Annotated in this window: 58 protein-coding genes and 2 pseudogenes; 33 read left to right on the top strand and 27 right to left on the bottom strand. The window is 68.8% G+C overall.

Features of this window, described 5'->3' with window-relative positions; all coding sequences use genetic code 11:
• Nucleotides 1–84: 84 nt before the first annotated feature.
• From OHB49_RS45580 to OHB49_RS45555, 6 genes are read right to left on the bottom strand one after another with little or no spacing between them, the layout of a single operon-like run.
• A complete protein-coding gene (locus OHB49_RS45580) occupies nucleotides 85–1,545 on the bottom strand; it encodes an ATP/GTP-binding protein (protein WP_329167521.1) in 1,461 nt (486 codons plus the stop codon).
• Between the two features lie 13 nt (nucleotides 1,546–1,558).
• Nucleotides 1,559–3,070, bottom strand: a complete 1,512-nt coding sequence (locus OHB49_RS45575; protein WP_329167520.1) for an SCO6880 family protein — start codon at nucleotides 3,068–3,070, stop codon at nucleotides 1,559–1,561.
• Nucleotides 3,054–4,304: a hypothetical protein gene (locus tag OHB49_RS45570; protein ID WP_329167519.1), complete on the bottom strand. Its 1,251-nt coding sequence runs from the start codon at nucleotides 4,302–4,304 to the stop codon at nucleotides 3,054–3,056. The genes OHB49_RS45575 and OHB49_RS45570 overlap by 17 nt, the downstream gene beginning before the upstream one ends.
• Nucleotides 4,305–4,342: 38 nt before the next feature.
• Nucleotides 4,343–5,077, bottom strand: a complete 735-nt coding sequence (locus OHB49_RS45565) for a hypothetical protein (RefSeq protein WP_329167518.1) — start codon at nucleotides 5,075–5,077, stop codon at nucleotides 4,343–4,345.
• Between the two features lie 13 nt (nucleotides 5,078–5,090).
• Nucleotides 5,091–5,390: a hypothetical protein gene (locus OHB49_RS45560; RefSeq protein ID WP_329167517.1), complete on the bottom strand. Its 300-nt coding sequence runs from the start codon at nucleotides 5,388–5,390 to the stop codon at nucleotides 5,091–5,093.
• Nucleotides 5,387–5,989: a DUF6668 family protein gene (locus OHB49_RS45555; RefSeq protein WP_329167516.1), complete on the bottom strand. Its 603-nt coding sequence runs from the start codon at nucleotides 5,987–5,989 to the stop codon at nucleotides 5,387–5,389. The genes OHB49_RS45560 and OHB49_RS45555 overlap by 4 nt, the downstream gene beginning before the upstream one ends.
• Before the next feature lie 213 nt (nucleotides 5,990–6,202).
• Between OHB49_RS45555 and OHB49_RS45550 the strand changes: the two genes are divergently transcribed.
• The 3 genes from OHB49_RS45550 to OHB49_RS45540 are packed head-to-tail and all read left to right on the top strand — an operon-like array spanning nucleotide 6,203 to nucleotide 8,795.
• Entirely contained in the window at nucleotides 6,203–7,201 is a 999-nt protein-coding gene (locus OHB49_RS45550) for a C40 family peptidase (RefSeq protein WP_329167515.1), read from the top strand.
• Nucleotides 7,198–7,848, top strand: a complete 651-nt coding sequence (locus tag OHB49_RS45545) for a hypothetical protein (protein WP_329167514.1) — start codon at nucleotides 7,198–7,200, stop codon at nucleotides 7,846–7,848. The genes OHB49_RS45550 and OHB49_RS45545 overlap by 4 nt, the downstream gene beginning before the upstream one ends.
• Nucleotides 7,849–7,859: 11 nt before the next feature.
• Nucleotides 7,860–8,795, top strand: a complete 936-nt coding sequence (locus OHB49_RS45540; protein WP_329167512.1) for a hypothetical protein — start codon at nucleotides 7,860–7,862, stop codon at nucleotides 8,793–8,795.
• Between the two features lie 14 nt (nucleotides 8,796–8,809).
• Here OHB49_RS45540 and OHB49_RS45535 read toward each other — a convergent pair whose 3' ends face one another.
• Entirely contained in the window at nucleotides 8,810–9,019 is a 210-nt protein-coding gene (locus tag OHB49_RS45535) for a LexA family protein (protein WP_329167511.1), read from the bottom strand.
• On the bottom strand, nucleotides 9,016–9,255 hold the full coding sequence (locus OHB49_RS45530; protein WP_329167510.1) for a hypothetical protein: 240 nt from the start codon (nucleotides 9,253–9,255) through the stop codon (nucleotides 9,016–9,018). The genes OHB49_RS45535 and OHB49_RS45530 overlap by 4 nt, the downstream gene beginning before the upstream one ends.
• 253 nt (nucleotides 9,256–9,508) lie before the next feature.
• On the opposite strand from OHB49_RS45530, the gene OHB49_RS45525 reads away from it, so the two are divergent.
• The 4 genes from OHB49_RS45525 to OHB49_RS45510 all read left to right on the top strand — a co-directional run bounded on the left by OHB49_RS45525 (nucleotide 9,509) and on the right by OHB49_RS45510 (nucleotide 13,717).
• Entirely contained in the window at nucleotides 9,509–10,084 is a 576-nt protein-coding gene (locus tag OHB49_RS45525) for a hypothetical protein (protein ID WP_329167508.1), read from the top strand.
• A 753-nt stretch (nucleotides 10,085–10,837) separates the two neighbouring features.
• A complete protein-coding gene (locus OHB49_RS45520; RefSeq protein ID WP_329167506.1) occupies nucleotides 10,838–12,019 on the top strand; it encodes a hypothetical protein in 1,182 nt (393 codons plus the stop codon).
• A 395-nt stretch (nucleotides 12,020–12,414) separates the two neighbouring features.
• Complete coding sequence (locus OHB49_RS45515; protein ID WP_329167505.1) at nucleotides 12,415–12,990, top strand: adenylate kinase; 576 nt, start codon at nucleotides 12,415–12,417, stop codon at nucleotides 12,988–12,990.
• A 91-nt stretch (nucleotides 12,991–13,081) separates the two neighbouring features.
• Complete coding sequence (locus OHB49_RS45510; protein ID WP_329167503.1) at nucleotides 13,082–13,717, top strand: DNA-binding protein; 636 nt, start codon at nucleotides 13,082–13,084, stop codon at nucleotides 13,715–13,717.
• 295 nt (nucleotides 13,718–14,012) lie between these two features.
• Here the strand turns inward: OHB49_RS45510 and OHB49_RS45505 are convergent, their stop codons facing one another.
• Both OHB49_RS45505 and OHB49_RS45500 read right to left on the bottom strand, forming a co-directional pair.
• Nucleotides 14,013–14,246 (bottom strand): hypothetical protein, encoded by a 234-nt coding sequence (locus OHB49_RS45505; RefSeq protein WP_329167501.1) that lies wholly within the window; start codon nucleotides 14,244–14,246, stop codon nucleotides 14,013–14,015.
• Between the two features lie 229 nt (nucleotides 14,247–14,475).
• A protein-coding gene (locus OHB49_RS45500; protein ID WP_329167386.1) for an IS3 family transposase occupies nucleotides 14,476–15,656 on the bottom strand; the annotation gives its coding sequence in 2 pieces (ribosomal slippage) (nucleotides 14,476–15,389 and nucleotides 15,389–15,656; 1,182 coding nt in all).
• Nucleotides 15,657–15,735: 79 nt separating this feature from the next.
• Here OHB49_RS45500 and OHB49_RS45495 point away from each other — a divergent pair.
• The 3 genes from OHB49_RS45495 to OHB49_RS45485 all read left to right on the top strand — a co-directional run bounded on the left by OHB49_RS45495 (nucleotide 15,736) and on the right by OHB49_RS45485 (nucleotide 20,023).
• Nucleotides 15,736–16,944 carry a cold shock domain-containing protein gene (locus tag OHB49_RS45495; RefSeq protein ID WP_329167499.1) on the top strand — a complete coding sequence of 403 codons (1,209 nt, stop codon included), beginning with the start codon at nucleotides 15,736–15,738 and terminating at the stop codon, nucleotides 16,942–16,944.
• Nucleotides 16,945–17,321: 377 nt separating this feature from the next.
• Nucleotides 17,322–17,477, top strand: a complete 156-nt coding sequence (locus tag OHB49_RS45490) for a hypothetical protein (protein ID WP_329167497.1) — start codon at nucleotides 17,322–17,324, stop codon at nucleotides 17,475–17,477.
• A 335-nt stretch (nucleotides 17,478–17,812) separates the two neighbouring features.
• Nucleotides 17,813–20,023 (top strand): zinc finger domain-containing protein, encoded by a 2,211-nt coding sequence (locus tag OHB49_RS45485; protein ID WP_329167496.1) that lies wholly within the window; start codon nucleotides 17,813–17,815, stop codon nucleotides 20,021–20,023.
• A 997-nt stretch (nucleotides 20,024–21,020) separates the two neighbouring features.
• On the opposite strand, the gene OHB49_RS45480 is transcribed toward OHB49_RS45485, so the two are convergent.
• Complete coding sequence (locus tag OHB49_RS45480) at nucleotides 21,021–21,206, bottom strand: hypothetical protein (RefSeq protein ID WP_329167495.1); 186 nt, start codon at nucleotides 21,204–21,206, stop codon at nucleotides 21,021–21,023.
• Here OHB49_RS45480 and OHB49_RS45475 point away from each other — a divergent pair.
• The 7 genes from OHB49_RS45475 (at nucleotide 21,196) to OHB49_RS45445 (ending at nucleotide 31,200) form a co-directional block, all read left to right on the top strand.
• Nucleotides 21,196–21,501 carry a hypothetical protein gene (locus OHB49_RS45475; RefSeq protein ID WP_329167493.1) on the top strand — a complete coding sequence of 102 codons (306 nt, stop codon included), beginning with the start codon at nucleotides 21,196–21,198 and terminating at the stop codon, nucleotides 21,499–21,501. The two genes, OHB49_RS45480 and OHB49_RS45475, sit on opposite strands and share 11 nt — an antisense overlap.
• A gap of 570 nt (nucleotides 21,502–22,071) precedes the next feature.
• Nucleotides 22,072–22,200: a hypothetical protein gene (locus tag OHB49_RS45470; RefSeq protein WP_329167492.1), complete on the top strand. Its 129-nt coding sequence runs from the start codon at nucleotides 22,072–22,074 to the stop codon at nucleotides 22,198–22,200.
• Nucleotides 22,201–22,331: 131 nt separating this feature from the next.
• Nucleotides 22,332–22,826, top strand: coding sequence for an HNH endonuclease (locus OHB49_RS45465; protein WP_329167491.1), 495 nt, complete (start codon nucleotides 22,332–22,334; stop codon nucleotides 22,824–22,826).
• A gap of 904 nt (nucleotides 22,827–23,730) precedes the next feature.
• On the top strand, nucleotides 23,731–28,548 hold the full coding sequence (mobF, locus tag OHB49_RS45460; protein ID WP_329167580.1) for a MobF family relaxase: 4,818 nt from the start codon (nucleotides 23,731–23,733) through the stop codon (nucleotides 28,546–28,548).
• 79 nt (nucleotides 28,549–28,627) lie between these two features.
• Nucleotides 28,628–29,071 (top strand): hypothetical protein, encoded by a 444-nt coding sequence (locus OHB49_RS45455; protein WP_329167579.1) that lies wholly within the window; start codon nucleotides 28,628–28,630, stop codon nucleotides 29,069–29,071.
• Nucleotides 29,072–29,287: 216 nt separating this feature from the next.
• On the top strand, nucleotides 29,288–30,223 hold the full coding sequence (locus tag OHB49_RS45450) for a ParA family protein (protein WP_329167578.1): 936 nt from the start codon (nucleotides 29,288–29,290) through the stop codon (nucleotides 30,221–30,223).
• Entirely contained in the window at nucleotides 30,220–31,200 is a 981-nt protein-coding gene (locus OHB49_RS45445; protein WP_329167576.1) for a hypothetical protein, read from the top strand. The genes OHB49_RS45450 and OHB49_RS45445 overlap by 4 nt, the downstream gene beginning before the upstream one ends.
• Nucleotides 31,201–31,341: 141 nt before the next feature.
• Here the strand turns inward: OHB49_RS45445 and OHB49_RS45440 are convergent, their stop codons facing one another.
• From OHB49_RS45440 to OHB49_RS45425, 4 genes are all read right to left on the bottom strand, one after another.
• Complete coding sequence (locus OHB49_RS45440; RefSeq protein ID WP_329167575.1) at nucleotides 31,342–32,025, bottom strand: hypothetical protein; 684 nt, start codon at nucleotides 32,023–32,025, stop codon at nucleotides 31,342–31,344.
• A complete protein-coding gene (locus tag OHB49_RS45435) occupies nucleotides 32,025–34,247 on the bottom strand; it encodes a TraM recognition domain-containing protein (protein ID WP_329167574.1) in 2,223 nt (740 codons plus the stop codon). The genes OHB49_RS45440 and OHB49_RS45435 overlap by 1 nt, the downstream gene beginning before the upstream one ends.
• A 120-nt stretch (nucleotides 34,248–34,367) precedes the next feature.
• Nucleotides 34,368–36,329, bottom strand: coding sequence for a hypothetical protein (locus tag OHB49_RS45430; protein ID WP_329167573.1), 1,962 nt, complete (start codon nucleotides 36,327–36,329; stop codon nucleotides 34,368–34,370).
• A 60-nt stretch (nucleotides 36,330–36,389) separates the two neighbouring features.
• Nucleotides 36,390–36,578 (bottom strand): hypothetical protein, encoded by a 189-nt coding sequence (locus tag OHB49_RS45425; RefSeq protein ID WP_329167571.1) that lies wholly within the window; start codon nucleotides 36,576–36,578, stop codon nucleotides 36,390–36,392.
• Nucleotides 36,579–36,883: 305 nt separating this feature from the next.
• On the opposite strand from OHB49_RS45425, the gene OHB49_RS45420 reads away from it, so the two are divergent.
• The 10 genes from OHB49_RS45420 (at nucleotide 36,884) to OHB49_RS45375 (ending at nucleotide 42,103) form a co-directional block, all read left to right on the top strand.
• The gene (locus OHB49_RS45420) at nucleotides 36,884–37,213 is read left to right on the top strand and encodes a hypothetical protein (protein ID WP_329167570.1); all 330 of its coding nucleotides are present in this window, start codon (nucleotides 36,884–36,886) and stop codon (nucleotides 37,211–37,213) included.
• 5 nt (nucleotides 37,214–37,218) lie between these two features.
• Nucleotides 37,219–37,350 (top strand): hypothetical protein, encoded by a 132-nt coding sequence (locus OHB49_RS45415; RefSeq protein WP_329167568.1) that lies wholly within the window; start codon nucleotides 37,219–37,221, stop codon nucleotides 37,348–37,350.
• Nucleotides 37,351–37,445: 95 nt separating this feature from the next.
• A complete protein-coding gene (locus OHB49_RS45410; RefSeq protein ID WP_329167566.1) occupies nucleotides 37,446–37,733 on the top strand; it encodes a hypothetical protein in 288 nt (95 codons plus the stop codon).
• Nucleotides 37,730–38,005 carry a hypothetical protein gene (locus tag OHB49_RS45405; RefSeq protein ID WP_329167565.1) on the top strand — a complete coding sequence of 92 codons (276 nt, stop codon included), beginning with the start codon at nucleotides 37,730–37,732 and terminating at the stop codon, nucleotides 38,003–38,005. The genes OHB49_RS45410 and OHB49_RS45405 overlap by 4 nt, the downstream gene beginning before the upstream one ends.
• Entirely contained in the window at nucleotides 38,005–38,448 is a 444-nt protein-coding gene (locus tag OHB49_RS45400) for a DUF4326 domain-containing protein (RefSeq protein WP_329167564.1), read from the top strand. Before OHB49_RS45405 ends, OHB49_RS45400 begins: the two co-directional genes overlap by 1 nt.
• Nucleotides 38,445–39,263, top strand: coding sequence for a hypothetical protein (locus OHB49_RS45395; protein WP_329167562.1), 819 nt, complete (start codon nucleotides 38,445–38,447; stop codon nucleotides 39,261–39,263). The genes OHB49_RS45400 and OHB49_RS45395 overlap by 4 nt, the downstream gene beginning before the upstream one ends.
• Entirely contained in the window at nucleotides 39,260–40,348 is a 1,089-nt protein-coding gene (locus OHB49_RS45390) for a DnaB-like helicase N-terminal domain-containing protein (protein WP_329167561.1), read from the top strand. The genes OHB49_RS45395 and OHB49_RS45390 overlap by 4 nt, the downstream gene beginning before the upstream one ends.
• Nucleotides 40,345–41,106 carry a hypothetical protein gene (locus tag OHB49_RS45385; protein ID WP_329167560.1) on the top strand — a complete coding sequence of 254 codons (762 nt, stop codon included), beginning with the start codon at nucleotides 40,345–40,347 and terminating at the stop codon, nucleotides 41,104–41,106. The genes OHB49_RS45390 and OHB49_RS45385 overlap by 4 nt, the downstream gene beginning before the upstream one ends.
• Nucleotides 41,107–41,238: 132 nt before the next feature.
• Entirely contained in the window at nucleotides 41,239–41,616 is a 378-nt protein-coding gene (locus OHB49_RS45380) for a hypothetical protein (protein ID WP_329167557.1), read from the top strand.
• Nucleotides 41,617–41,722: 106 nt separating this feature from the next.
• The gene (locus tag OHB49_RS45375) at nucleotides 41,723–42,103 is read left to right on the top strand and encodes a hypothetical protein (protein ID WP_329167556.1); all 381 of its coding nucleotides are present in this window, start codon (nucleotides 41,723–41,725) and stop codon (nucleotides 42,101–42,103) included.
• On the opposite strand, the gene OHB49_RS45370 is transcribed toward OHB49_RS45375, so the two are convergent.
• Nucleotides 42,078–42,854 carry a hypothetical protein gene (locus OHB49_RS45370; protein WP_329167554.1) on the bottom strand — a complete coding sequence of 259 codons (777 nt, stop codon included), beginning with the start codon at nucleotides 42,852–42,854 and terminating at the stop codon, nucleotides 42,078–42,080. The two genes, OHB49_RS45375 and OHB49_RS45370, sit on opposite strands and share 26 nt — an antisense overlap.
• 272 nt (nucleotides 42,855–43,126) lie before the next feature.
• Nucleotides 43,127–44,026: a hypothetical protein gene (locus tag OHB49_RS45365; RefSeq protein ID WP_329167553.1), complete on the bottom strand. Its 900-nt coding sequence runs from the start codon at nucleotides 44,024–44,026 to the stop codon at nucleotides 43,127–43,129.
• Between the two features lie 117 nt (nucleotides 44,027–44,143).
• Between OHB49_RS45365 and OHB49_RS45360 the strand changes: the two genes are divergently transcribed.
• Nucleotides 44,144–44,449: a hypothetical protein gene (locus OHB49_RS45360; protein WP_329167552.1), complete on the top strand. Its 306-nt coding sequence runs from the start codon at nucleotides 44,144–44,146 to the stop codon at nucleotides 44,447–44,449.
• Between the two features lie 282 nt (nucleotides 44,450–44,731).
• Here the strand turns inward: OHB49_RS45360 and OHB49_RS45355 are convergent, their stop codons facing one another.
• From OHB49_RS45355 to OHB49_RS45335, 5 genes are all read right to left on the bottom strand, one after another.
• Complete coding sequence (locus OHB49_RS45355; RefSeq protein WP_329167551.1) at nucleotides 44,732–44,893, bottom strand: hypothetical protein; 162 nt, start codon at nucleotides 44,891–44,893, stop codon at nucleotides 44,732–44,734.
• Nucleotides 44,894–45,355: 462 nt separating this feature from the next.
• The gene (locus OHB49_RS45350; protein ID WP_329167549.1) at nucleotides 45,356–45,652 is read right to left on the bottom strand and encodes a hypothetical protein; all 297 of its coding nucleotides are present in this window, start codon (nucleotides 45,650–45,652) and stop codon (nucleotides 45,356–45,358) included.
• Between the two features lie 279 nt (nucleotides 45,653–45,931).
• On the bottom strand, nucleotides 45,932–46,576 hold the full coding sequence (locus OHB49_RS45345) for a tyrosine-type recombinase/integrase (RefSeq protein WP_329167547.1): 645 nt from the start codon (nucleotides 46,574–46,576) through the stop codon (nucleotides 45,932–45,934).
• Nucleotides 46,573–47,022: a hypothetical protein gene (locus OHB49_RS45340; protein WP_329167545.1), complete on the bottom strand. Its 450-nt coding sequence runs from the start codon at nucleotides 47,020–47,022 to the stop codon at nucleotides 46,573–46,575. Before OHB49_RS45340 ends, OHB49_RS45345 begins: the two co-directional genes overlap by 4 nt.
• On the bottom strand, nucleotides 47,019–48,053 hold the full coding sequence (locus tag OHB49_RS45335) for a hypothetical protein (protein WP_329167544.1): 1,035 nt from the start codon (nucleotides 48,051–48,053) through the stop codon (nucleotides 47,019–47,021). The genes OHB49_RS45340 and OHB49_RS45335 overlap by 4 nt, the downstream gene beginning before the upstream one ends.
• A 514-nt stretch (nucleotides 48,054–48,567) precedes the next feature.
• Here OHB49_RS45335 and OHB49_RS45330 point away from each other — a divergent pair.
• Nucleotides 48,568–49,395: a DUF2971 domain-containing protein gene (locus tag OHB49_RS45330; RefSeq protein ID WP_329167542.1), complete on the top strand. Its 828-nt coding sequence runs from the start codon at nucleotides 48,568–48,570 to the stop codon at nucleotides 49,393–49,395.
• Nucleotides 49,396–49,699: 304 nt separating this feature from the next.
• On the opposite strand, the gene OHB49_RS45325 is transcribed toward OHB49_RS45330, so the two are convergent.
• Nucleotides 49,700–50,068 (bottom strand): hypothetical protein, encoded by a 369-nt coding sequence (locus tag OHB49_RS45325; RefSeq protein WP_329167582.1) that lies wholly within the window; start codon nucleotides 50,066–50,068, stop codon nucleotides 49,700–49,702.
• Between the two features lie 87 nt (nucleotides 50,069–50,155).
• On the opposite strand from OHB49_RS45325, the pseudogene OHB49_RS45320 reads away from it, so the two are divergent.
• Nucleotides 50,156–50,236: pseudogene (locus OHB49_RS45320) on the top strand (IS5/IS1182 family transposase); the annotation flags it as partial.
• Between the two features lie 63 nt (nucleotides 50,237–50,299).
• Here OHB49_RS45320 and OHB49_RS45315 read toward each other — a convergent pair.
• Nucleotides 50,300–50,512 (bottom strand): annotated as a pseudogene (locus OHB49_RS45315) (hypothetical protein); the annotation flags it as partial.
• Nucleotides 50,513–50,595: 83 nt separating this feature from the next.
• Here OHB49_RS45315 and OHB49_RS45310 point away from each other — a divergent pair.
• A complete protein-coding gene (locus OHB49_RS45310; RefSeq protein ID WP_329167540.1) occupies nucleotides 50,596–51,198 on the top strand; it encodes a hypothetical protein in 603 nt (200 codons plus the stop codon).
• Between the two features lie 227 nt (nucleotides 51,199–51,425).
• Here OHB49_RS45310 and OHB49_RS45305 read toward each other — a convergent pair whose 3' ends face one another.
• Nucleotides 51,426–51,851 (bottom strand): hypothetical protein, encoded by a 426-nt coding sequence (locus tag OHB49_RS45305; protein WP_329167539.1) that lies wholly within the window; start codon nucleotides 51,849–51,851, stop codon nucleotides 51,426–51,428.
• A gap of 120 nt (nucleotides 51,852–51,971) precedes the next feature.
• On the opposite strand from OHB49_RS45305, the gene OHB49_RS45300 reads away from it, so the two are divergent.
• Nucleotides 51,972–52,265 (top strand): transposase, encoded by a 294-nt coding sequence (locus tag OHB49_RS45300; protein WP_329167581.1) that lies wholly within the window; start codon nucleotides 51,972–51,974, stop codon nucleotides 52,263–52,265.
• 15 nt (nucleotides 52,266–52,280) lie between these two features.
• Here OHB49_RS45300 and OHB49_RS45295 read toward each other — a convergent pair whose 3' ends face one another.
• The gene (locus OHB49_RS45295) at nucleotides 52,281–52,874 is read right to left on the bottom strand and encodes a hypothetical protein (RefSeq protein ID WP_329167537.1); all 594 of its coding nucleotides are present in this window, start codon (nucleotides 52,872–52,874) and stop codon (nucleotides 52,281–52,283) included.
• A gap of 664 nt (nucleotides 52,875–53,538) precedes the next feature.
• Here OHB49_RS45295 and OHB49_RS45290 point away from each other — a divergent pair.
• Nucleotides 53,539–54,507 (top strand): phosphotransferase family protein, encoded by a 969-nt coding sequence (locus OHB49_RS45290; protein WP_329167535.1) that lies wholly within the window; start codon nucleotides 53,539–53,541, stop codon nucleotides 54,505–54,507.
• Between the two features lie 136 nt (nucleotides 54,508–54,643).
• On the opposite strand, the gene OHB49_RS45285 is transcribed toward OHB49_RS45290, so the two are convergent.
• Entirely contained in the window at nucleotides 54,644–55,513 is an 870-nt protein-coding gene (locus OHB49_RS45285; protein WP_329167534.1) for a hypothetical protein, read from the bottom strand.
• Nucleotides 55,514–55,524: the final 11 nt, after the last annotated feature.

The following is a 55,524-nucleotide window of genomic DNA, read 5'->3' as shown; positions in this document are numbered from 1 at the left end:
GCCGTCCGGGCAGTGTCATCGGCAGTCGCCAATTGGCGACTGCCGATGCGGCGAGATCAGGGACATGCGGGGCAACCACCCCACTCAGGCAGGACTCTGGCGATTCCGCCAGCGCTTGTTGGTGTCGTTGACCGCCAGCTCTGCCTGTGTGAGGTCGACGTGCATCGTGATGCCCGGCCGGGACCCGACCTTGATCAGGAAGTTTCCGCGTCCGGGCGGGTCCACGGTGGAGTCGGTGGTGTCCCAGCCGGGCGGGGTGGACCACTCTGTCAGCCGCTGCTGCTCGATCTTCGAGACGTTCACGACCTGCTGAAGCCGAGGCATTTCGTCCCGGGGAAGGCCCGCACAGATCACCATCCCCGCGCGCTCGACGAAACCCGCCGCTTTCTGCCGGTCTTCCTCGCGCGGCAGGGCGAGGAGGTCGCGCATGCTGTGCGTGACCATGGCCATGCCGACACCACGGGTGCGGTTGACGCGGGTGAGGACGTCGACCCGCTCGACCAGGCCGCTGGACGCGCGCAGGACACGCCACAGTTCATCCAGGACGAGGAAATACCTGCGCTCCGGCTCCAGCCCGGCATCGGACAGGGCATGCGCTGCAGTGACCGCGCCGAACCCATAGCTCCAGCAGGAGAGCAGGGCTGCCGCCTGCAGCATCACTTCTGAGTCGTCGATCGAGGAGACGTCGAAACACACCGGTCGGTCCAGCCGCATCGGCTCGGACGTCGGATGCGCGAACGTGTCGCCGAGCCGGCCGCGCCCCAGGAGCCCGGCCAGGGAAGACTCCAGACGCTCCGTGATCTCGTGGTAGCGGGTCAGGTCCCCGCGGTCGAGGGCCGCGTCCCGCACGGTTTGGGGAGCGTCTTTGATGACCTGCAGGAGGTCGCCGAGGACGGGTACCCCTTGGTGGCGGTCGTCGAGGACGTCGAGCGCGGCCGCCAGCACCGTTTCCTCGCGGTCGGTGGGCGGCTCACGGCGCAGGATGGTGATCAGCGCGGACACGGCGTTGAGGCGCCGGCCGTGCGCGTCGGCGAGCAGGGCCCGCCGCGCGTCGCCGGTCAGCCGGGCGGCCGCCGAGCGAGTCTCGCCGGGGTCCAGGATGTTCAGGTATCCGCGCCCCCGGCCCAGGGTGATGACCTGTCCTCCCAATGCGCGGATCAGGTCGACGTAGTCCGGTTTCAGGTCCCCGAAAATCAGCGGGTGGACGCCGTAGCCGGCCAGCCCCAGCGACATGCGGCGGATCAGCGACGACTTGCCGAGGCCGGGCTGACCGAGCACGAACAGGCTCGGGTTGGAGATGAGCCCGGCCCGCTGGAACCACGAGATGGGGTCGCAGCAGACGGTGGCCCCGGAGTGCAGGTCACGCCCGAGCGGCACGCCCTTGGTCGGGGTGCCGCTTCCCGCTCCGTACGGCCACAGCCCGCACACCTGCACGGTGGTGCCGCGCCATTCCGGGGCCGGGTCGAGGTACGGCTGAGCGCCGCCCCCGGGGCCGGGCCAGCCCCGGGGGCCGGGGCGCCGCCGCGGTGTTGTGCTGCGTGCCATGACGATCTCCAGATCACATGTTGTCGCGGATGGTGGCGGGCACCGCCAGGTGCAGGGGCAGCACCAGGCCGATGGGTAGACCGGCGGCGAACGCGGATGCCTGCGATCCCCAGACGGGGCGGAGCATGACCCGGGCCGGGGCCGCGAGGTTGTCGACGGCCGCCCGTGCCCGCGGCAGCTCGTCACGCGTGTTGACGGTGGCGGTGACCAGCAGACCGAACCGCACGACGCCCGCGCCGGACGCCTCTTCCTGGGCCGACTGCTCTGCAGCCTGCAGGGCCGCATCGTCGCGGGCCCGCCCGGTCGCGGACTGCTTGGCCTTGAACATCGCGTCGCGCTTGTCGCGCTCGACGATCCGTGCGGCGGAGGCCGGATCGTGCGGCCGGTACAGGAGAGTGACCCTTTTGCGGGCGATGTCGGTGTGCGGGAGAAGAAGGCCGTTCAGGACCGAGGACAGCACCTCTCCGCGCGGGGCATCGCTCATGGACCAGGTGGCCGACCATGCACTGTCGTGCCGGTAGTGGTCCCAGCTTTCCTCTGCCCCCTGCGGGCCCGCGTCCTGCCAGCCCAGCCCGGAGCCGCCCATCGTTCGCGCCTCCTCGATGAGCGGGGAGACCGCCGGGTCGTACGCGATACGGACGGCTTCCGCGAGTTCCACCGCCGTCAGTGGCCGGGCGGCGCCGGCGCCCGTCATCGACAGCCCCGACGTCAGGCCGGGCAACCTGTTACCGAGGTCGACGGCCATGTCGTCAGTCGTACGCCGCGGATGCCCGGGGCGGGGAGCCCCCGAGTACGTCAGGGCGATCCGGGTGGAGATCTGCGCGGAGCTGGCCGGGTACTCCGCCAGCACCTCCTGCAGCATCGTGCGCGCGAGCTCCGGCGCATCGGCGGAAAGGTTGCTCTGCACCTCGTGCTGCAGGCGCAGCCCGCTGTCCGGGGCGGTCTCCACCGTCACGCTCGCGCCGACCAGACCGGGCTCAGTGCTCAGGCCGGACAGCCACTGACCCCAGTACGCGACCCACACGTCGATCTGGTCCTGATCGACGAGCGAGGCCCCGTCGGCGTCGCAGCTCAGGACAACGACATGGTGGCCCGAAGACGGGTAGCTCAGCAGGGCGAACGGACGCCCGTAGCTGTCCTGCGCCTCGGTCAGGGTCGAGGACGCGGCCAGCCCCGGCAGCGTGCAGGTGCCGTGACCGGTCCGCCCCAGCGGCCCCGACCGGTAGAGGTTCGAACCGCTGCTGACGCTCCGGCTCCAGGCGAGTCGCGTCGTCATCCGGACCAACAAGGTGCGGTTGTACCGGTCGCGTACTGCCAGCGGCGCGAGCATCAGCGTCAGGATCACGGCCAGGCCCAGGGCGAGGAGGACCGAGACGAGCATGCTCAGGACGACGACGATCAGGCCCAGAAGCAGCAGAACCGTCGGGGCGAGCCCGAGCTGACCGAGGCCAGCGGTCGCCGGCCGCCGCCAGTTGCCGTACGTACGGTGCGGCGCCGGGCCGCGGTTGTCACTTACTGCTGCCACGGGGGGACTCATTCCTAGGGGTGGTTGTGCTGCTGCCCGACGCGGGAGGCGGTACCCGTACGGCCGATCCGGCAGAGGACGGACCGGACGGGCCGCCGGAGGAGGACGGGCCGGAGGAACCGCCCGTGCCCGCGGAGCCGCCGCCGGACGGACCGGACGAGCCACCGCCGGAGGGCTTCCCGCCTCCGGAGGGCTTGCCCCCGCCGCCTGCCGTTGTGCCACCGGAGGGCCCGCTACTGCCCTTGCCGCCTGCTGCCGATCCGGCCGCGCCGCCCTTGATGACGCCACCGGTCTTGAGCGCGATGGCCCCTGTGGCGATCCGCGACGCCATACCGCCGCCACCGCCACCACCGCCGCCGATCCCGCCCTGTTCCGTGATCGGTGCCACGAAACGCATCAACGCGGGCAGCGAGAAAGCGGCCAGGATCAGCAGCGCCACCCCGTAGAGCTGGGAGAGCAGCTGTTTGTCGTCGCCCGCCGTGGAGAACTGCGAGAACGCCGCCGCGTAGATGATCGCTGCGGCCGGCTTGTACACGACGAAAGCCAACATCCAGCCCATGCTCTTCTGCCACCACGCTCTGCCCTGCTCCGTGCTGGACGCTGCCGCCGCCAGCGGCAGGGTGCCCACGAGCACGAACAGCATCGACTGCCTGAAGATCACCGAGAACAGTTGGATCAGCCCGGACACCATGAGCAGGATCGCGAGCAGCAGTGAGACCGCGAGCTGGTCGACCGAGTGCAGCGCGGTCATGTCGAGCAACTTGTCCGAGAACGCCTTGATGCAGGCCTTGCTGGCATCGCTGGCCTTACAGCCCAGGGACCTGTCGATGATCCACACAGAGAACTCGTCGCCTGCCTTGGTCAACAAGTTGACGATGGCCACCGCTGCCGACGTGGCCACCACCAGCCGCAGAATCCCCGCGATGGCCTCTTTCCCGGCATCCCCGCGCCGGGTCCACGCCATCCGTCCCGCCGCTATCAGCAGGGACAGCACGGCCAGCCACTGAGTGATGGCGAGGGTGGACCCGAACAAGAACGCGACGGTTCCGCTGCTCTGACTTAACGTCGGACTGTCGGCCTTGAGCCAGCCCAGGGCCAGCTCTTTGACCATCCAGACCGCGCCCTCCTGGAAGCTGTGCACGATCTCCTCCCAGGCCGACGCCACCGCGTCTTTGGCCGCGTCTTTCGCGGCATCTTTGGCCTGGCAGCCGATAGGGGTTCCGAACCCCGGCAAGTCGTCGAGGTTCTCGTCCCAGAACGAGCACCACCCCATTACAGACCGCCCCACACGACATAGCCGTCGAGGGTGTCAACGGTCTTCTGCGGAGGAGTGACGGACGGGATTTCGTACAGCCAATCACCGCGGCCGGTATCCCACTTCAGGGTCACGGTGGACACCTGCATGGTGCCCGCCTCAAACCGGGACACCATCTGCAGGACCGCGGTCTGCGGGGTGTACGTGACGAACTGGAATCCGGCGAACTGGCCCAGCTCACCGGGCACCGGGGCGACCGGTTCCGCCGTCGCCTCATACGCCCGCCGCTTGTCCAGCAGGACCTGTTTGCCGTCGCCGTACGTCTGCTTCTCGACCACCTTCTCCCAGTCCTTCGTGAACGCGTACCGGGTGCCGATCTGGGCGCCGGCGAACAGGGCCCCCGTCGGCGAGTGGGCGAAGCAGCGGGCGACGTCGCCGTCGACGACCGCAGGTCCCGCGTCCTTGGATGTCGGCACTGCCACGGTGCTGACGAGAGCCCAGTCCGCGGTCGGCGCCGTCCGTGGAATGTCCGTCGATGTCGCGAGCTTGGGGCAGTCACCGTTCCCCGTCGGCGACGCAGACACGGACCCGCTGGCCGAGGCGGTCGGGCCCGCCGCGGCCGGGGCCTGGGACTCGTCGTCGGAGGTGAACACCACGACCGCGCCGGTCACGAGGACCACGGCGAGGAAGAGTGCGCTGGCCTGCCACCACCGAGCGGAATACGGAGACGAGGGCTCTTGGGAATCCGACATCATCCGCTCCCGCTCAGGCCGAGGTCAGTGTCGAGACGAGCGCGGAGGCGGAGCCCGCCAGCACGCACGCCGTCATGACGATGCCGAGACTGCCCATGTGCTCCCCGCCCTCACCTCTGCGGTGGGACACCGCCATGCGGCCGGCGACGATGAGAACCCCGGCGACGCAGGCCACCGTGACCGCGAGGAACACCCAGTGGAGCACCGTCAAAAGCTTGGTCCAGCCGGGCGGGTTCGATCCCTTGGTTGGGTCCGGGACCGCGAGCAGGACGTTCTGTCCCGTCTCTGCGAGGGCAGCCAGCACATGAGTCATCGAGGCATCTCCGATTCGGTGAGCAACAGCAGATCTTTCGCCAGCTTGGCCACCTCGCGGGGAAGGGCATCAGCTGGCTGACCGAGGCGCCACGCCTCGATCCAGGGCACGGACCAGGTACGGGGGACTCCTCCGGACACCAGCCGGACCAGGTCCCGGAGGGGCGCCGGCAGGCGTCCCGGAGCATCAGCGACGACCACCAGGCCCAGCAGCTCCACACCGGGCAGTGATCCGGAGGCCCACTGGCGGGCGGCCCACTGCGTCGCCTGCAGACCGGCAGCGTGCGAGCGGGTCACTAGAACCACCCGCTGATGAGTCGTCTTACTCAGCGGCCAGCAGCGGGACGAGTCGTCACCGCCGGGCACTGCAGCCGCCAGGGAGGTGACCCCGGCGCCGCCGTGACAGCCCAGCCACCACCAGCGGGCCGAGCTCTGAGCATCGCGACCGGGAAGGCCGACTGGCGGTGCGTCAACGCCGCCTGGCTGTGGTCGAATGTGCGAACGCAACGGTTGTTGTGAAGGCTCTGCCCTCACCGGTGGTGCCTGGTGCCGCGGAACTGTAGTCGCAGGCGTCACCCAGGGATTACCTGACTCAGACATAACGATATTCCCCCTGGTCTGATACGCAGGGTCACACAGTCTCGCAGAAGAGCAAATATGGTCAACTCCCTTCTGCAAAGCTAAGGTTGCCGAATTCAACCGAGATCCACGCCGCCGGGGGGTGCGTATGGCTACAAGTCCAGCCATGGCATATGGAGGTTGGGCTCTCAGCCCATCCGCAGGGATTCGGCGGGCGCCGTGAAGGGCGCACTGATGGCCGGAGTTGCAGCCGGAGGTACGGCTCTCGTCCTGGTGGCCACCGCTGTGACCGGCGGCAGCATCGACAAGACCGACAGTCTGCCCGGCGACGACGCCATGGGGCTGAACACGAAGGCGATTCCTGCGGAGTACCGGGATTGGGTGATTCAGGCCGGGAAGCTGTGCGCTGATGCGCCCGCCGCGCTCATTGCCGCACAGATCGAGGCGGAATCGGCGTGGAACCCCCGCGCCGGATCCCCCGCGGGCGCCCAAGGGATAAGCCAGTTCATACCTGCGACGTGGGCGACGTGGAAGGTCGACGCGGACGACGACGGCGACGCCGACGTGTGGAGCCCGCCCGACGCGATCATGACCCAAGCCCGGTATGACTGCTACCTCGCGGACGTGGTCCGCGACTACAAGATCACCGGTGTTTCCAACCGGGAACTCATGCTGGCCGCCTACAACGCTGGCCCCGTCGCCGTGGCGCAGGCCGGAGGCATCCCGAAAAACGGCGAGACGGAGATCTACGTTCCGCGCATCCTGCAGCTGATGGGGAAGTACACCGCCATCCTCGGCCAGCCCGCCGGTCCGTTCGGTTCCCGGGTCGTCTCGTACGCCAAACGCTGGATGGGCACGCCCTACTCCTGGGGCGGAGGCAGCGTCAGCGGGCCGACATTGGGCGTGGCCCAAGGGGCAGGAACACGGGGATTCGACTGCTCCTCGCTCGTCCAGTACGCCGTCTATCACGCGTCGGGAGGCAAGCTCACCCTGCCGCGGACCTCCCAGGCCCAGGTAGGGGTGGGCCGGGCCATCGCGCACAAGAACCTGCAGCCGGGCGACGTCATCGCTTTCCAGCTCAGTGGCCCCGCCGGCGGATACGACCACATCGGCATCTACGTGGGCGGAGGCCAGTTCGTGCACGCCCCGAGGACCGGCCAGACGGTTTCCATCGCCCGCCTGGCAGACGGCTATTACGCCAGCAAGCCCCAGACCATCAGGAGGTATGGATGAAGGCGCGAATCCTGCCGCTGGCCATTGTGGTGACCGCGGTACTGGTCACGGGGTGCAGCAGCGGTACCAGCGAGGACGCGGCGAAACCCGCGCCAGTCAGCACCCCTCCGCCTCCCACCGGAGTCGGTCCGTACCCGGTGCCGAGCAACGCGGCCGCCACCCCGTCCCCGAAGCCCCAGCCCAGTAGAACGCTGCGCCAGCCCCATGGCGGAATTCCCTCTCCCCAGAGCGTCGACCAGCGCGACGCCTCGGCCGTCTCGAAAGGCGCGCTCACCGCCATGCTGACGTACGACACCACCACCGACTCGTCCCGCAATGAGGCGTCACGGCGCATGGTCGCGGCCGGATGGTGCACCGCCGCGTACGGTGCCAAGGTCAGCGCGCCGGTCTCCCCGCCCGCCCCAGGTGCCGGCTGGGAAAAATGGGCCTCCCACCGCGCATACACCACGGTCGATCTCACCTCAGCCGACCAGGCCGGCCGCCCCGCCGACACCCAGACCACTGCGTACCGGCAATGGGCCGTCGCCATCACCCCGCACGGCCGAGACGAGTGGACCGGGCCGCCCGAGACGTACACGGCGTTCGTCGAGCTCATCCGCTCCGGGAAAGGCGCGTCGTGGCGCCTGAACTCCCTCTCTCTCCAGTAGTAGGACGCGACATGACCACGCCCCCCGTACCGCGCTGGCCCCTCTACCTGCTCAGCGCCGCCGCAGACGGCACCGTGACCGTGACCGGCCCGGCAGCCCCGCCCGGACCACACGCCGACCGCGCCGCCGCCGTCAAGGCGGTGGCACAGCTGGCCGCACGGCTCAGCCCTCCCCGCCCGGTCCGCGCCGAGGCCCATGACGAGGACGGCACCAGTTGGCCGCTGACGATCACGCCGGACGGCACCGCCACCGAGACCGGCCAGCCCAGCCGAGCCCGAAAGCCCAGCCGCCGGACCAGACAGGGCAAGCAGCCGGCAGTTCGTCCAGCCGCCGCCGTCAAGGCAGTGGCAGAGGATCAGGTCGCCCTGGACACGCTGCTGACCAAAGACGAGCGCCCAGTGCTCAGCGGAGTCCAGCAGCTGTTCCAGCAACAGCGCACCAAGCAGGCCGCGCCCGCACCGGCACCCGCACCTCCCATGCCGAGTGCTCCGCCGCAGCAGCAGGAACCGCGGCGTACCGCCCCGGTTCCCACACTCCTGACCATCCGTAAGCATGCCGACGCCGGCAATCTGGCCCTGGCCGCAGACCTAGCCGCTCAACTCGACGACGCGTTCTCTGCCGCCCACGGCCCCAGCCACCCCCGCGCCCTCGAGGCACGCACCGCACGCGCCGACACCCGGGCCGCGCTCGGTGACCTCCCCGCAGCCATCTCCCTCTACCGGGATGTAGCAGAACGCCACATGTACGCAGGCGACCCCGAGACCGCCGCACAAATCGCCGACCGGGCCCACATCCTGTGGCAGCAGATCAGCGACCCACGCGCCGCGGCAGCCGTAGGACCAGCCATCGTCCGGATGAGAGCCCAGATCCCCGGACAGGGCGGATACGCACACGCCCAGCAGTACCAAGCCCACCTCGAGCGCACGCTGCAGGATGTCGCCAATTGAACTGACCGGCGCCGTCAGCAGAGACGGATGGAGCGCCAGGTCCGGCCGGCACGGCTGATCACCCCGCGCTCCTCCAGCCTCCCGAGCTGGTAGGCCGTCGAACTGGTGCTGGACAGACCGACCCGCTGGCCGATTTCCCGGATCGTCGGCGCCTCGCCATATTCGGCGATCCACTCGCGGACGCAGATCAGGATCCGGCGCTGCATCTCGGTGATCTCGTTCATGCCGCCTCCGTCCGGCTGCGCGTACGGGCGTGGTGCCGTAGCTCCCCCCAGGTTGCTGGCGATCGGCCCGCTCTCGCCCAGAAGGGGTGATTGGCCAGGCGACACGACAGCAGGATCAGGCGGCGTCTGAGCACCGTCGCGCTGGCCGCAGGGGACCGACGGGCGAGTTCCTCGTACGTGCGGATCCAGTCGTTCTGTATCTGGACCAGGTCGTCGGGGAAGTCGGTTCGCGCCATGACTTGATTAGAGCACGTGTTCGATTTCTGTTGCACACTGAGACGCGCCCCGCCCCGTGGTGGGGGCGTTACCCGGACGGGTGGCACCCAGGCCCCGGCCTCCGCATGTCGTCCCCACGATGACATCGTGTGTCGCCATGAGGACGACACCCACGCGCAGCGGGCCGGGCGACGACGAACAGCCCCGTGCTGAGCGCGAGCGGGCCGCCGCCTGGTCGCGTCTGTTGAGCGGGCCTGAAGAGGACGCAGGCGAGTGAGCGCGAGCACGGCCTGGTCGGACGAGTCCTTTCAGGAGCACGACGACGCCGGGTTCTACATCATCGCCGCGGCGGTAATACCGGACGACGCCCTCGACCAGGCCCGCGAGGCGATGCTTCGCCTGCAGGCGAAGCACGCGCCCGCGAAGCTGCACTGGACCAAGCGCGACAACGCCGAGCGTGCCGAGCTGGCTCGCACCGTGGCCGCCCTCGACGGACTGCACGTGGTCGCCGTCGGCGCCCCGGTCGGGCCGCGTCGGCAGGAACGGGCCCGCGCGCACTGCCTGAACCTGCTGGTCTGCGAGCTGCACGGGTTCGGGGTGAAGCACCTGTTCATGGAGGCCCGCGACCAGGTCCTCAACGCCCGCGACGTCGCCACCGTCCAGCAGGCCCGCTACGCGCTGCCCAAGGAGGCCGTCTTCCGCTTGGACCATCTGCCCGGCGCGGCCGAGCCGCTGCTGTGGGTCGCCGACATCGTGGCCGGCGCGGTGCGCGCGGAGAAGCTGGGCGAGCCGAGATACCGGGAGATCCTCCGGGAGCGCGTCATCGACTTCCCCGTCGAGGTGCGCTGAACGGACCCCAGACATGCGCCAGGCCAGGCTCCCGGTCATGCCCCAGGTCACCTGGCCCCACGTCTTCCAGGGGTCCACGACCCCTGACGTCCCTACCAGGCTACCGCGCCCGGCGCCACCACCGGAAGCGCAGCGCATCCCGCCTCACCCGTCCGGGTTCGTGGGACAAACTGCACAGCGCTGACCTGCGCAAAGGCACATCCGTGAGACCGCCCCACGCACGCGGCGGGAATGGATGCCGGGATGTGTCCCGACCGGTTGCAGCCGACGCTGGACCGGCGCCGGCGCACATGCGCCGCGGGCCGGAAGGTCTCTCAGCCCCCGCTTCTTTGCGTTAGGGCGCAGCTCTCGCGGGGTGCAGTGCTCTGGGCCCGGTGGGGGGTGGCGGCAGCGGGTCACAGGTCGGGCGGGGACGCCCCGGAGGGCCTGGCGGCCCTCCGGGGTGGTCTGGCGGGCGCCTTCGGCGCGTTCACCGCCAGACCATCCCGCGCAAGCGCGGGACGCCAGGCCGGGCGCCTTCGGCGCGTTCACCGGCCTGGTGGCTGGTCCTGCGCAGCAAGCTGCGCGCACCGGACCAGCCATCCCCGCCCTTTGCTGTGACCCGCTGCCGCCACTCCCCACCGGGGCCCCTCGACAAACATGCTCTGACCTGGGCTTTTGCATAGAAAGATGAGCTGGAGTGCTGTAAAGTAATGCATGTCGGAAGGGGCGGCACACCCCGACCGGCAACCAACATCGAGGGAAGGAAATCCCATGACCCGTCAGTTGCTTCCGGCAGCCCTGGAGAACCGGCGCAGGGACATTCGCGTGGTGGACTCGCTTCCGGCGAAGGGGTTCCCGGGGTACGTGAACGGCGTTCAGCGCATGGGCACCGTCCACGACGTCTACGGGTGGACCAACGTTCACGCGCACATCAACATGTCGGCGGATGAGGCGTACGCCTTGACCGACAAGCGTTCGCCGCACGCCCTGTATGAGCTGATGCTGATGTCCGCCGGGGTCACCCCCCGGCCGGGGCTGCACGACCACTCGCCCGAGTTCGGCAAGGCGCTGGGAGTCATCGCGGCCCGTTTCGCGGAGCACTGCCGCGCCTACGAACTGAGTCCGGTCGTCTCGTGGAGCTATGACCCGCACACCGTTGACCGCGAGTCCATCCAGGGCGAGAAGCGGTTCCACGCCCACCTTGTGGGACGCACCCAGGCGGAGCGCGCAGTCGTCGCGGCACGGGCCGAGCGGGCAGGGCGACTCTCCGCCGTCCGGTCCCGGCGGATCGTCGAGGAAGCATCCGTACTGGGCGCGCTGATCAGCGCGGACATCGTGGACGGCGACGCGCTGCGGGTGCTTGAGCCCGTACCGGCACTCTCCACCCCCACGGCCACCGCGACGGCCCAGTTCCGGCTTCCGCAGGGATGGGAGAGCCTGACCAGCCCGGACCTGCCCGCCGACCTGTCGTACATCCACCGCAAGCTGCGGAGGATGTACGACGAGATCCTTCGTGTCTGCACCACCGGCACGGCGGGAGTGTGGCGGCGCCCCATGGTCAGGGAGTTCGACCCGCAGCAGATCGACGTGCCGCTGAGGGCGGCGACCCGGGCGGCGCTCGCCCACTACCTCCGGGGGCTGCGCCCCGAGCTTCTGTCCTTGCCCGTCGAGCGGTCGCGGACCGCGTTCGTCTACCCACTGGCCGATCTCGCCTACGCGGTGACGATCGCCGAGCAGGAGGGGCAGGTGTTCCTGCACCTGCGTACCAACGTGTTCTCCGATCTCGGAGGCGCGGGGATCAGCATCATGGACGGAGTGATCGTGAAGACCAAGAAGGGGGTGGGCGACATGAGCCCCGCCGAGACCGCCGGGCGGGCCGCATTCCAAGGCGACTTCCTACGGATGCTGCACCGTCACCCGCAGGCGACGCGGGCGCTGTTCCCCCGCCTGTAGCACCACCGCAGGGCCGGACCCCGTCACCGGGTCCGGCCCCCGGCCGGATCACCGTCCCGCCCCTCATGATCATGAGGGGCGGGACGCGCGGCGAAAGGACAGCCGCAAGCGGCTGGCGTCCGCCCCTTCAAGCGCCCTTCGGGCGCGGGGCGGACCAGCGGAAACGCCGCCCCCTGAGTGGCCTTCGGCCACGGGCGGCTTTTCTCTGCCCTTCGGGCAGGCGCTGCGCGCCGGGCCCCTCAAGCACCCTTCGGGCGCGGGCCCGCCCCTGCGGGGCCAAGGAGCCGCCTCCGGCGGCGCAGGAACCACAACCTGCCTGGTCTCCCACGAAACGAAAAGCGGTCCTGAATGCTGTAAAGTTTTACCTGTCGACTCTCTACGAGGATGAGGCACACATGCGAAAGGTCGCTTTGTTCGGCGCGCCGGCCACGGGAAAGTCCACCCTGGCCCGGTGGCTTTCGACAGAACTCGATCAGCCCCACACCGACCTCGACGACCTTCTGTTCACCCCGGACGGGCCGCTGCCGCTGGAGGAATTCCGCCGGCAGACAGGAGAGATCACCCGCACCGACGGATGGATCGTTGAGGGCAACTTCTCCAAGCTCGCCGACGTCGTCTGGCACCGGGCCGACACGTTGGTCTGGCTCGACTTCCCGCTGCCCCTGATCGTGTACCGAATCGTTCGCCGCAGTCTGCGCCAGCTCGCAGGCCGCGACGACAGTGCCCAAGCCAGGCGGCTGACCTGGAGCACGGCATTCTTCAGCCGCCGATCGCTGCTGCGTACCGCCATCCGCAAGTACCGGACAAACCGGCCTCGCTATGCCCGGCAGGTATCCGAGACAGCCGACCTGGGCGTCGAGATCGTCAGGCTCCGCAGCCCGCGCGACGTCCAACGCTGGAAGAAGGAGACAGCAAAAGGGCCGATGGAGAGCCGCTTGCAAGAAGCGGCCCGGCACACCACCGGCCCCTAACCAACATCCACGCCGACGTCACCGCCGGCGGAGGAAGCACCACCAGCCTACAAGGCCCGTCCCTGACCGACAGCCGCCAAGGAAGCCTCTCGTGATCCCCCGCAGCCGCCCCGTGATCAACGAATCCGACCTCGCCCGGCAGGCCGGCGTCCCCATCGCCACCTGGCGCCGGCGCGATGCCCCCGCCTTCCGCCAGCGCGTGGCAAGCCTCTTCCCCAGCAGCCGCATCCTGATCTACGACCTCGCCCAGGCCCAGGCTCACCTCAACGGCCTGCCCATCCCCGCGCTGCCCGCCGGAGAACATCCCGACGACCTCCTCAACGACGAAGAGACAGCCACCCTGCTCGGCGTTGCGGCCAGCACCGTCCGCGCCTACGCGACCCAGGGCTACCTCTCAGCAGGCACGACCGTCTACAGCGTCCGCGTCTGGCCCCGCCGTGACATCGAGGAGCGCCGGAACAACCCGCCCGGGCAGGGAAAGGGAGGCGGCCGCCCCCCAGGCAAGGGGACAGGCCCTCGCAAAGCGCACGCCTACGAAGGCGATCCCCGCCTGCGCACCGCTGCCGCAGCCCTCAGCACCGCCGAAGACACCCCCCGCCATCACCTCGCAGCAGCCCTCGCCCACCAGCACGGCGGGTCCACACGCACCTGGGAACGCCTCCTCGCCCAGGCAAGCCTGGAGACCGGGCCTGCTCCGGCCGTCCGCCGCCGCTCCGCGTCCGACTGATCAAGTGCTGCTACCTGCCGGAGGCCCTGCTGGAGGTGTTCTCCTGGACCGGCGCACGGCTTCGACGTCCGAGATGAGGACGTAGCCCGTCTCTCGCCGTTCGTCAGGCACCACATCAACATGCTCGGCCGGTACTCCTTCCAGCTCCCGGACCTGCCCGGAGGGCTGCGTCCCTTGCGTGACCCGGGCGCTAGCGATGAGGAGTGACCGCAGGTGAGGCCCTCGGGCACTCGACCTGATCTGCTCACCAGTCCGGTGCGGCAGGTGGCAGCCGCTCCGAACGAGGCTCGGGACGTCATCGAATGAGGGAACGCAGGACCGGGATGCTCGCACCCGTGGCAGTCAGGCCGGCAATGACCGCAGCAGCGACAGGAGCGTCGGTAAACGCGGTCAGGGCGCCGATGACGATTCCGATCACGAGAGCGGCCAGCAGTACGACCGTTGTGTGCAGCGACAGGAACGGTGGCTCGGACGCGGGACCGTTCACGGCGGGCGGGTTGGTGGGCTGTGTGTTTTGAGTAGCCGTCATGCTTCGACCATGGAGGCTCTACACGCTTTGACCTGCATAGATTGAACAAGTCTGCGGAGATCCGATCAGTCGCATAACGACGCCGTACAGCAGCTGTGTTCGGCCGAACGCCCGTTAACGCATGCTGCGTTCACAGGTGTTCGGGCTAGTTCGGCGCTGTTTTGGCATCCTATTCCTGGCCAAGGTGTGAGGGGGTAGGGGCCTTCCCCGTGATCGTGGACACCGGTTGTCATGCGGCGGTGGCCAGCGTAGTTGATCGCTGTTCGTAGGTGATCGGGCTGATCTGGCCGAGGCGGGAGTGCCGTCGGCGGGTGTTGTAGCGGGTCGCCCAGCGGAAGACGGCGAGGCGGGCCTCACGGGCTCCGTTCCACCGCTTGCGGCCCTGGAGCGTCTCGCGTTTCATGGTCGCGTTCAGACTCTCCGCGGCGGCGTTGTCCGCACTTGTGCCGACCGCGCCGCGCGATCTGGTTACGCCCAGCTCCGAGCAGACCTGGGTGAACTCCTTCGACACATATTGCGCCCCGTTGTCGCTGTGAAATATAGCCCCGCGCAGGCCGTCGGCGCCGCGGGCTCTCGCTGCGGCCCTGAGCGCGTCGGTGACCAGCTCCGTGCGCATGTGATCGGCGATCGACCAGCCCGCCAGACGCTTCGAGCACAGGTCCAACACCGTTGCCAGATAAAGGAATTGGCCGTTGCCGATGGGGAGATAGGTGATGTCGCCCACGTACTTGGTGTTCGGCACCTGGGCGGTGAAGTCCCGCTGGAGCAGGTCCGCCACCGGCTTCGCCGACGGCTCGGGAATGGTCGTGCGGACCTTCTTGCGCAGGTGCAGCCCGACGATGTGGAATTTGCGCATGACGCGCTCGACCCGCTTGTGGTTGACCCGCACCCCGGCATCCTTCAGCTCGGCGGTGACGCGCGGGACCCCGTAGGTGCCGTCCGATTCCTGATGGATCCGGTTGATGTGCTCGGCGAGCTCGACGTCCGCCTGGGCCCGGCCGGCCCGCGCGTCCGCGCCGGCCAGCCACCGGTAGAAGCCGGACCGCGAGACCATGAGTATCCGGCACAGCCGCTTGACGCCGAAGGCGCCACGATGATCGTCGACGAACTGGAAGCGGCTGCTCACCAGCTGGTCTCGCCCGCAAAATACTTCGCGGCCCTCCGCAGGATCTCCCGCTCGAGCTCGAGTTCCTTCACCCGCGCCCGCAGCTGCCGGTTCTCCTTCTCCATCGCGGTGGCCTCCACCGCCCCAGGCCGGGCTGCCTGCTCGGCATCCCGCACCCACGTGCGGAGCGTCTCGTGGTTGATGCCCAGGTCCTTGGCCACCGACGCGTACGACCCACCCGGGCTCGAGTGGTACAGCGCGACGGCATCGGCCCGGAACTCAGGCGAGTACTTCGACGTCCCCAACGGGAACTCCTGTCCTATGGATCATCACGACCCAATGATCAGGGTGTCCACGATCAAGGGGAAACGCCCGTAGAGAGACGTGACGGCACAGGATGGCGTGATCGGCGGGATGAGCACGGCCCAGGAGATGTTGCAGGAGCAGGCGGATCGTCTGATTGAGCTGAGGGCGCAGCGAGGCAACCCGTCGCTCCGTGCGATTGAAGCTCGTGCGAAGACACTGTTCGGCGAGACGGTGTCCCTGCCGATCGCGACGCAGAGCACGGCGTTCGGCGGCGCCAAGTTTGTGAGTCGCGACAAGCTGATGTTGCTCGTGCGGACGCTGCTCTCCTGGAACGAGTATCGCGAGGAATGCGAGCCACCCAGCCACAGGGCAGCTGTGTTGGATGAGTGGCGCACGCGGTGGTCGGCGATCGCTGCGCAGCGGCAGCGGCGCCCCAGGGTCGCTGCGTTGGCTGCATCGGAAGCCGTGGTTGGCCGTGCAGAGGAAGGTCGAGACGCTGTCACGCAGGCGCCGGCAGTCGGCGAAGTCGGAGCAGCGCGGACAGCCGTGCCGGCGACAGGGGGGTCAGGCAACGGCCTGGATCACCTGTCCGTTCTGGAAGTCCTCAGCCTGCTGTTCGCCACCGACTCAAACAAGCAGATCTTCCGGTGCACTGTCACAGAACTTGAATACGGCGATGCTTCCGTTCGTCTGACCGACGGTGTCACGGGCTCGGTCTCTTCAAGGGAGTTGGATGGCTTCCCCAAGCCTGTCCAGACAGGTGACGAACTCTTCGCCATGATCGATCGGGTCGTCCTCATGGAAGGTGTCGAACCCTTCCTCGAACTCTCGGTTGTGGACGCCGATCTAGCCCTCGGAGACGACCCGCGGAAGGCGAAGTTCGACCCGTCCCGATACGGCGTACCGGCGAGGCACGACAAGGACGGGAACAACGTCTATCCAGAAGGATTCGATGCCGAGACCGATGACTGGCTGCCCGGCTTTGAGAAGCAGAGAGACGAGTGGAGCCGTCGCTTCCGCGAGGCAGAGGACCTCTTCCAGGCCCATCGGCGCCACCTCCTTGAGAGACAAGCGGCCGCCTTCAACTCCAGCGAGGATCAGGACGCTGGTGTCATCGAGTGGATCAGCTGGGAGAAGGGCTACGGCTTCATCTACGTCGACGACGGTCCGGTCATCTTCTTCCGCTACTCGGGGCACGACCTTGGAGAAGGCCAGCACGTCCAGTTCACTCACGCTAAGGGCACGCGTGGGCCTGAAGCACACCACGTTCGCCCGATCTACTCCTGACCGGCTCACCGCATCTGGATAGTCCCATCGCCGCAGCCTCCATAGCCATCGAGCCGATTTCTCAGCGGTGGCTGTCGCCGGGAGCGAGCAGGCTCGTCAGCACCCATATGACTGTTATAGCCCGATGATCGGTCATGTCCAGCATGCCTCTCTGGGGCGGGAGTTCAGCAAAAAAGTTGCCCGCCTCGCGGGAAAAGAGGAGCGACACGCCCACATTCCGTAGTGATTTCAGTGGGATCTATGGAAAGATCAACCGCATGTCAGGACGACCCGGAGCATCAGGACCCGTGCGCGGTAGGGCGCAGGTTGGCCGTCGTGTTTCTTACGACCCGTCAACTGGTGAGAACTGGCGGACGGGTGTCGTGATCGTGCCAGACATGGCGAAGAAGGCCATCAAGGCAGCCGGCAGTACCGGACTTTCATTCGCTGGCTTGGTCAACGAGCTGCTCAGGCGAATGGAAGTCGACGCGGACGGCCGCCCGGTCTGGGCGGACGGACTCGACGAACAGGAGGCGCTGCCCTTGACCGGGTAGCGCCATCGGAAGACCGTCCGGACGCGCCAAAAAGCCCCGGCTTCCAACCGGGGCGGCGCCCTCTTCGGACAGGGACTCAACAACACTCCCCAGCGTGCTGAGTCCCGAGATCTACACACACAACACCGCACCCACGGCCGACTTCCCGGTCAGCCACCGCATCCACTAACCGCAGAGAAGAACGGGTTCCCGCCCGGTCGGATCTGCAAAGAAACGGAGGTGAAGCACCCCCTGGACCGTCTCTCGACGGTCAGGAGTAATCCGCCCCATCTGAACGTTTCGAGCCTTTCCCACCTTCGTGGGAAGGGACCTTCAGCGTTCATATAGCGCTAGGAGTGCTTCCCATCGTAGCGGACAGCTGCGATGTCGGTCAGCCCGTGCCTGCCCTCGGTGTGTCATATCGGGTCAGGTCGTACAGCCCGCCATCTGCCCAAATCGCCAATACGTACACAGGTGTCCTCCCCCTCTTCGAGATCGCCCAGGTCGACTTCCAGGCCCTGTTCCTGTCGATGTCCCCGCGCGACTCCATCCGGGTGGACACCCACGCCAGCGACGGCACGTGGCTGCACTCCTACAAGTCCCGCCCGCTGCCGAAGGCACCCCCGGCCGACCCGTACGCCATCCACCTCGCCGACCGGTTCGACCGGTTCCGCTGGATCTGCTTCGACCTCGACGACAAGCGCGGCGACACCCTGGTCGACCTCGCGACGCTATTGCGCTGGCTGGAGGAGGCCGGGCTGACCTACGTGGTCGCCGCCTCCGGATCCGCCGGCGGACGCCACGTATGGGTCACCTCGACCACGCCACTCGACGCGCTGCTGGTCGCCTCCATCGCGAAGGCCGCCGCCAAGCGCCTGCCGACCCTCGACCACGGCCTGCTGTGCAACCCGTCCACGGGCGCGGTCCGCCCCATTGGTGCCCCGCACCGCGACGGTGGCCGCAGCCAACTCCAGATGCCCCTCGAGGGGGAGCAGGCCGCCGCCCTCCTCACCCCGGCCACCTGTGGCAACCCCAGCGACGCGTTCGTCCGCCTCTCACTCATCATCGACGCCGTCCCGACCCCGCCCAACGTCCGCGTCCGCCTGATGCACGAGCACCAGGCCCAGGTCATCGACGACGAGCTGGGCCCGCGCCTGCCCGGCACCCCGAACACCACACTGGACGACGAGACATACAAGCTGCTCACCCGCCGCCCGGCCGACAGCCAGGTAAGCGAAGCCCTCGCCTCGCTGCTCACGAAACTGGCGCTACGCCGCTGGACATGGCCCATGGTCGAGCGGCTGATGAACGAGCGCCGCCACCGCGAAGGCGCCCTACTCCACGCCTGCACCAGCACCCGACGCGGCACGCTACGCACCGTCCTGACCGACACCCAGGCCCGCGAAAAGCTCGCCCGCCAATGGGAACGCTGCGTCGCGTACGCGGCCACCCTGCCGCTCACCGAGGACTCCGCGGAATGGACCGAGACCATCGGCGGCATCGTCGACCTGGTCGAGCAGGTCCAACAGGCCGCCGACGCCTGCCCCGAGCGCTGGGCCACCGAATCCGGCCCCGCCGACCGCGCCGCCCTGGACCTGCGCTGCCTGCTCGCTCTGCGCTCCGGCACCACAGTGCTCAACCTCGACGTCCGCCGCGCCGCCCTCGCCACCGGCCACGGCCGCTCCACCATGCACCGCGCCCAGGGCCGCCTCAGCCTCGACAGCTGGCTCGCCCCGCGCACCTCAGATGGCCCCGCCGGCACCCACGAACTGCTCCCCATCACCGCCTCCCACCCCGGATTCACCCTCGTTGCACGGGGTGGGACACAAGGAACCCCGCCCCCCGTAGGGGGAAGGCGAACTAGCCTGATCTTTCGTCTGCAGGAGCGTCTTGCTGCAGGTCAGCACGACGTTTTTGCCTACGGCCGCGCCACCGGAACGCACTGCGGAGGGCTGGGTCACCACGCAGGGCGCATCTACCAGCAGCTGAATGAGAAGGCTGAGCGGCCTCTCAACCTCACCGAGCTCGGCCAGCACACGGGATACCAGCCCCGCACCGTCGCCCGGCACCTCGCACGGATGCGGAACCTAATGGTCGCCACCCGCGCTGTGATGACCGTCCATCACGAGTGCCCCACCTGTGAGGCAGCCCCGGGAGAACGCTGCCGCACGGCAGCCGGCACGGTTCTGAAGCGGCGTGGAGCCGACCAACATGCTGCCCGCCAGACCCTCGCGGCCGAGCGTTCCGGCACGCCGTATTACCGACCCCGGCCCGGCTCGCTGGTCGCCGCGGCGAAGGCGCTGGGCTGCTTCGGTGTCACAGCCAGCCGTGCACGCAGATACGCCGTCGAGATCGAGCTCTACCGCTGGTGGCAGCAGGAAGAAGCATGGATGCACGCCCCGAAGGCAGGAGTGCGCACGGGAGTACAGACACACGAGGACCAGGCCGCCCTGATCCTCACCACACTCCCCCGCCAACCCCGCCGCCGCTACCCCCGCGGAGCCGACGGACGAGGCAACCACCAAACAGCTAAGGCCCGCATCGAGCGTCGTATCGCCACGGCCTGATCCTCCGCCAGCCGCCTTTGCTTCTGCCGATCTTTGGGCGAGCGCGCACCGCAGGGCTTGTTATTACCTGAGCCGTCGGGGCGAATACGGCCGTGGAGACCAGCGCCGTTTCGCTGACATGGCCGTCTGTGGGGGCGCCCAGGGTCCGTAATCCTCCGTGGCCTGCAGCGTGCGCGGCTGCAGGTGCTTCGGGCTGGGAAAGACGGCCAGCGGCGGAGGGAGGGGGGTCGGTGGCGGACGGGTCGCCGTCTGCCCGGCCGGAGCGGGGTAGACGGCCGTACTCCCGCCGTCGCGCATGACGGGAGCGTGAGGAGACCACACCACCGGCCGGGGCCGAGGGGGGAGCAGCTGCTGCCGCGCAGTGGTGACCGGCCGGTGAGGTCGCTCCGCGTCGGCCCGGGTCTCGCCGTGGCAGAGGAGCGTGTCGTCAGTGGTCGGCTGGTGCCCATGACTCGGGGGTTGAGGAACACCGACGACGATGGAGCAGCTCCGGCGGTCCGTCGAGGCGGTCTCGTTGGATGAGGCACTGGCCGGCTGATGCCGACCCCTATCGGTCGGGTTGTTCGAAGTCGCAGTCCACGTAGCCACCGCTTACTGCGAGCTGTAGCGCACGGTCCACGGTCTTGGGCTGGTACAGCGGAGGACAGCGCGTCATCAGTACCTGTTCGCCAGCGTGGGCCTGATACCAGGTGACGACGCCGCCGTGGTAGCTGGGGTGTCGGTAAGAACCGTGTCACCTGAGGTGCGGTCGCTGGAGTAGCCGTACCCGCCGCTATGATCCGCGTCGTACCGAATGTCAGGTAGCAACCCTCCGCTTTCGTCCCCCACAGAAACCGGCCGAGCAGCGCCTGCCGCAGTCTTCTCGCTGAACGTGAAAGGCAGACATGGCCTGCCGGTTCCTTCCTGTCATAGCCGCCTGCGCGGCCGCACTCCTCGGCGCTGGCTGTAGCAGCCACGCCCCGCAGCCGGCTGCAGCAGCCCCCACGGTCACGGTCACTCAGACCGTCACACCCACGCCCATGCCGACACCGACATCCACGCCTGCAGCCAGCCACACTTCGGCCATCCCCACACCGACCGCCTCCTCGGCACCCGCGCCAGCCCCACCCCGCGCCCCGCTGGGATCGGTCACTCTGACCGAATGGCACGACGGCGACGCGACGAACAAGTGCGTGAACGTCATGACCGTCTACGAGAACCGCTCTGACACCGCGGTCATCTCCATCACCCAGAAGTTCCAGACCTCGTACACGCCCAAGCACGCCGACGGCGAGTACCCCGACGATGTGGACGGCCCGGTCAAGACGCTCACGCAGGACGCGGGCATCGCCCCATACGGGACCCGAACCCTGTACTGGCAGGTGTGCGCGCCGGACCTGGCCTCCAAGCAGAACCCAGTTCCGGCCGACGGCACCGACTCGTTCATGTCCGAGATCGGCGCTCAGCCTCGCGCCACCTCCTGGGACTGGGCGCAGTGAAGACCCCGGTTTGCGGCTGGTGACGGAGGTCTTACCGCTACCCCAACCGGTGGTCGCCAAGTCCGGGCAGTGGCCGGCGAAAGGCGTGCGGCGTAGCCGCTCCCCAATGTCTGTCTGAAGTCGCGCGGCTGCTCCGGCGCGGCACGTCTATAGCGCGGCACATTCGACTGTTCGCGCGTGCGGAAGGGCTCGCGACCGGTCGTGGGGTGGTCGGGATTCAACGTGCGGATCGGGCGGGAGATGATCACGGGATGACTGCGCGCCGCCCGTTGGGCTCTGGACCCGTGCCACCCCCTGCTCCCGATGACGTGGGGACAGGCGGCCGGCTTTTGCCCGTTGAGCGGGTCGTCGCCGATGGGGTCGAAGCAGCCGCAGCCGCGCCCGGTACGGGGATGTACGTCAGGCGCCGGCCGCTGGGATCCGGTCCCGGAGCAGCGTCCGGTACGGCTTAGCTCACGCGCGAGCGGGGCAGAGCAGACACCATGCCGGGTGTACGCACCGGCTGAGCTAATAACAAGCCCTTTGGTCTTGCTGCGGCAAGCCACCCACCGACGGACGGAGACACCAGTGGTGGTCACGTTCAGTGACGTCGCCACCGAGCGCGAGTGGCCGTGGCCGCTGGGCCGAGTGGCGAGGGCGGAGACCGACGCCGTCCCCACTGCCACCGCTCCCGGTCCGGCCGGACCGGTGAGGCGGTGAGCGTGGTGAGCGCACCAGGCCCGGAGAGGCACCCCGCTCACCACCCCGTGGCTCACCAGCTGACTGGTGAGTCTCCCCGCCCCGGGGCGCCCGGAAGTGGTGACCTCGGGGCTTCGGCGTCACTAGTCCCGGTGGGGTGGGAACGGCTGCTGGCCGATGGTGAGACCGTCGCCCGCTACTGGAGCCACGTCCTGCAGCGAGGCCCGGACGACTGTTGGTGGTGGACCGGCGGACTGACCGATACCGCCCACGGGACTTTCCGCGCCGGGTCGCACACCACCGACACATCCCGCGTCGTCCCCGCCCATCTGTTCGGATTCCGGCTCGCCCACGGACCCGACTCGATCCCCGCCGGCCACGTCATCCGCCATACCTGCGACGAGCCGCCGTGCCAGCAGCCGAGCCACTGGATTCTCGGGACCCGGGGCGACAACAACCGCGATGCCGCAGCTAGACGCCGTCTTGCCGGTCACGCGCTGGCCGACGTGCGCGGCGCGGCCGGGCGGGCGCGGGCGGTCCAGGCCGCCATCGCCGCTACCGAAGGACCGGAGCAGATCGAGGCCGCCATCGCCGCTGCCCTTACCGCGGGCAACCCCAGCGGCGCCCTGCAGAACCCGCTCTTCTGACCGACCGCTCACCAGCGGCCCCGGACATCCGTGCGGGGCCGGATGCGTTGGGGAGCGGCTCACCAGTGAGGGGATTGCGCGTCGCGCCGCAGCACTCACCACTCACCAGTCGAGGCCCCGCGGACCGCCCACCGACGCGGTGATCGTCACCACCCTGTGCCGCCGAGACTCCCCCGCTGGGTTGGTGACGATCACCAGCGCGCAGGCGTGCCGACGCCCTGCTCGCGTCACCGATCACCACCCGGCCGTGGGGTCCGGCCTCACCACCGGCGGTGAGGAAAGGCCGGGATCTGGCGGCCGCGCGCCGCCACCGGCTGGTGAGCCTCCCCACGGCGCACGCCCGCCGGGGCGCTGCCACCGCCCCGCGTCCGTCACTCTCCGTCGACGTTGAGCGGGTGGTGGGGAGTAGCCGGCGCCAGCCCGAGCGCGCTGGCCGTGCAGTCCCTCGCGTCCAGCCCTTGGTAACAGTCGACCCCCGTGCGGTGATCCGCACGGGGGTCGATGAAGTCGAGCCCGACCGTAGCGCACGAGAGCGACGGGTAGCCACACCGGCTGCACCTTTCAGCGACGGTCGTCCGGTGAGCGCTTGCCCACTGCGACGCCGCAGTTGAAGGCAGCCTTGCCGCCGCCGACCGGCACATTTCTGTGCAAATGAGTGCGCCGTGCTGAGCTCGATTCGGGAACCCCCCGCAGCCAGGCTCTGCATGATGGCCCCTCAAGCGGCAGTACTAAATGGGACATTCCGGCCCCCTGTAGGACCACGGCATTGAAGCACCCTTTCCCCTCGATCACCCAGACCAAGAGCAGACCGTAGAACTAGATGCACAAACCATGAAGCCTCACACCTATGCATCACGATCCGACGGCTAGTAACGATCTTGAAAGTCGCTTACTCTGAGTCGCGATGCTTTCGATCTCCGCAGGTTCAGACCCCGCCTACCTCACCCGTGAGGTAGCGGCCGGTGCTGAGCACTACTACGCCCGGAGCGTGGACCTGCAGGGCGAGCCGCCTGGCTACTGGCTTGGAGACGGCGCTGCCGAGCTGGGACTGGAGGGCACGGTCAACAACGAGGTCTTCACCGACCTCTACAAGGACTGGATCGACCCCCGCAAGCGCGACGAGATGTACGAACGCCTCGAGGCGATTCCCGACGAGGAAGGCACGCCGGAGTACGCCAAGGCCGAGAAGTCGATCCGCAAGGACGCCCGGCTGGGGAACGCCCCGAAGAACTACGAGAAGAGCTTCCAGCGCCGGTTCGAGGCCGCGCTGAGCGAGGCCCAGGCGAAGACACCTGGCGTCGAGCTGACCCCGGAGCGGGTCAAGGCCATCGAGCTGGACACCCGGAAGCACTCACCGTCGGCCACGCTGTACTACGACCTCACGTTCAGCGCGCCGAAGTCCTGGAGCGTCTACCACGCGAGCCTGCAGGTGAAGGCCGCGGAGTGCCGCAAGGCTGGTGACCTGGAAGGCGCCGAGCGGTACGCCGCGAAGGCGGACCGGGTCTGGGACGCATGGAAGGTCGGCGTACAGGCCGGTCTGGAGCACATGCAGGACGAGGCCGGATACACCCGGCTGGGACACCACGGGGCCAAGATCGAAGGCCGCACGACCGGGCGTTTCGTCAAGGGCGAAGGCTTCATCGTCTCCGCCTGGGCGCAGCACACGAGCCGCGACGACGACCCCCAGCTGCACGTCCACGCCACGGTCCTGAACAAGATCAAGGCCGTTGAGATCGACCCGGTGACCGGCGAGGAGCGGGTGACCTGGGGATCGGTCGACGGCCAGGCACTGTGGGCCCACAAGCAGGCCGCGGGCCACCTTGCCGAGCGGATCGCTGAGCAGGAGCTGGAGCGGACCGAGGGCGTGCGGGTCATGACCCGTCCGGACGGCAAGGCCCGCGAGATCGTCGGCATCGATCAGGACAAGCGGGACGCGTTTTCCTCCCGCCGCGTCGCCATCAAGGCCGAGGTCGCCGAGGTAGCGAAGGCGTATGAGGAGCGGTACGGCACCGCGCCGAGCCCGTACGTGCTGGCCCGGATGTCCGAGGACGTCACCCTGCAGCAGCGGCAGGCGAAGAAGCACGACGCCGTCACCCGTGACCAGCTGCTCGACCGGTGGGAGGCGTTCAGCCAGGAGCGGTTCCGCGACTCGCTGGCCAACGTCCCTGACCAGGTCGAGCACGAGTCCGCGCTGCACGACCTGCACCGGCCGTACACGGAGTTCGACCCCGAGCGGATCCAGCAGCGCGCCATCGCTGCGGTTCAGGAGCAGAAGGCGACGTGGCGCAGGCCGGACCTGATCGTCGAACTGAACCGGCAGCTGCCGGACACGCTGGGCGGGATGGAAGCCCACGAGGTCCGCGCCCTGCTCAACCGGCTCGCGGACGATGCGCTGGACCCGGCCACCGACAACGGCGTGGTCCGTACGACCGCCCCGCACCTGGTCGAGATCCCCGTCGAGCTGCAGCGCGAGGACGGTTCCTTCGTCTACGAGCCGGCCGACAACAACGTGAACCGGTTCGCGACCGAGGGCCACATCCAGACCGAGGAGCGGATGCGGAGCTTCGCAGGTGAGCGCGGCGCCCCCACGGTGCCCAGCGAGTTGGTCGAGGAAGTCATCGAACGGCGCGGGCTCAAGGGCCGGCAGGCCGATTTCGTCCGCAGCGCGGCGATGTCCGGCCGCAAGCTCGACCTGTTGATCGGCCCGGCCGGCGCGGGCAAGAGCTACACCCTCGCGGCGCTGACCGAGGTATGGGAGGCCCACGAAGGCCGCCAGGTCATCGGTCTGGCCAGCGGTGAGCGCGCCGCCCAGGTCCTCGCCGACGAGGGCATCAGCAACGTCGCCAACATCTCCATGCTGCTCAAGAAGCACGACGACATGGCTGCGGGGAAGCACGTTCCCGACGCGGAGAAGTACCGCATCGCGCCGGGCAGCCTGGTCATCGTCGACGAGGCGGGGATGACCAACACCCCGGACATGGACCGGGTCCGTGCCGTGGTCGAGGCGCACGGCGCCAAGATGATCGGCAGTGGCGACCATCACCAGCTCACGTCAGTCGGGGCGGGCGGGATCTTCGGCCAGCTCGCCGAGGAGATGCCCGGGGTCCACACACTGGAAGAGGTCCGCCGCTTCCGCGACATCGACCCCGTCACCGGCGAGTCGAAGGTCCGCGAGTGGGAGGCCGAGGCATCCCTGCAGCTGCGCGAGGGCGACAGCGAGGCGCTGGCCCAGTACGAGCTGCACGGACGTTTCCGAGGCGGCAGCGCCGAGGAGATGACGGAGCGCGCCTACCAGGGATGGGTCACCGATCAACTGGCCGGGCGCAACCCGCTGCTGGTTGCCCCGGACAACGAGACGGCCGCCGAACTCTCCGCCCGCGCCCGCGTCGACCTGGTTCGCGCCGGCCTGGTCGAGGAGGACGGTGTCGCACTGCGCACCGGGCAGAAGTACGGCGTCGAGACCAAGGCCGGCCGCGGCGACGTCATCCAGATGCGCCGCAACGACCGGAAGATCGGGGGCGAGAGCGGGCAGTTCGCCACCAACCGGCTGGTTGCCACGGTCACCGGGATCAGCGACGACGGCTCCCTGATGGTGCAGCTGGAGGACGGCTCGCGGATGCACCTCCCCGCGGCCTACGTCCAGACGCACGTCGAGCTCGGGTACGCCAGCACGGTGCACGGCGCGCAGGGTCGCACGGTGGGCCCCTGCCACTCGCTGGTCGACGAGCAGACCACCCGCGAGGCCCTGTACGTCGGCCTCACCCGAGGCCAGGACGGCAACTGGGGCTACGTCATCACCCACCGGGATAGCCAGGGGATCAAGCAGGAGGACATCCCCCACTACCTCTCGGTGCTCGACCAGACCCTGCAGCGCACCGGTACGCAGCAGACCGCTACCCAGGCGATCGCGGCCGAGCTGCAGCGCCGCGAGAACCTCGCCGTGCTGGAGCCCGTGTGGTCCGGCGTCAAGGACCAGGATGCCGAGAGGCGGTACGGCAAGGCCCTGCTCGACGCGCTGGGCTCCGAGGGCTACGCCCGCATCAGCAGCGGTGAGGCATACGGCTCCCTGATGCGGCTGGCCCGCAGCGTCGAGGAGAGCGGGTTCGACGCCGAGGAACTGCTGGTGCGCACCGCCCGCTCGCGCGAGCTGGACAGCGCCAACGACGCCAGCAAGACGATGCACTACCGCCTTCAGTGCGCGTACCAGCTGGTCGAGCGCGACCAGATCAACGCGGAGAAGGCCGAGCAACGCGCCGCCCTCGCCGCACAGAAGCAGAAGGTCGACGCGGCCATTGCAGCCGGGCAGCACCCCGTCGACCCGGAGCGCCTGCAGCAGCTGGTCGACACCCCCGAGCCCGAGCCGGCCGACCAGGCCGCCCTGCACCACGCCGAGCTGCTGCGGCAGACGCTCGCTTACCAGGAGCACGCGGAAGTCCTGCACGCCGGACAGGCCAACGAGGTCAAGCAGGCCCAGGCCGCCGAGCGCGAGGCGCAGATGGAGGCCATGGACTCCTACGGGGCCCGCACCCGGGACCTCGGCGGCGACCCGGGACGGTTCATGGGCGAGTGGGCCGAGGTGATGGACCAGCGCACCGAGCAGCTGGGCCAGCGCGTCGCCGAGGAACAGCCGGAATGGGCGATCGACCGTCTGGGCCCGGTGCCCGAGGACCCGACCGAGCGTGCCGACTGGGAGCGGCGGGCCGGCCGCGTCGAGCGGTACCGCGAGGCACACAACTTCGACAAGGAGACCGACGCCATCGGCCGGGCCCCGTCGGACGGTGCTGTCGAAGCGCGGGCCGACTGGGAGCGGGCACGCCGCGCGCTGGGCGTGCCGGACGAGCTGGCCGACATCTCCCGCGCGAGCGAGGAGAGTCTGCGCCAGGCCGTTGAGCGAGCCAACCGCGAGGAGGAGTGGGCGCCGCCGTACGTCGCCGACGACATGCAGCGGTCGTTCAAGGCGGAGCGCGACTACGAGGACCAGGCCGTGCAGATGGAGTTGCGCGCCCAGGAGATGGCAGAGAGGGAGGCCGCCGAGCACGAGGAGCGCGTCACCAAGGCCATGCACGCGGCCCAGACCGCAAGCGGCTACAACGAGCACCAGCAGGCCCTCGCCCAGTCGATGGCGCTCCAGCAGGTGCCCACACTCCAGGCGAACATCGAGCCGAGCGAGTTGGTGCGCGACACCCTCGACCGGGCGGACACCAGCCGGGACATCGCCGAGTCGATGGGCGACCGGGCACGGCAGTACCAGGAGGTCCACGAGACCCGCGAGAAGTGGTTCGCCGAGACGCAGCAGGTGCGCGAGGAAGCCGACTACGCGCGGATCGAGCTGGAGCGCCGCAGCCCAGTCGTCGAGCCGGAGACCGCCGAGCCGGAGTCGGCCCCGGCCACCGCGCCGACACCGCAGTCGTCCGTCGAGCAGGAGCTGATGGAGGCGATGGAGCAGGCCCGCAAGGCGCAGCAGATCCTCGCGGAGCGTGCCCAGGAGCGGGAGCAGGAAGCTCAGCGGGAGCGCGAGGCGCAGCCGAAGGCCGAGGAGATCGACCGCGAGCGCCGCGACACCGGCATGGGTCTCGAGGTCGAGTACGAGCGGCTGGGCCGGGAGATGACCGGGCACGACCACGACGTCGAGCATGCGGGCAGCAGCCCGGCCGCACCCGAGCCGGTGCCGGTGCCGCCTGCTCCCCCTGCGCCGGACATCGACATCGACATCGAGATGTAGGCCCCGGGCCAGCGGTCAACCCACTGGCCCGCCGCCTTTTCCTGGCTGTGTGTCACAGCAGCCCGCTACCTTGACGGACATGGCCGAGACATCGTCGTGGAACCGGGGCGGCCCTCAGCAGCCGCCGGCCCAGCCGACCCAGACGCCTGCAGCGCAGGCCCTGCCGCCGCGCGTCACGCGCTCACGCAGCGAGCTGGAGAAGCTACGCGACGATGCGCTGGCCTCGCAGGCGCTGCAGCCGGGCGACGTACGGATGATCTGGTGTTCTCCCGACGGTGTCGCGAGCGCGCTGGAAGCCATCATCCACACCACCCGCTGGCTGCTCGGCGAACGCCAGTGGTCCCCGATCTCCCGGGAGCTGTACGACTACCCGGACCTGCCGGTTCCCCTGATCCGTACGCACGCCGAGGATGCGATCTTCGGCTACAAGTGGACTGACACGTCCGAGTGGTATGCCGGCGGAGTGAAGCGGACCGTGGAATGGGCGACGGCCGCCACCGAGGAGCGCCCCATCTTCGAATGAGCACCAATGCTCTGCTGGTCCGCCCTGTTGCTCGGTTTGTCCGATACGGCAGGCCGCACAGCCGTTGGAGGGCGCGTGTGGCTGGCTGCAGGCGTGCGGCTCCGTCGCCAATTGGCGACCAGACCTCCCGAGCCGAACGGGCGTACTCGTCGTACAAGAAGTCGCGGTATACCGGTCGGCTCTCTCGATCAGGCGGTGGCCGGTTAGGTTCGCCGCATGACCGAATCACCACGGACAGCACTGCCACCCCTCGATAGCCCGCCCGGCGAACGGCTGGAGGTCGTCTCCGCATGGGACGCCGACACCCCGTATCAGGCATGGCGGCCGCAGATCCTCGTACCGCCGACCTTCCGCCCGGCGGAGCCGACCCGGGTGTTCGTCGCCGTGAACCAGAAGGGCGGCGCCGGCAAGACCACGACGGCCGTGGAGCTCGCAGCCGCGTGGGCCGCTGCCGGTCTCCGTGTTCGCGTGATCGACGCCGACCACCAGGAGGCCGCCCTATCGGCGTGGCTGCTGCCGCAGTACCCGGAAGACTTGCCGCGGCACTCGCTGCGGTCGCTGTTCTTCGACGAGTGCACGCTGAGCGAGGCGACCTATCCGACCCTGTTCGAGGGCATCGACGTGGTGCCGTCCGGGCTGGACCTGTCGCGGGTGGAGTACGAACGGCCGATCGGGGCGGAGCACGCCATCGCGGCCGCGCTCGCCCGGGAGGCGGAGGATGCTGGCGGGCGCTCGCCGTACGACGTGACCCTGATCGACGCGGCGCCGTCCCTCGGTCTGGTCACCGTCGCGGCGCTCACCGCCGGGGACGAGGCCCTGGTACCCGTGAAGGTCGGTGGCCTGGACATGAAGGCGATGGCGTCGCTGGACCGCACGATCCGCAGCGTCCAGCGGAAGACCAACCCGAAGCTCAAGGTCGGGGCCGTCTTCCTCACCGCGTGGGACAAGAGCGACTTTGCCCGGCAGCTCGCCACGAAGGTCTCCGAGGACTACCCGGACGCGGTCGTTGTGCCGATCCGGCGGAGCGTCCGTGCGGCGGAGGCGCCGATCGCGGAGCAGCCGGTGCGGCTGTACGCGCCGAAGTCGACGGCGGCCGGGGACTACGACCAGGCCGCACACGTCTTCCTGCAGAAGCCGGGGGCTACAGCGTGAGCCGTCGCCGTTCCCTGGTCATGCCGTCGACCCGCAGCGCCGAACCTGACGACGAGGAGCAGGAGGCCGGCACCGGCACGGAGGTCTCGTTCGCGCAGTCCGTCGGTGTCGTCGCAACGCTGACCGGTGCGGACGTGTCGACACCGGTCAGCGTCGTGCAGCTCCCCACGCCGTACGACGTCGCGGAGACCGTGACGAGCCCGCTGGACGACCAGGAGCGCGCACACCTGGCCGTGTGCGAGCAGGCGCTCTACGGGTTCCGGAAGTCCGTGATCGTTGCAGGCAAGGCGCTGGACATTATCAACCGGGCCCGCCTGTACCGGGAGACACACGCCACGTTTGTGGAGTACCTGGACGACGTGTGGGAGATCCGGAAGTCGCAGGCGTACAGGATGATCGAAGCTTGGCCCGTCGCTGCCGCAGTGTCCCCAATTGGGGACATCAACGAGGGGCAGGCCCGGGAGCTACAGCCGGTCTTCAAGGACTACGGCCAGGAGGCGGCCGTCGCTCTGTACCGCGAGGTGAAGGAGCTGCGCGGCGACCGGAAGATCACGGCTGCGGACCTCGCGGAGGCCCGCGCGGTATTGCCTCCTGCCCGGCAGCTCGCCCGGCCGGACCAGGTGCGCGACGTCCTTGCCGCGGCGGCCGCCGAGGGACGCGCGCCCCGTCTCGCCCCCGCCGAAGCCCAACCCCGGCCGCAGGTGCCGGCACAGGCCTCTGGCGAGGCGCCGCCGGAAGGCGGCGGCGTACACCAGGAGGAGCTGGACGAGGGGGCGGAGGCCATCGCGACCATGGAGCGCGCCCTTGCCCAGCAGCGGCAGATCTATGACGCGGTGGGGGATGGGGTCCTCGCGGCCGCCCTGCTGTATGACCCAGGCCGGGGCGAGCGGCTGCGGCACGAGCTGCGGAAGTACGCGAACCGCACGGCGTACCGGATGCGGCACGCCTCCGGGGACCAGGACCAGGGCGACGGCTGACCCGTCCGGGTGGCGGCTGCTCCCGGGTGGCGGGGCCGGGTGGGCTGAGGACGTGTTCAAGGAGCGGTAGGCGAGCCCGGGCATGCGGAAGGGGAGTCACCCAAATTTGGGTGACTCCCCTTCCGCTGCTGTCAGGACCGGTCAGTCACCCGGGTTCTGCTTGCTTCGCTTCTTCTCCGGATCCGGGCGCCGGGCGATGTCCTTGGCCACCCAGTCGGTCAGCCCGTGGTCGGCGAAGTCGTCATAAGCGAGCGCGTCGTCCCCGTCATGCGGGATCGCGTGGAGCGGCTCACGCAAGCTCTCGCTGACGTAGCCGCAGTCCTGCAGCTCCTTTGCCATGAACTTCTCGACGGCCGGCCACCACCGCGTGTGCCACTCGGCCGCGCGGGTCGGTGGGGCCGTCTTCTGGTACGACCAGTGCCAGTAGGCGCACAGCCACGTCAGCTGGATACGCAGCTGCTGGTGGCGGTACCAGCACGGCCGCCAGACGTCCCGGGCGTAGACGGGCAGCAGGATCTTGCCGCACCAGGTCAGCAGCCAGTCCCACAGCTCCTCGCACTGCTCCTTGTCGACCGAGGTCCAGTCCGGCGCCGTGCCCGGCCCCTCCGGCTCCTCCTCTTCCTCCGGTTCGGCCTGCAGCTCCTGAACCGCGACGACGACGTCACCGAGCAGCTTTCGCAGCCCCGCGATGGCGTCGCCGAACTCCGCACCCTCCAGGATCTTCAGGCGTCCGACGACCTCCTCCAGACCGGAATTGAGGGTGGTCCGGGTCTCCGAGAGGTCCCGGGCCAGCGCGAGGAGCATGTCCCCCGGTTCCAGCTTCATCAGAAGGCCCCCATGTCATCCGGGTCGGGCCGACGCCGGGTCGGTCCGGTTGGCTTGCTCGGTCCGGCGGTACCGGTGTCGCGCAGCTGCTCGGGCTCCGCCTTCACCGCGGGCTGCTCCGGCACCAGGTGCGCGGTCGGTTCGAACGAGGGCTGCTCCGGCAGCGCCTGGGGCGCGGGCAGGTCGACCACCTCGCCGGGCACGACCCGCAGATGGTGACGCGGGCCGGGGAAGCCGCCGCTGACCTCAGCCGCCGGGACGGGAGGCGCCCAGGGCTCCTCAGGCTGCGGTCCCCACGCGTCCGGGGCCGGAGCAGCAACCCACGGGCTGCCTTCCGGGGCCGTCGGCACCGTGGCGAGCTTGCGCTTGCGCGCCTTGAGTTCGGCCTTGGCCGCCCGCTTGGTGTCCCGTACGACGCTCTTGACGTCCTTGCGGTCCCACACCGGGGTGTAGGTCGCGACGACCGGCCCGCCGAGGTACTTGCGGAACATCAGGATCTCGCCCGGGTCGAGGTACATGATGTCGGAGACCTCCAGGGTGGGCTTTTCCACCCAGGTATAGGAGGAGGAGCGGTTCGAGGTGGCGTTCGGGCCCCCCGAGCTCGACTGTGACTCCGTCTCCTGCTTGACCCGCTTCTTGCCGGTCAGCCGGGACAGTGATTCGAGGTGTTCGTCGTTGCTCAGGCCACCGAGGATGAGCTTCACGCAGTTGTCCCAGATCGTCTGGTACGCGTACTTTCCGTATCGCTCGTAGATCTGCGCCGGGGACTGGAAGACCGAGTGGATCGTGATGCCGATGCCCCGGCTGTCAGCGGTCCAGCGCTGCAGCGGCACGCTGCAGATGAGGGCCGCTTCGTCCAGGACGAACGTCATTGGCGGGTCCAGCCGGCCGCCCTGCGCGCGGGACGCCATGGCCCGCGCTCCCGCGTAGACCTCGCTGGTCAGGCAGGTGAACAGCGGGCCCATGCCGCCGACGTCGGAGTCGTTGCCGAGCATGTAGAGCGTGTCCCGAGAGCGCAGGTACGCCTCGACGTCGAACTGCGCGTCGGGGCGGTGAGCCGACAGGATCACCTGCTGAATGTCCGGAGAGTCGAGGAACATGAACGTCTGGCTCAGCGTGCCGAAGATGTTCTCCAGCGTGGTGGCCTTGCCGTCGACCTTCTGCTGCTGCTCGAGGTCGTCCTGCCAGCCGCGGGGCGCAATGTCCGAGTGCTTCTTGAAGATCTCGATCGCTTCGTAGCGGTGCGGCTGCTTCGACCACCGGGCCACGTCGATCAGGCTCAGCCCTTCCGCGTCGGCCGCCCAGAGGAACGCCTTGAGGACCCGGTACGAGCTGGAGGTCCAGAAGTTGCGGTTCTCCATCCCCTTGGTGAAGTCGCTCCCCTCCAGCAGAGACTTGGCCCGCCGCTTGGACCGCTCGATGCCGAGCAGCGGGTCCGAGCAGCCGATGGCCGGATCCCAGGCGATGTTCGAGGGCCGGTCGGCCAGGCCTTCCGGGTTCCAGATCAGGATGTTGCCGACCCGGGCCCGGATCGCTTCGGTCAGCTCGACGATGTCGTACTTCGTGCTGGTCGCCAGCACCGCGCCGACCGCGTCCAGCAGCCAGTTGCCGAGCTTGGCCGTCTTGCCCGCGCCCATCGGGGCGAGCATCAGGGAGGATTCCTCGATCGCCGCGTACAGGTGCAGGCCGGTCTTGCGGTCGCGTCCGATGTAGAAGCCGACTGCGTTGGTCGGCACCTTCCGCGCGGGCATGTCCTTGAGGCTGGGCCGCAGGATCTTGCGCTTCTTGACCAGCTGGCGGCGTGTCATCTGTTTCTTGAGCCGCTTCCTGCTGGCGAAGCCGTCGGTCTCGCGGCCGAAGTTCACGTTCGTCTTCACGTACATGTAGCCCGCGCCGGCCAGGCCGATGGTCAGGCCGCTCGCCAGGAGCGGCTGCGCAGCGAAGAATGTACCGACGCCCTCGGCCAGGCCGCTGAGGATCGTCCCGAGGTCTCCCGCGTCGGAGATGCTGTCAGCGGGGGTGACCTCCCCGGCCGCGATGAACGTGGTGGGCGCGGCGAGCGCTGTGACGCGCACACCCGACCCGCGCCAGAAGGGGGCCTCGCTGAACAGCGGGCTTCGGTGGACCTGCTGCTGGTGTTCGACCGCTGTCTGCTCGTCGGGCGAGGACGGGGCAGTCGAGGTCGAGTCGGTCTGGGTGCTGGCCTTACTGTTGTCGTTCACGAAGGTTCCCTTCGTTGGGGCCCCGGTGCTGTAGCCGCCAAGCTCAGTCAGCACCGGGGCCACTCCTGTCTGTATATGTCGCTGCGCTGACAAGTGCGGAGCTTCCGCTGACTCCCGGGCTCACCGCGCGAGGTCCGGCTCCGACGGGTGTGTACGGGGACTGGGTACGCCCGCCTGTTCGTCTTCCTGGTCGATGGCCCGCAGGTGGTTGCGGACTGCGTCCAGACCGAGGCCGACCTGGTCCATGAGCTGCGCGGCGATCTTCCGCTGAGACTGGGCCCGCTCCTCGAGGCTCATCTCACCGAGCAGCTCGCGGATGCGCTGGCGGGTGTCTCCGCCCGCAGTGCCGATCCGGGCGTCGACCCGTCCGGACTGCTGGGTCCGCGCCGGAACTCCGGCCGCCTGCAGCCGCTCGACCGAGGCCAGCCGCTCCTCCAGACGCAGCACCTGCTCGCGCGCCTCGCGCGCTTCCTTCTGCGCGTCGGCCGCAGCCGTGGTCAGCCGTTCGCGCTCCTCCGCGGCCGTACCCAGCCGCTCCTCCAGGGCCTTCTGCACGCCTTCGAGCCGCAGGACTTCCTCCCGGGCCTGAGTGGCTTCCCGCTGCACGTCGGTGGTCGTGCCGGCGAGCTTCCCCCGCTCCTCCATGAGCGCGGTGAGCTGCGCGCGGGTCTGCTCCAGTTCCCTGACCGTCTTCTGGTAGAGCTGACCGGCCGTGGCGTCGCTGTTCTCCAGGCGCTCCCGTTCCTCCTGCAGGAGGCGCAGCCGCTCCTTCTCCTTCTCCTTCTCCTTGGCTGCCCGCTCCGCGGCGGTTGCCGCGTCCTTCTTGGTGGCCTCGACTTCTTCGAGCAGCAGCGCGAGCTGCTCCTGGGCCTTCTTGACGGATTCCTCCGCCTGCTGGCGGGCCTTGTCGACCTCTGCCGCGCGGGCGTCGATCTCGGCCGCACGGTTGCTCGCCTCGACGAAGTCGGCGTTCGCCGCGATGTTCAGCTCCTCCATGATCTGCTTGGCCTTGCTGTCCGGGCCGTACGTCAGCAGCGCCACGTCGTCCGTACGCGTCAGCCAGGCCATCCGGCGCAGCAGTTCGAGCGTCGCGGCCGGTTCGTGGAGGTCGCCGCGCATCAGCACCTTCTGAGCACGGTTACGCGGGCGCCGGGTGCGCTTCGCGAGGGCGTCCAGCTCGGCCTGCAGGGCCCCGACCCGGCGGGTCTTCTCCCTGCTGGGCTCTTCGCCCTTGAGGTCGTCGATCTGCTGCTGCAGGTTCTGCTGGCGCTCCAGGCTCAGGCGCAATTCGTAGGCGCGCTTCGCTGCCTTGCGGCCCAGCGCCTTCTGCGCCATCTCGCTGTTCTTCTCGCCCGGGTCGATGCCGGCGGCGCCGTAGATGGCGGCCCACACCTTGTGCCAGATCTTGACGACCAGGCGGATCGGTCCGCCGCTGCCCTTGTCCTGCTCCTTCTTTTCGCTGCCGGCCATCCGCTTGCGCAGCTCCAGCTCGATCACCCAGGCCGCAGCAGCGGGCATCACAGCCATGAAGGGCGCGCTGACCGCGTTCGGCGCGTGCATGAAGTTCGCTATGGCGCTGAGCGTGACCAGCCCCCAGGCCGTGCCGTGCATGAGCTGATACTGCCGAGTCTTGCCCAGGCGCGGGTCTGCGGTCTGGTAGAGCATCCGGAACAGCTGCAGTTCCATCACGTCGAACATCGCGCAGAACCCGATCGCGATGACGAACGGCAGTTCCGCCGTGCCGCGCGCGAATCCCCACAGGCCGTACAGGCTCACCAGGACGCCGCCCAGAGCGACGCGGCCGGCGGGCCCCATGCCCCCGAGCATCTGGGCTGCTTCCGCGCCCTCCGTCTCGCGGATGCGCTGCCGCTCTGCTGCCGTCTGCTTCCGGTCGGAGACGATCTTGCGGACCGTGAGGTACTGGACCAGGAAGAGGACGACCACGACGACGGCGCCCGTGACGATGAGGATCCAGGCGGGCGTGTCGGTCAGGATCCGGTGAGCGGTCCCGAGCCAGTCCACCTGGTTGAATTCAGCTGCTGACCAGTACGGATCGGTGCCCGTACCCTGGTCGTGGCGCATCTAGGTCAACTCCCAATTTGCGTCGAGCCTCAGCGGTGATGACGCACCGCTGGGGCGTTTTTATGCGTTGTGTCGGGTGAGGTAGTCGTCCAGCGCCGCGTCCACGAGGTCTTGCAGACTCACGTCGTGGCCGGCCGCGTAGAGCTTGGCCCTCTTCCGTACGGACACGCGGACACGGGCGCTGAAATTGACGCGCTCCTCAGGCTCCTCGTCGGGCACCTGAGGCTGCGGTTCGCCCTGCTGCGGCACGTTGGCTCCTGTGATGGGTCGTTCCAGTGTTCCGAGCACCCTATGGCCCTCTCGTTGACTTCATGGCTTCCGTGCTTGCCCGCTAACTGTAATGCCAACATGCATGGTTGCCAACATTCCAGAAATCAAGAATCCAATAATGTTGACAAGCTGGCTAGGGGGAAGCTTAATAGAAGAGCGAGAGGGGCCCAGGGCTTGCAGGCCCCGAACCCCTCTCCAGTCAGGGCTTGCAGGCCCTGACTACACCCCGGACAGGCGTTGCAACCGCCTTCCGGATCGAGACACCCCTAGTTGGAGGGATCTCCGTGCGTAATTCTCTCAGCTTCATCCCCGGCGCCAACGTCGCGGTCGATGATCTGCCCGCCCTGCGCCTGTCGCCCGAGGGCATCCGCGCCCTGCCGGTTCTCACCGGCCCGCGCCTCGCAGTCGTTGGGCGGATCGGCCCGAAGTGCCGCGACTGCCGCGACTTCGAGAGCGTGGTCACCCGCAACGGCGTCGTCACCTGCGACAACCCCGTGCACGCCGAGACGAAGCTGCAGCTTCCCCTGCGTCCGACCCCGCACGAGCGGGACGGCCGGCAGGACTCCGCGGAGCCCGTGCGCCCGCACTCGCGTACCGCGCTGCTGGTCGGCTGACCGCCGTGATTGCCGCCATCGGTATCACCGCCGTCATCCAGGATCCCGCCGCCAGCGAGGCGCTGCGCCGCGCGCAGGAGGCCGCCGAGGCCGCCGAGCGCGCCCGTGCCGCCCGCGAGGGCAACGGCAACGGCTGACCACTCCCCACCTCGCCCCGGGCGGATGAGCGACCCGCCCCGCCCGGGGTCGAGCCGGACCCCCTGTCTCTTCTTCTCCCTTGCCGGAGGCTGCTGTGCGTTCAACCTCGCGCGTCGCCACGACGCTCGCCACGTTCCTGTTCGTCTCCCAGGTACCCACCGCTGAGTTCGCGGCGAACCCGGCCCGGACCCGCGAACTCATCCACGAGACCGCCGCCCGCCTCGGGCCCGAGGGCGCGGCCACCGCACTTGCCGAACTCGCCCACGAGTACGGCAGGCACCCCGAGACCGCCGCGGCTCACATGCGGACCTGCCTGCTCGCAGTCGAGACCGCCGCCGTCACGATTCCCCTCCCGCTCCCGCGTACGGCGGTGACCCGATGAACGTCACGCGTGAGCACAAGGCCGCATGGGCGGCGATCTTCATGGCTGTACTGGTCGCCTTTCTACTCCTCAACACCGGGGCCGGACTGGGCAACATGATCGGCGCCGCGATCATCACCTACGTCGTCACCGTCATCGCCATCGCCGTCAAGATGCCCCTGGACCTGGTCAAGGTCGTCGCTGCGACCGGGCGCGGTGCCATCGTCACCGCCGTCGTCGTCGTCCTGCTGCTCACCAGCTTCGGCCGGTCCCTCGCGGCGGTGATCAGCTGATGCCGGCCGCCAACCACTTCAACCCGGAGATGAGGGGCGGCCTGCAGCTGGGCCTCGACCTCTTCGCCGAGAACCAGGAGCAACGCGACGCCGGACCCGAGACGCCCGCGGCTCCGGCCACCACGGGACCGACGACCGTGGTCTGCCTCAAGGGCCGCCGCGACGACCCGGAGATCGGGGACGTCATCTACGTCGGCCGCCCGATGTACCGGGGCGGCTGGCACCTCGCCGGGCACCTGCTCGCCAACCCCTACGTGGTCGGCAAGGACGGCACGGCCGAGCAGGTCGTCGACAAGTACCGGAAGTGGCTCGACGCCCACCAGCCCCTGGTCGCCCGCGAGCTGCCCAAGCTCAAGGGCCAGCGGTTGGGCTGCTGGTGCCCCGAGGGCGATCCGTGCCACGCCCGCGTGCTCGCCGAGCTGGCCGACGGGGCGCAGTTATGACGGGCGAGGAGCGCGGTGCGCTGGAGACCCGCACCGGCGACGCCATGCCCGACCGGCACCCCTCGACCTCTCCGAGCGGTCATGCCTATGGCCCGCCCGCCACGGATCAGCAGTGGGCAATCTTCCACCGCGACATGGCGCCGCGCGAAGCATGGCAGCCCGAATACAGCGAACGGGTCGGCTTGGAGCACTACCGCGATCTGGCGGGACAGGCACCGAGCGCGGCCGAGTCGAGACTGACGATCGAACGGCACGGCCACACCATCGAGGTCGACGCCCGCGGGGTGAGCATCGACGGCCAGCGGGTGCCCGGAGTGAGCCCCCCGACCGCTACCGAAGCACGCCTGCCCGGCGACCCGTACAACTCCCAGGCCCTGCAGATCACCGACCGTGGAGCGGTCGTTGTGCACGGCCGGATCGTGGCCTCCGTAGCTGTCGGCCAAGAGCCGCGTCTCTATGGAGACCGCGCCCCCGCATGGGCGCGCGGCGCCGGCCACACGGTCGTCGCCGACCAGGGCGGACTGTCCATCGACGGCCAGCGGGTCTCCGACCAGATCCTGCCCCCGCCAGTAGGGCATGCGCCGCTCCGCATCACCGACAAAGGCACGGTCACCTGGTGCGTCGAGAAGCAGGAAGACGGCCGCACGGTGCGCCGCCACGAGCCCGTCGCTGACCTGATCCCCAATCCAAAGCGCCCCGACCTCGATCCCGTGGTCCGAGGCCGTGCTGCGGCGGCCGACCACCGGACGCCAGAGCCTGCCGAGCGTCACCACCCACCGGCAGAGATCGACTTCGATGAGGAGATCGACCTATGACCCGGCTAGCGCGCCGGGCCGAAGAAGCGCTGATCGGGGCGGCTCTCCACCGTCCCGAGGTGCTGCCCGCGATGCGATGGGTGCCCGCCGGCGCGTTCTCCAGCCCGGACCTGGGCGCGCTGTGGACGACGCTGCAGAACATCGACTTCCGTACGGTGCCCAGCACGGAGGTCCCGTCGGCCGTCACCGCGGCCGTGGCCCAGATCGAGGACCAGGGGCTGCGCCAGTGCCTGGCCCGGCCGCGTATCGCGGCGCTGGCCAACGCCTGCCCCGACCCGCGCACCGCGCCGCTGTACGGCGGGATGACGCTGGAGTCGGCGATCCACCGGTCCGTCGAGCACGCGGGCAATGAGCTCCGGAGCACCGCGCAGCAGGCCGAGGTCGACCAGGCCGCCCAGGCGCTGGACCAGGTCGAGCGGACCGGCAACCGGCTCGCCGCCCTGGACGCTGCCTGGAAGGCGGCGCCGGAGACGGTACGGAATCTGCTCGACACTCCGGCCGAGGAGCAGATCCAGCTTGCGCAGCACACCGCACGGGCCCGGGTTGACCTGCAGGCCGAGATGGAGACCGTCGCCTCGCTGCTGTGGCGTCCCGAGCAGCTGCCCGAGGTCACCGGTTGGCTGCAGCCCCGTGACTTCTCCGACCCGCAGCTGGCCGCCGTCTACGAGGCGATGACCACGCTGCACGACCGGCACGCGCCGATCGACACAGTCACCGTCGCGTGGGAGACCGCCCGTCGGCCGGGCGCCCAGCCCAGCGGCCAGGTCCTCGACGAGCTGGAGCGCGCAGGGACGGGCGGCACCGCCTCTTATGCCGGCGAGCAGGTCCTGGGCACCGCCGTTCTGGACCGGCTCGACGCCGCCGGCCACCACATGCGCGACCTCGCTCTGCACCCGCAGCTCGCGCCGACCGCCCTGGTCGACCACGCCGAGCGGGCGATGCAGCCCGCCATCGCCGACCGCGAGCGCGTCCACCACGCCGAACGCGAGCCGGAGCTGGCCCGCGCAGATACGGAGCCCGCCCCAACCGGGCCCACCGCCAGACGACTTCCTGCCCCCGGACACGAGATGGAGATCGACGTATGACCGAGCCCGTCCCCTTCGACCCCACCCTGCACCTGCTCGCCCGCGAGCATCAGATCACCGCCCCGTACATCGCCAACGTCGAGCCGCTGCCGCCGGTCCGCTCCGCCGCCCGCTTGCTGTGGGAGCACTTCGGCCGCTTCGCGCCAGGGCTGGTCACTACGGCCGTTACTGGTCTGGCGTGGGCATGGCACGACCGTTTGCCCGACGGTTCCACCGAACCGCTGTGGATCACGGGAGTGCTGGCCGCGTTTGCCGCCGCGGCCGGGACAGTGTCGGCCGCCAAACCGCACGGCGACAGCGATACCACCCGGTTCGCGTTTGCAGCGGGAGGAACCCTCGCCCTGCTCGGCATCACGGCCTGGACACCGGACTGGCCGCTGCGAGCTCTGATGTGGTTGCTGGGCACCGCCGCCATCTATGCGGTTGCCGCCCCGCTGTGGCGCGGCGACCGTCGCCTGGAGCGCGAGCAGCGTCACCAGCGGGTGATGGAGGAGACCAAGGGCCGCAACCAGCACGTTCTCGCCGCGATCGAGGGACAGACCCGCGCCACCGAGGCCCAGTGGATGCACCGCACCGAGGTGGCCCGAGTCGAGGCGATCAGCAAGACGGTCGAGGCCCTGGTCGCCGCGAGCAACGCCCGCGACTCGCGCGCCGTGGCCGTTGGCGACGAGCTGAACGTCGCCGCGCTGCTCAAGGCCGCCGGCCACGAGGCCCCGGTCGAGCTGACCGCCGCCGAGCGCGAAGAGCAGCAGCAGTGAAGCCGACCGCCGCCGGGCGCCACCTGCGACCGGTACGCGACGAGCCCGGCGCCGGCCCCGCGCCGCCGGAGGTCGACGACGACCTCGACATCGACTTCTGAGACCCCGTCACCGAGAAGAAAGGACACGACAGTGAGCGACACCCAGACCGAGGACCAGGAAGTCCGCGCCCACCAGGAGGAGGTCGCAGGGATACTTCCGGCCCTCGCCCAGCTCGACCGGACCGCCGCCGAACTGGAGGAGAAGACGGCGTCCGGCCAGGAGGTCACCCCGGCCGACGTCAGCGCCTACGAGCAACAGGCCGCCCACGCCCGGCACCTGGTCGACACAGCCGGCGCCGACCACCGCGAGGTCGCCGAGGCGGAGAAGGAACACCGCGGCGACGGCGACAAGGGCTTCGCCGCCCGGGGCCTGGACCACGCCGCCCGCCCCCGCAGCTTCGAGCCGACCCCGCCCCCGGCCGACAACGGCCAGGACCGCGACCGCGACGACGAGGAAATCGACCTGTAGCACGCCTGCAGGCCCGTCGGCCCGCCCGAAGAACCCCGGTGGAAACTGTCCGCCGGGGTTCTTCGCGTGTGACACACCCGCGGTTCATACCGCCCTGATTGGGGCCATGGATCGCCTCCTCGCCGGCGATCCGCAGCACAGTGACGGCAGCCTCACCGTCGCCTCCCTGGCCCGCGAGGCGGGCACCTCACGGGCGACCGCCTACCGGGCCAACGACATCCTGGAACTCTTCCGGCAGCGCGTTGACGAACGCTCCAGCGGCCCAGACGTCCCGGCGACCCTGCGCGGACGCATCCAAGAACTCCAGGGCCAGCTCCGCGAGGCACGTCGCGCGCGCCACGAGGAGATCACCGATCTTCGCCTGTCCGTCGACACACTCGCCCAGCGCGTCCAGGCCCTCACCCTCGACAACGAGCGACTGCGGGCCGAGCTGGCCCGACAGTGCACCGGCACCAGAGTCCTCAGCCTCGCGGGAAGAGATAGGTGACGATCGCAACGACCGTGCCGATCACTCCGGCGACCGCACCCAAGACGCTCATGACGAAGAGGAAGACCTCCCGCTGGCTACCGCCCGTCACACGGTGGTTGGCACTCCTTCGGGCAACGAAGCCCTGCATGCCTTTCGGCTGATTCAGCAAGATCGTTCGGGTTAGGTATTTGTCGATTTGGTATGCCGCAACCAGCATCAGGAGACCCGCAGAGCCGACTTGCCCACCGACTCCGGAGGGGGAGTAGATCAAGCTCCACGAAGCGACGGCGATACACAGGAACTGAAGACGGTCGAGCCACTTAGCCAGGCGGCGCCCGAGGAACCGAGCGCGAGCGAAGGTGTCGGCGATCCGGGTGGCAGCACCTAGCTGCCACGATTCACTGCCGCCGCTGAGTCGGCTCACCGCGAAGGCCCGCCTGCCGAACGGGCGCCAAGCGCGCGTGCGCTTACCGATCTCGATAGTGATCCTGGGAGTATCGGCGGCCGTTGATCGGCGTTCGATCACCAGATCTGAAATCACCTGATTGCTCTGCATGTCGGTCTTGAAGGCGTTGAGGTCGGTCCACTCACGCGTCTGTGTCTTCTTCCACCGCACACCATGCTGATCGGTTGAGATCGAGATCTCGGCGCCAGATATAGCCAGTTGGCCCTGCGGAACTTCCTCTTCAAGGATCTTGACTAGTTCATCCACGTTCTGCCAGGAGAACCAGCAGCCGCGCCGTCTGAGATGCATCCCCCACTCACCCATGGCGGGAAGATATCGACTGCTGATCATCTTTGGAAGACGACGCCAGAGAAGCTGACCCCCCCTGCCGCTGCTGGAGGCATCAAGCAGCAACTCCGGATAGAGCCGGCCTCACTCGACGGAGTGAACCTCTTCCGGCCCGCCTGCTGAACGGAAAGCTGCAATGTGATCCGCTTACGTTCCATAGAAGCCGCGCTCTTGCTGATAACAAGCCCTTCGGGGTGCACGGCCGCCGTACGGCGAAAGACCAGGTCAGGCAGCAAGTAGGGAAGGGACTACGCGGCGGTGCGCTGGCGTTCGGCCTCAACCGCGCGCCGCAGCTGCTCCATTTTGAGGGGCAACAGTTGGCGCAGCCCGTCGTAGCTCAGTCGGCCGACCCGGTACGAGGTCACGAGCCCGTTCTCCTCCAACGGCATCCCGGGCGGGCGGATCACGGTGTAGCCCTGGTCGTCGAGGACGCCGTCGTGGTTCATCCAGAGCGACACCCACAGCCGCGAGGTGCCGTGGGCCCGCTGCACCAGGTCCTCGCGCACGTCCAGCCAGCGCTCCAGCGCGGCCCGGGCCAGCGCCGAGGTCTCCACCCACTCCCCCTCGATGGCGCCACCGCCCTGGGGGCGCCGCTCGACGTACACCGCGGTGTTGTCCTGGCCCAGGTGCGTGGTGCGCAGGTCGGCCAGTTCCCCGCTTCGTGCCGCGGTGTCCAGTTCCAGTGCGAGTACGGCCGTCAGCCGGGTCTGTGCCGGGGACATGGCCCCGGCGAGGTACTGGTCGAGCTGGCGGGTCAGGGCGGAGAGTGTTGCCGCCTCCGGTGCGGGCTGCAGCGGGATCTCCCCGCCGCCCAGGCGCAGCGCGGGCACCCCCAGCGCTTCGCGCAGCAGGTCGATGCACTTGCGGCGGATCTCGTTGGTCGCCTTCGATGTGGGCGGGAAGGCACCCGCGACCCGTCGGTGCCGCAGCGCCCCGGACTCCGCGAGCCGTACGTACGGGCGGAGCGCCTCTTCTTCCAGGAGCCGCTGCAGGCTGCGCCGGGCACCGACCGGCAGCGCGCCCCGGTTCAGCGCCCGCTCCAGCTCCCCGCGCACCATGTCAAGCTGACGCCGACGAGCCGCGCCGGCACCCAGGCCGTCGAGGAGTTGGTCGAGCGCGCGGACCGAGGGGAACGTCGATGTCTGCACGCCGCGATTGTCGCGCATCGGACCGGGCCGGGCCTGGGGGGCGGCCGAGTTGGCTCTATCTACCAGTTCAATTCTTGCCGTCAGCGGCTGGCCTGACCGCGCAGGAAGCGCCGCTCCTTGTGCTGGCGCAGCAGCTGCCACCGCTTCGTGGCGTACGAGAGGTCCGCGCGGCTGGAGCGCGGGCCGCAGCCCGAGTCCATCGGCGACATCATCACCCGCGCCGGCGAACGCGCCGGGATCGAGATCCCGTTCACCGGGCACTCGCCCTGCCGAGGACTGGCCACCTCCTCCCGCCTCAACGGCCACGACCAGATCGTCATCGCCAAGCAGGGCGGATGGGCCCCGTACTCCAAGGTGTTCGCCGGATACCTCGAAGTCGTCGACCAGTGGGAGGACAACGCCCTGCTCGCCGTCGTCATGTAGAGGCGTGAGACCTCCACCCTTACGCATCCACGGGTGCGTCAGGGTGGGGTGGTCAGCCTTCTGACCTGCGGTTTCAGGTTGGATGCGGTTCAAAGGTGGTAATGTTTTACTTGTCGGCTGGGGGTGGCTCCGGTCGGCGCAGAGAGACCCGACCCGGCGGTATCCGGATCAGGTCCCTCCACGCAGTTCACGAGCCCGGTCGATCTACAGGCGGCCGGGCTCGCTGCATTCGCAGCGGGGCGCGGACCGATTCCGACCGGTCGTGAGGCGGACTCAGTGACGTCACTGAGCGAACTGCACCGCCAGCGCGATGACTGCCACCAGCAGACTTGTCGCCGTCAGGAAGACCTGCCACTTATCTGGCTCTGGCCACTTCTTCCTGTCGGGCTTGTCCCACGGGCCGCTCATCAGCACCACCTCACTTTCGCCCTCCCGGTCCGGCACCAGGCGTGCTGGTACCGGGGGGTCTGCGAACTGGACAGCCTCCGCTGTTCAGTTGGAGGGTTCTGCGAGGCAGGTCCTACAATACCCTTGGTTTCTAAGGGGCGTTACGACCTCGGTCGCGCAATGTGTCCGATGAAGTGTATATATATCGTTCATTCAAAGGTTGCTGGTGTGGTCGCGTTCTAACAATCACAGGCCGTGCACCCCCTCCGCCTGTGAAGACGGGGGACAAAACTTTTTCTGGCGGTAGCAGACGGCCGCGCCCGCCCAACTTTAGTTCGCGAATCAGGTAGGCGGTCGACGCACCCGCCTCGCACTACCCCGCCGCGTACACCACGGCGGGGCGGCCGTCAGTGAGGCGGACCCGGGCGCCGGGCAGTGACCGCCGTGCCGGTCGACCAGGAGGCCAAGGTCCGCACTCGAACTCGTCGACCGCACCCTCGATGAGCGTGTCCTGCGCAATCAGCCGGAGCGATCATTCCCCCGCCCCGCGGGGGAACGTGCGGCGTGGACACCAATGCGCAGACGCGCCATGCGCTCCCGGTGGCGGAGCCAGTCTCGCCACGCGTCGCGTCGGTGCTCGGATTCCTGCGGCAGAAGCGCTGGCAGGGCGCCGATGACGACACCGACCACAGTAATGAGCAGGGCGACCCATCCCGACACGTCGGCGTAGGTCTTGGCGGCCAGGGCCAGGCCCGCCAGTCCGACGGGCGGGGCGGTCCGGGTGATGAGGCGGCGCGCGGCCTGGCGGGCGGTCATATCGGTTGTCCTTCGGGCTCGGAGGTCAGACGCGCCGGGTGCGCGTTCTGGGCGGAGGGTGCAGTAGCCCCAGCCCTTGTGTCCCGGGCAGCGGCTCTGACAGTGCCGAAGGATGGGGGAGCCGGGGGTTAGCAGCGCAAGCCCCGGCTCCGGACTCCACGCTGCCCACGAGGAGTTCCGTATTCAAAGCCACCGACCTGCGGCTTTCCTGCCTGTCGCCGCTGGAATCGCGTCCCCTACACCGCTACGGGCCTAGCCCCGCAACCTCGTCCTTGCCGCTCAGGCCTCGCTACGTTCCAGCGCGCCTGCGATGTCGGCGGCGAGGCCGTAGCCGGGGCTGTCGTCCAGCAGTTCCTTGCGGTGGTTGTAGCGCTGGGTGGTGCGGGGGTTCTTGTGGTCGGCCCAGCGCTGGACCTTGTCCGGGCGGGCTTCCGGCTTGGCCAGGGCGTGGGTGACCGCGTCGCCCTTCACGCCGTGCGGCCCACGCAGTGGCAGATCGGCGCGTTTGGCCAGGGAGCGCAGTAGGCGCCACACCGCGGGCTCGTCCAGCTGGCCGCCGGTGGCGGTCTGGAACAGCCAACCCTCGGTGCGGCCGTCGAGGTAGCCCTGGAGCGCGTCCCAGGCCGCGGGCGGGATCGGCTTCTTCTTGCGGCCGCCGCCCTTCATTTTCTCCAGGAGCAGCACGCGGTGCCCCTTGTCGTAACCGAGGTCGTCGACACGGGCGTTGAGCAGGGAGTCGATGCGCAGACAGCAGGTGTAGAGGACGAGCAGCAGGGCGTAGGCGCGTGTGCGGTACGCGGCGACGCGATGGTGGTCCCGGGCGACGGCCAGCAGGCGTGCAAACTCGGCCTCGGTGTAGCCAGGGGTGGGCGAGTAGTCCGGGTCGATGTACGGGCGCTGCACTGCGTCGAAGGGGTTTTTCACCCCGTCGTCGCTGACGACGTCCAGGTACGCGAAGAACGAGCTGGCCGACGACAGGGCGTTCGCGCGCGGGAGGCGTCCGAGTACGGCATGCCGGTGCGGGCCATCTCGCCGCGTGCCCCGCCCTTGAGCCGCTGCAAGGTGGGCGCGGTCTCCAGATGGAGGCGGAAGGTGTCGGCGAGCGGGAAGGTCACGGCCATCGGGTGGACGCCGTACTCGCGGGCGAACTCCTCGAGGATGCGGAAGCCGCGACCGTAGGTCTTCTGCGTGTTGACGCTGCGCTGGTGGGCGATCCAGGCGGCGGCGAGGGTGGGCAGCGCGTCGTCCTCGCCGTACAGCTCCACCAGGTGGTCGTGGAGCCGGCGGGCGTGCTCGGGCCACAGTGCGCGGGGGTCTCGATGTCCCGTCGCCGGAGCCCCGGGACCAGGCCGCAGGACGGGGGCGGTCACCGGTCCTTCACCTCGACGTACACGGCCCGGCAGCTGAAGCACAGGGCCACGTCCTCGACCGGGGAGGCCACTGTATTGACCGGCCACACCAGGGACCCGGCTCCCTCCGTGCAGTCGCAGTCGTCCACATACCAGTCGACATGCTCCGGGTCGCCCAGGGCCTCCCAGCCCCACCGCAGGGCTGCCTCCTGGGGAGCGGCGAACTTCTGCAGGCAGAACAGGCAGGTTGGCCATTCGCCCACCACCAGGGCCGATTGGCGGCAGTCGGGGCAGATCACTGTGTAGGCGGCGTGCTCCGTCAGCTGGCCGGAGATCTGTTTCATGCGGTCTGCCACCAGGGCGTTGATGGCGCCGAGGCGGCCGCGCACCTCCTCCATGACCAGCTTGACGTAGGCGGCCTCCGTGACCTGGGGCGGGCGCAGGTGCTCGCTGACGAAGGTGAGCAGCAGGCCCAGCACGCGCGCGGCTTGTGCCTCCACCTGGTAGGCCGAGGCCGAGTGACCGTAGTGGGTCAGGGCGTTGCGGGTCTTGGCGAGGCTGCTGATCGCCCTGCGTTCCTGCTGCGTGAGGCTGACCCGGGCGATCTTCTCCAGCCGGTCGAGGGTTGTGGCGAGCGAGCAGCTCTCGAAGTCGCCGGCGGTGAACTTCTGCCAGCTGGCGGCTCCGGGCTCGGTGAAGACCAGGCTCCAGTGCTCGTGCGTGAGCCGGGCCTTGAGCAGGACCTCGGTCGCGGCCTGCAGGTGCAGCACGGCGTACTTGAGCGCGCGGTCGTCCGGCTCGGCCGCCTCGGCCCCCGCGAAGTACTGGGCGGCACTGCGGAGGTTGTCCATCCCATCCGCCCCCGCGAGGTGTTGGACGGCGCTGCGGAGGTAGTCCATCCCGTTGCGGACCGGGGTCCAGTCGACGTCTGGCCGCTCCTGGGCGGGCCCACCGTGGCGGGCGGCCGGGACGGTGTCGGAAAGGCGTGCGTCGGACTCGGGCACCCGGGTCTCCTTCAGGAAGGGGCGGGCCGCGGACGGCGGCAAGGACATCCGGGCGTCGTGACAGAGAACCGCCGGAACGGAGCAGATGAAGTGAGACGGCAACGAGAACACTCCCGGCGGAGCAGATCCGATGAGACCGGCCGCAGACGATCCGTCTCACCGAGCCTGCTCTGCCCAGGTCATGGGCTCCGGATCGGAGCAGGTTCAACGAGACGAGACACTGACCGTCCCGTCTCACGGAGGTATCCGCGTGCCGGAACCGAGTTCCCGGCCTGTACGCACTGCCGCCCTCCAGGCCGCCGGAGGCCTTCCGCCATGGACGCCGGGAAGCGCGGAAGAGTGGCCAGCCTCTCCGGGCCCAGCATCAGAGACCATGATCAATCTCAGCGCTACCGCCACTACTCACACCCGTCTGCGTGACCCGCTACGCGCTTCACAGCCAGCTTGAGTGTCCCGACCCCAACGGTCCGAGCCGAGTGTAATGGTGAGAGCGGAGGCTGGGCCAGCAAGTCCCCCGGCGAGCGCTGAAATTCATTTCGGCCGAAAAGGAGGAAGTTACCGCATGGTGATGCACGAATACATTGGGGCGCCGGAGGTCGTATATCACTACACCACTGCGGCAGGGCTCCACGGTATCGTGTCAAACATAACCTTGTGGGCTTCCGATGCGTCCTTTCTGAACGATGCGCAAGAGTTGACCTACTCTCACGATTACCTCTTGGCCGAGCTTCAAAAGTCGGTGCAGTGGCTGGAGAGGCACCGGGCTCCGAGACCCATCGGGGGCGGAGCTGGAGCTGACCATGACGAGCTCGTTGACGTATTTAACGCCATCATCGCGGAGCTTGACCAGGCGGTCACACTCTCTCCCGAGCAGCTCCATGTGTACGTGACCTGTTTCTGCAACAGCGGCGATCTACTCAGCCAGTGGCGCGGGTACGGTGGCGCAGGAGGGTTCGCGCTCGGTATCCAGGCGGAAGCCCTCTACGATCTGTCCAAGCAGAAAGCTCGGGAAGGGCTATTCGATAAGGTCTGCTACGGGATCGATGAGGGCATCGAACGAGGCTGGATCGACCGATGGCCCCCCAATCGCACACCCCAATATAGTATTACGAATGCTCTCGCTATGATCAAGCATCCCGCTTTTCGCGAGGAGCAAGAGTGGCGCTTGATGATTCCGGATCGTGGCACTCGCGACGACTTGAGATTTCGGGTGGGGCCTATCGGGCTCATTCCGTATCTGCAACTCGACCTTCCGGTCGATGCGGTAAAAAGGGTAATTGTCGGCCCGGGGCGGCACATTGGTGAGCGAATCTCAGGTGTCCGCCAACTGCTCGATCGATTCGGTCTAAATGACGTCCCGGTAGAGCCATCGAAGGCGCCTCTTCGTTAAATTCCTCGCCCGCCGTCATCCTCTAGGTGCAGCCCTATCCCTATTACTGAACTTGATTGGGTGATGTCGGGCCGTTCGCCTGCCAGCGCCTGAGCCGGGTCGGTAGTTGTGGTTTGTGAGATACGCGCAGGGCGGCGGCTTGACCGATGCCAAGAGGGCTGCGAGGGAGCGGGTTCGGCTGGAGGCCCGCTCGCTCATGGCTGGGCGGACCAGCGGTGGACGTTGGCCCGGGGCCAAAAGGAACCGTCCTAAGGGCTGTCCCGTAACTACAGGAGTGTCAGGATCGGCCCCCGCTTCGTGGCCGTCAGAGGAAGAGAAGTTCGACGTCCTTCGCGACGCAGAGACGCAGAACGACCGTCAGCTGTTGGGCCGCATCGATGTGTGTCCGAGGGACGTCGAGGTCGTTCCGCCACTGGTCGACGATCGCTTCCAAGCGGGGCAGGAGTGCGGCGCATTCGGCGGGCGAGAGCTCTCTTCCGCCGTCGTCGGGACGATCGAGGAAGGGTTCGAGCGAGGTGGAGACGTCACTCCAGGGGCGCTCTCCGCCGAAGCCCCACATCTCGGATAGCTTGAACCCTTCCGCTCGCGCTAGCTGTCGTCGGAACGCGGCGAAGCCGCTGTAGGACCAGGCGACGTCGGGACTGCTGGTGTCGCCGTCGCCCGGGAACAGCATCAGCCCCACGTCGTTCTCCTTCTTGGCCGTCGAATACGCAAAGGATCAGCCGGAACCAGCGACGTCTGCAACTGAGATGATCTCGCGGTGGTTGGCGTGATCACGGCGTCGGAGCCGTCTTGGATAGCCTCGTTCACCGGGCTGAGCCCGCGTTCCTTCGGGAAGCTGGAGGTTCGGGGCGACGATGCCGTCGGCGCGGCCTTCCGCGATCCACTCCACGGCCTCCATGAGCCCGGGGCGCTCGTCGAGCAGGCTCACGCCTGACTTCCCGCCCTTCGCGTCTCCGTCCGTGACGACGTGGACGATGCGCACGCGCTCGGCGGTCTGGGCCTTGGCCCATCGTCGGCAGTCGGCTTCCTGAGTGTCGAGCCCGTAGCCGTCGACGACCTGACCGGCGGTGGAGACGCGGCGGACGAGAACCCACGAGGCGACATGAGCGGACACCACGGACACGGTGCTGCAGGGCGGGTGACGGTCAGTTATGGACTATGGGGAACTTCCTGCCCCGTCTTGATGTCCCGATGGTCATGGACAGTGCTCTCCTCACCACGGGCATCACGGTGGTCACCACCGTTGCACTCGTGTTCATTGGCGCCTGGGAGACCGCGCGCCGCAACCGTCAGGCAGAGGCCCGCAAGGATGCGGCTGCCGAGCGAGCAAGCCTCGAGGCTCAGGCCATCGAGTTGGTGGCAGCCGTCTTGGCGCTGCGGGTAGCGGGGGACACGCACGATCACGTCTGGGGAGGCTGGGGAGCGCGCGGAAGAGTCGCCCTCCGTGCTCTCGTCCATGGGGGCATTGCCTACGGGCTGGCTGGTCGGACAGGCGGGCCGGCACTCTTCGCTGCCTCTGGGGAGGCGGCCCGTGCCGTTTTCAGTTGGGACCAGGAGAGCGGGGTCTCTGCCGGAGCGCTTGCCGTGCCTCTCGCGCGGTTGGGGACGGCCATGGCGCCGCTGCTCCTGCGGGAGGATCTCGCGCCCGCTGCCGATGGAGTCCTTACGGCAGCGGTGCGGCACCACGGCGACAACGAACGCATGGATGCGGCTCTGAGGGACTTCCGCGAGGCGCTGAGGCAGGCCGTCGAGCCGCCGGCGCCGGTGAGCCGCAGCCGGTGGACCCTGCGGCGACGGTAGGCCCGAGGCCATATCGGGGTACTAGACGGTGAGCTGCTGGTTGAGGTGCGCCAGGATCGCGCGGAGGCGTGGCGGATCGGGCGGCAGCTCGGACATGTGTTCGATTGAATCACCCGGGTCGCGGTCGGTCGAGACGGCCCCCGTCCGGACATGAAACGGCCCCCGCCTCGACGGAGACGGGGGAGATCCAGCGCACTACTCGGATGCCGGAATGTCTGCCGGTCAGCCTACGGATGCCCGTAGCGCACGCACTTGAAGTACGTGGGCGGAGGCGCGGACCCGTCATCCAGGCAGACCCGGACGACCGCAGCTCCGCCAGGGACGTCAGCCGGCACGGTGAAACTGAACGGCACGACCTCGCCGGCACACGACCTGGTGTTGCTGTATCCAACTCCCAGCTGCCCGTTGCCGGCGTCAAGGGTGAACGCCGTGGTGCCTCGGCAATTCTCCTGGTCAGCCGACTTGTGGACCCCCTCCACGAGGACCGACCGGCCGTACCAGGTCAACGTGCCAGTCGTGTACGTGTTCGTGACGGTGACGTTGAAGGGGGTGGTGGGGTAGGCCGCGGGTTGGGCGCTGGCTGTGGGCGCGGTCAGGAGCATGCCCGTGGTCAGTGTGACGGCGCTGAAGGCAGCGGCGAGATGGGTGCGCAAGTCGTCTCCAGGAGTGAGGCCGGTCCGGTGGCTGAACGCCCAGTCTCCTGGCCGACATTGGGCGCGTCCACGACAGATTGAGCCAACCGCCGCCACCCCGGCCGACGCCGACACCGGCTCATCCGCCCGGCGCCTCCCTCTTCGGCCGCTCCGCGCGATCCGCGAGCACCTGCGCAAGCGCGGGATCCGGGCGGTCATCCCCGTTCCGGCCGACCAACGCGGCTGCGGCGCGGAAGCCGAGGCGGCAGGCCACCAGCCTTCGACCGCGAGGCATACAAGCAGCGCAACACCGTCGAACGCTGCATCAACCGCTTGAAACAGTGGCGAGGCATCGCCACCCGCTACGAGAAGACCGCGACCATCTACCTGGCCGGACTCCACATTGCGGGCATCTTCCTCTGGTCTGCACGGTGATCCAAACGAAACTGCCTAGGTCCCAATCGACCGTATGTAGCCCGCTTGCCTCACGATCTCCGTTACCGCGCTCAGACATGCCACCGTAGCCTCGGCCTCAGCCCGGAGTTGCGCTTGGTTCTCCACGTTCGCGTTGGTGGCAGGGGCGTTCTCCAAAGCTCTAACCCTGTCTTCCGTCCGCGCCACAAATATCGGCCGCTCTACGTCCTGCAGCTTCCGCACGTTGTCCCTGAACACGACGTATGAGTGCATTGCGAGCCAGTGGAGCCCCGTTTCGTCGAGCCGGGGTCGTACTTCGGAGTCCAGGCGGTGCCACCTCGTCGCGATCTCGGTCAACCAGATGTGGTAATCGAGCCCGCCGAGGTTGAGGTGTTCATCGAAGGCTCTTTTCCGCGCGGCGTAGGCATCGAGTGAACCGCGGAATCTTCCGCGGACGTCCCGAACGCGGTCCCGATACCCAATACTCGCGAGTACTGCCTGGTTGATGCCCACAGTCGCGCCGGCGAAGTCAGGCGCCTTAAAACCTGCCAACAGGGCCCGTTCGAACTCTGCGGCAGCCTTGCGGGCCGATCGCTGCACCGCCCGGCGTTCCATCGCTTCGGCTTGCATCTGACTCAGGTGAGCGAGTACGACCAGTGCTGTCGGAACACCAAACAGGAGACTGGCGAAGCTGGACACCAGATTGGTGAGGAAACTTCGTCCATCCCACCAGTGATGCGAATCGCCGTAGACGCCGAGTCCAACGGTGGCACAGCCCAAGGGGACTGAGATGTAGGCAACCCAGCGAATCGCTGCTGGCGTCTCATGCCACCAGGCCCTCAAGCGGCCGCCCCACCCAAAGAGGTTTAACACCGATGCTCTCCCCCAGATCTGAGCGCGCCACGCGACGCTAGCGCATGCTGCGAGCCACAGTGCGCGCCATGGACATGGATGTGCAGCTGGAGGCTGCCGATCCCGTCATCGATCCGTGCGACGCGGCCGACCTACGTCTGGACCTGCAGGCAGCACTGCGTGCGCTGCCGCCGCAGCAGCGCGCGGCGGCGTTCTGCACCAAGGTGTTGGGGCCGATGCGTGTCCGGCGCTCGGTAGTGCGCGTCTGGCCCCGCAGGTCAGAACGGGCTCTGTGCCACGGTTCGCGAGCTGACGGATGTCCCGGGCCACTGGGGAGCGGTCGGTCAGAAGAGCGGCCTGCGAGTCGCGCAGTGATCACGAGTTCCTCTCCGGCGGAGGGACATCAATCGAGCCTTCACGGTCACAGCACTACCATGCTCGGATGCCTGCTGAGCATGCACCCGCCCCGCTGCCGGACCTGGCCCGACGGCTGGTGCGCACGACCTTCGGGGCGCGCGCGACCGAACCATTGCCGCTGGCGGCCGGCGCCTGGTCTCAGGCGTTCGAGCTGACCATCGACAGCGTGGAGGTGGTCCTGCGCATCGGCGCGCACGGTACGGACTTCGCCAAGGACGAGATCGCCGCCGGCTTCGCCCGGCCCAACCTGCCCGTCCCGCCGGTGCTGGCGAGGGGCGTGTTCGACGCCTCGCATTATGCGATCTCGGCCCGCGCGCACGGGGCCGGGTTCGACGACCTGCCCGCTGCCGACGTGGCGCTGACGCTGCCGAGCCTACTGACCGCCCTCGACGCCATCGGCAGGGTCGACCTTGCCGGCACCGCTGGCTACGGTATCTGGACCCCGGACGGGCGAGCGCCGTACGGCTCCTGGGCGGCCGCGCTGCTGGCCATCGGTACCGAGACAGGCCGGGTACCCGGCTGGCGAGCAGCGCTCGCCGACTCCGCGATCGGACTCGGCCCGGTCGAGGCCGGACTGGCCAAACTCGCCACACTGGCGCCGTACCTGCCCGATGAGCGCCGCATGATCCATGGGGACTTGCTCAGTCGCAACGTCCTCGCTGCCGACGGCACCGTCACCGCCGTGCTGGACTGGGGCAACGCACTGTACGGCGACCACCTCTACGACGCGGCCTGGCTCATCTACTGGTGGCCGTGGTACCCACAGTGGCGCGCCATCGACATCTACGCAGAGCTGCTCGCGTATTGGCACGCCACCGGCCCGCTCCCGACCCACCTGCGCGAGCGCCTCCACGCGTACCTCATCCATATCGGACTCGATGCCCTCGCTTACTGCACCTTCCAACGCCGCTGGGACGAAGTACGGCGCAACGCCGACATCGTGGTCGCGCTGACTACCTGCGCTCCGGGCGAGGTGGTCCTCAACCGCCCATGATTTGGTCCCTCGTGACTTCAATCATCGGAACCAGCCGAGGCCTGAACAACCATCCCGGTGAACCTCACGGTCGCAGACAAGGGTCACGGGCGCACAGAGGACACCGCCCAGGAAGTAGCCGAACGCTGGGCGCTTCTCAGGGGCTGCGCACCACGGCACCGGAGACGAACCACTGAACCAGGGCAGCAGCCAGGTGGACGCCGGCGCGGGCGGCCTCCAGGGTTTCGGGCACCGTGGCGCTCTGCCCTCCGTGGCGGGAGGTCTGCCCCTCCCAAAGGGCGCGCATCATCGCCTCCACCGGGGCCATGGGGTCCTTGCCGGACGGCGTGGAGATCGTGGTGTCGAACTTGTGCCGGGCGTTGCCGATCTCGCCGAGCATGGTGCCCAGGGTGGCCTTCTGGTTGTTGCCCTGGACCACGGCGTGCGCCGCGGCCTCCACCGCCTTGATGGCTTCGCTGTACGCGCGCCCCGGGTCGGGGCTGCGCCCGTACACCGCCTGCCACGCGGTCGCCAGATGGTCGGCCGCAGATCCGGAGGCCGCGGCGGCCGCGGCGTCGGCCATCGCCTGCCGGACCGCGTCGCGGACGGCGGGAGCAACCCGCTCCTCCAACCCGTCCTCCGACTCTGCGACCCGATAGGCCGATCCGGCATTGTCCAGAAGCTGCTGGAGCTGGTCGACCCTCCATGACTTGATGACGGGGTATGGGGCCGTCGCGTTGTAGGCGAGGGTCTCGTCGATGACGTCGAGAAGATCCGTTCCGTTCAGCAGCAGAGCATCCAGGTACTGGGGACCCAGCCGCCGAGGGCTTGTGATCGGGGCTATGCGCAGTCGAAGGCAGATGTCACGTGCCGCCTCCTTCGGCCTGCCCTCGTGGGTCAGGCTTTCCTTCACCCAGGACTGCAAGGGCACGAGAAGGTGCTCCGGCACTCCGTCGTACGGTGCGTCGTCGGTGGGCTCCGCGAGGCCGGCGCGGACGGAGAACCGCGGGCGCGGTGTGGTGGTCATGACCGAACAGC

Origin of the sequence: Streptomyces sp. NBC_01717 (assembly GCF_036248255.1) — a bacterium.
In the GTDB taxonomy this organism is placed as follows: Bacteria; Actinomycetota; Actinomycetes; order Streptomycetales; family Streptomycetaceae; genus Streptomyces.
The sequence above is the reverse complement of the archived record's forward strand: the minus strand, read 5'-3'. Positions and strand labels throughout refer to the sequence as shown.

Excerpts from the sequence above, each read along its gene's own strand:
- OHB49_RS45390 (WP_329167561.1), top strand. The coding sequence starts at position 39,260 with ATGACCCGGCTAGCGCGCCGGGCCGAAGAAGCGCTGATCGGGGCGGCT.
- OHB49_RS45545 (WP_329167514.1), top strand. The coding sequence starts at position 7,198 with ATGAAGGCGCGAATCCTGCCGCTGGCCATTGTGGTGACCGCGGTACTG.
- OHB49_RS45285 (WP_329167534.1), bottom strand. The coding sequence starts at position 55,513 with ATGACCACCACACCGCGCCCGCGGTTCTCCGTCCGCGCCGGCCTCGCG.
- OHB49_RS45400 (WP_329167564.1), top strand. The coding sequence starts at position 38,005 with ATGCCGGCCGCCAACCACTTCAACCCGGAGATGAGGGGCGGCCTGCAG.
- OHB49_RS45310 (WP_329167540.1), top strand. The coding sequence starts at position 50,596 with ATGGACAGTGCTCTCCTCACCACGGGCATCACGGTGGTCACCACCGTT.
- OHB49_RS45490 (WP_329167497.1), top strand. The coding sequence starts at position 17,322 with ATGGCGAAGAAGGCCATCAAGGCAGCCGGCAGTACCGGACTTTCATTC.
- OHB49_RS45505 (WP_329167501.1), bottom strand. The coding sequence starts at position 14,246 with ATGACGGCTACTCAAAACACACAGCCCACCAACCCGCCCGCCGTGAAC.
- OHB49_RS45290 (WP_329167535.1), top strand. The coding sequence starts at position 53,539 with ATGCCTGCTGAGCATGCACCCGCCCCGCTGCCGGACCTGGCCCGACGG.
- OHB49_RS45450 (WP_329167578.1), top strand. The coding sequence starts at position 29,288 with ATGACCGAATCACCACGGACAGCACTGCCACCCCTCGATAGCCCGCCC.
- OHB49_RS45540 (WP_329167512.1), top strand. The coding sequence starts at position 7,860 with ATGACCACGCCCCCCGTACCGCGCTGGCCCCTCTACCTGCTCAGCGCC.
- OHB49_RS45555 (WP_329167516.1), bottom strand. The coding sequence starts at position 5,989 with ATGTCTGAGTCAGGTAATCCCTGGGTGACGCCTGCGACTACAGTTCCG.
- OHB49_RS45330 (WP_329167542.1), top strand. The coding sequence starts at position 48,568 with ATGGTGATGCACGAATACATTGGGGCGCCGGAGGTCGTATATCACTAC.
- OHB49_RS45520 (WP_329167506.1), top strand. The coding sequence starts at position 10,838 with ATGACCCGTCAGTTGCTTCCGGCAGCCCTGGAGAACCGGCGCAGGGAC.
- mobF (WP_329167580.1), top strand. The coding sequence starts at position 23,731 with ATGCTTTCGATCTCCGCAGGTTCAGACCCCGCCTACCTCACCCGTGAG.
- OHB49_RS45580 (WP_329167521.1), bottom strand. The coding sequence starts at position 1,545 with ATGGCACGCAGCACAACACCGCGGCGGCGCCCCGGCCCCCGGGGCTGG.
- OHB49_RS45335 (WP_329167544.1), bottom strand. The coding sequence starts at position 48,053 with ATGTCCTTGCCGCCGTCCGCGGCCCGCCCCTTCCTGAAGGAGACCCGG.
- OHB49_RS45560 (WP_329167517.1), bottom strand. The coding sequence starts at position 5,390 with ATGACTCATGTGCTGGCTGCCCTCGCAGAGACGGGACAGAACGTCCTG.
- OHB49_RS45350 (WP_329167549.1), bottom strand. The coding sequence starts at position 45,652 with ATGACCGCCCGCCAGGCCGCGCGCCGCCTCATCACCCGGACCGCCCCG.
- OHB49_RS45530 (WP_329167510.1), bottom strand. The coding sequence starts at position 9,255 with ATGGCGCGAACCGACTTCCCCGACGACCTGGTCCAGATACAGAACGAC.
- OHB49_RS45480 (WP_329167495.1), bottom strand. The coding sequence starts at position 21,206 with ATGACGTTCACGCACTTGTTCGTCGCGTCGCCGTCGTGCCATTCGGTC.
- OHB49_RS45550 (WP_329167515.1), top strand. The coding sequence starts at position 6,203 with ATGGCCGGAGTTGCAGCCGGAGGTACGGCTCTCGTCCTGGTGGCCACC.
- OHB49_RS45395 (WP_329167562.1), top strand. The coding sequence starts at position 38,445 with ATGACGGGCGAGGAGCGCGGTGCGCTGGAGACCCGCACCGGCGACGCC.
- OHB49_RS45455 (WP_329167579.1), top strand. The coding sequence starts at position 28,628 with ATGGCCGAGACATCGTCGTGGAACCGGGGCGGCCCTCAGCAGCCGCCG.
- OHB49_RS45535 (WP_329167511.1), bottom strand. The coding sequence starts at position 9,019 with ATGAACGAGATCACCGAGATGCAGCGCCGGATCCTGATCTGCGTCCGC.
- OHB49_RS45565 (WP_329167518.1), bottom strand. The coding sequence starts at position 5,077 with ATGTCGGATTCCCAAGAGCCCTCGTCTCCGTATTCCGCTCGGTGGTGG.
- OHB49_RS45325 (WP_329167582.1), bottom strand. The coding sequence starts at position 50,068 with ATGCTGTTCCCGGGCGACGGCGACACCAGCAGTCCCGACGTCGCCTGG.
- OHB49_RS45430 (WP_329167573.1), bottom strand. The coding sequence starts at position 36,329 with ATGCGCCACGACCAGGGTACGGGCACCGATCCGTACTGGTCAGCAGCT.
- OHB49_RS45405 (WP_329167565.1), top strand. The coding sequence starts at position 37,730 with ATGAACGTCACGCGTGAGCACAAGGCCGCATGGGCGGCGATCTTCATG.
- OHB49_RS45295 (WP_329167537.1), bottom strand. The coding sequence starts at position 52,874 with ATGCAAGCCGAAGCGATGGAACGCCGGGCGGTGCAGCGATCGGCCCGC.
- OHB49_RS45385 (WP_329167560.1), top strand. The coding sequence starts at position 40,345 with ATGACCGAGCCCGTCCCCTTCGACCCCACCCTGCACCTGCTCGCCCGC.
- OHB49_RS45370 (WP_329167554.1), bottom strand. The coding sequence starts at position 42,854 with ATGGGTGAGTGGGGGATGCATCTCAGACGGCGCGGCTGCTGGTTCTCC.
- OHB49_RS45515 (WP_329167505.1), top strand. The coding sequence starts at position 12,415 with ATGCGAAAGGTCGCTTTGTTCGGCGCGCCGGCCACGGGAAAGTCCACC.
- OHB49_RS45375 (WP_329167556.1), top strand. The coding sequence starts at position 41,723 with ATGGATCGCCTCCTCGCCGGCGATCCGCAGCACAGTGACGGCAGCCTC.
- OHB49_RS45440 (WP_329167575.1), bottom strand. The coding sequence starts at position 32,025 with ATGAAGCTGGAACCGGGGGACATGCTCCTCGCGCTGGCCCGGGACCTC.